The sequence below is a fragment of the Collinsella sp. TF11-5AC genome (assembly GCF_003436775.1).
Taxonomy (GTDB): domain Bacteria; phylum Actinomycetota; class Coriobacteriia; order Coriobacteriales; family Coriobacteriaceae; genus Collinsella.
Genome location: NZ_QSQO01000001.1, coordinates 115,344 through 171,867 on the forward strand (window position 1 = coordinate 115,344; position 56,524 = coordinate 171,867).

The 56,524-nt window shown below is 59.9% G+C and carries 58 protein-coding genes (2 of these 58 only partly in view); 12 read left to right on the forward strand and 46 right to left on the reverse strand.

Translation table 11 applies throughout. The features are described from left to right. The 3 genes from DXD16_RS00555 to DXD16_RS00565 all read right to left on the reverse strand — a co-directional run. A protein-coding gene (locus DXD16_RS00555; RefSeq protein ID WP_199408035.1) for an IS3 family transposase crosses the window boundary here: on the reverse strand, positions 1–348 show its 5' end (the start). Its footprint begins 558 nt before the window's first position; only the first 348 of its 906 coding nucleotides appear in the window; the start codon lies at positions 346–348; its stop codon lies off the left edge, out of view. Next, complete coding sequence (locus DXD16_RS00560; RefSeq protein WP_117654766.1) at positions 315–806, reverse strand: helix-turn-helix domain-containing protein; 492 nt, start codon at positions 804–806, stop codon at positions 315–317. Before DXD16_RS00560 ends, DXD16_RS00555 begins: the two co-directional genes overlap by 34 nt. An 82-nt stretch (positions 807–888) precedes the next feature. Next, entirely contained in the window at positions 889–1,428 is a 540-nt protein-coding gene (locus tag DXD16_RS00565; RefSeq protein ID WP_117654767.1) for a DUF6273 domain-containing protein, read from the reverse strand. 164 nt (positions 1,429–1,592) lie between these two features. On the opposite strand from DXD16_RS00565, the gene DXD16_RS00570 reads away from it, so the two are divergent. Both DXD16_RS00570 and DXD16_RS00575 read left to right on the forward strand, forming a co-directional pair. After that, complete coding sequence (locus DXD16_RS00570) at positions 1,593–1,997, forward strand: hypothetical protein (protein ID WP_117654768.1); 405 nt, start codon at positions 1,593–1,595, stop codon at positions 1,995–1,997. Positions 1,998–2,009: 12 nt separating this feature from the next. Then, entirely contained in the window at positions 2,010–2,249 is a 240-nt protein-coding gene (locus DXD16_RS00575) for a hypothetical protein (protein WP_117654769.1), read from the forward strand. A gap of 12 nt (positions 2,250–2,261) precedes the next feature. Here DXD16_RS00575 and DXD16_RS00580 read toward each other — a convergent pair whose 3' ends face one another. The 3 genes from DXD16_RS00580 to DXD16_RS00590 form a co-directional block, all read right to left on the reverse strand. Next, positions 2,262–2,558 carry a hypothetical protein gene (locus tag DXD16_RS00580; RefSeq protein ID WP_117654770.1) on the reverse strand — a complete coding sequence of 99 codons (297 nt, stop codon included), beginning with the start codon at positions 2,556–2,558 and terminating at the stop codon, positions 2,262–2,264. A gap of 141 nt (positions 2,559–2,699) precedes the next feature. Continuing rightward, positions 2,700–3,128, reverse strand: a complete 429-nt coding sequence (locus DXD16_RS00585; RefSeq protein WP_117654771.1) for a hypothetical protein — start codon at positions 3,126–3,128, stop codon at positions 2,700–2,702. Position 3,129: 1 nt separating this feature from the next. Further along, complete coding sequence (locus DXD16_RS00590; protein ID WP_117654772.1) at positions 3,130–4,944, reverse strand: ATP-binding cassette domain-containing protein; 1,815 nt, start codon at positions 4,942–4,944, stop codon at positions 3,130–3,132. 1,554 nt (positions 4,945–6,498) lie between these two features. Between DXD16_RS00590 and DXD16_RS00595 the strand changes: the two genes are divergently transcribed. Continuing rightward, positions 6,499–6,702: a ribbon-helix-helix domain-containing protein gene (locus DXD16_RS00595; RefSeq protein ID WP_117654773.1), complete on the forward strand. Its 204-nt coding sequence runs from the start codon at positions 6,499–6,501 to the stop codon at positions 6,700–6,702. 4 nt (positions 6,703–6,706) lie between these two features. Here DXD16_RS00595 and DXD16_RS00600 read toward each other — a convergent pair whose 3' ends face one another. The 6 genes from DXD16_RS00600 to DXD16_RS00625 are packed head-to-tail and all read right to left on the reverse strand — an operon-like array spanning position 6,707 to position 11,543. After that, on the reverse strand, positions 6,707–8,104 hold the full coding sequence (locus DXD16_RS00600; RefSeq protein ID WP_117654774.1) for a sensor histidine kinase KdpD: 1,398 nt from the start codon (positions 8,102–8,104) through the stop codon (positions 6,707–6,709). 26 nt (positions 8,105–8,130) lie between these two features. Then, the gene (locus DXD16_RS00605; protein ID WP_117654775.1) at positions 8,131–8,793 is read right to left on the reverse strand and encodes a response regulator transcription factor; all 663 of its coding nucleotides are present in this window, start codon (positions 8,791–8,793) and stop codon (positions 8,131–8,133) included. Positions 8,794–8,838: 45 nt separating this feature from the next. Beyond that, positions 8,839–9,240 (reverse strand): hypothetical protein, encoded by a 402-nt coding sequence (locus DXD16_RS00610; RefSeq protein WP_117654776.1) that lies wholly within the window; start codon positions 9,238–9,240, stop codon positions 8,839–8,841. Then, positions 9,233–10,048: a lantibiotic ABC transporter permease gene (locus DXD16_RS00615; RefSeq protein ID WP_117654777.1), complete on the reverse strand. Its 816-nt coding sequence runs from the start codon at positions 10,046–10,048 to the stop codon at positions 9,233–9,235. Before DXD16_RS00615 ends, DXD16_RS00610 begins: the two co-directional genes overlap by 8 nt. Next, positions 10,048–10,818 (reverse strand): hypothetical protein, encoded by a 771-nt coding sequence (locus DXD16_RS00620; protein WP_117654778.1) that lies wholly within the window; start codon positions 10,816–10,818, stop codon positions 10,048–10,050. The genes DXD16_RS00615 and DXD16_RS00620 overlap by 1 nt, the downstream gene beginning before the upstream one ends. Then, positions 10,815–11,543, reverse strand: a complete 729-nt coding sequence (locus DXD16_RS00625) for a lantibiotic protection ABC transporter ATP-binding protein (RefSeq protein ID WP_117654779.1) — start codon at positions 11,541–11,543, stop codon at positions 10,815–10,817. The genes DXD16_RS00620 and DXD16_RS00625 overlap by 4 nt, the downstream gene beginning before the upstream one ends. 396 nt (positions 11,544–11,939) lie before the next feature. Here DXD16_RS00625 and DXD16_RS00630 point away from each other — a divergent pair, with 396 nt between their 5' ends. From DXD16_RS00630 to DXD16_RS00655, 6 genes are all read left to right on the forward strand, one after another. Beyond that, positions 11,940–12,644 carry a CDP-alcohol phosphatidyltransferase family protein gene (locus tag DXD16_RS00630; protein WP_117654780.1) on the forward strand — a complete coding sequence of 235 codons (705 nt, stop codon included), beginning with the start codon at positions 11,940–11,942 and terminating at the stop codon, positions 12,642–12,644. Between the two features lie 66 nt (positions 12,645–12,710). Next, positions 12,711–13,145, forward strand: coding sequence for an FHA domain-containing protein (locus DXD16_RS00635; protein ID WP_006236002.1), 435 nt, complete (start codon positions 12,711–12,713; stop codon positions 13,143–13,145). 3 nt (positions 13,146–13,148) lie between these two features. Next, entirely contained in the window at positions 13,149–14,027 is an 879-nt protein-coding gene (locus tag DXD16_RS00640; RefSeq protein ID WP_117654781.1) for a MerR family transcriptional regulator, read from the forward strand. Between the two features lie 40 nt (positions 14,028–14,067). Beyond that, complete coding sequence (locus DXD16_RS00645) at positions 14,068–14,598, forward strand: adenine phosphoribosyltransferase (RefSeq protein WP_117654782.1); 531 nt, start codon at positions 14,068–14,070, stop codon at positions 14,596–14,598. A gap of 32 nt (positions 14,599–14,630) precedes the next feature. Further along, a complete protein-coding gene (locus DXD16_RS00650; protein ID WP_117654783.1) occupies positions 14,631–15,737 on the forward strand; it encodes an NlpC/P60 family protein in 1,107 nt (368 codons plus the stop codon). A 164-nt stretch (positions 15,738–15,901) separates the two neighbouring features. Beyond that, positions 15,902–16,768 (forward strand): DegV family protein, encoded by an 867-nt coding sequence (locus DXD16_RS00655; RefSeq protein ID WP_117654784.1) that lies wholly within the window; start codon positions 15,902–15,904, stop codon positions 16,766–16,768. 73 nt (positions 16,769–16,841) lie between these two features. Here DXD16_RS00655 and DXD16_RS00660 read toward each other — a convergent pair whose 3' ends face one another. Together DXD16_RS00660 and DXD16_RS00665 are read right to left on the reverse strand one after the other, a co-directional pair. Continuing rightward, complete coding sequence (locus DXD16_RS00660) at positions 16,842–17,453, reverse strand: DUF1836 domain-containing protein (RefSeq protein ID WP_199408031.1); 612 nt, start codon at positions 17,451–17,453, stop codon at positions 16,842–16,844. Positions 17,454–17,607: 154 nt separating this feature from the next. Next, positions 17,608–18,546: an NAD(P)/FAD-dependent oxidoreductase gene (locus tag DXD16_RS00665; protein WP_117654785.1), complete on the reverse strand. Its 939-nt coding sequence runs from the start codon at positions 18,544–18,546 to the stop codon at positions 17,608–17,610. Positions 18,547–18,664: 118 nt separating this feature from the next. Between DXD16_RS00665 and DXD16_RS00670 the strand changes: the two genes are divergently transcribed. Next, the gene (locus DXD16_RS00670; RefSeq protein ID WP_233502542.1) at positions 18,665–19,966 is read left to right on the forward strand and encodes a glycosyltransferase; all 1,302 of its coding nucleotides are present in this window, start codon (positions 18,665–18,667) and stop codon (positions 19,964–19,966) included. A gap of 393 nt (positions 19,967–20,359) precedes the next feature. Here DXD16_RS00670 and dut read toward each other — a convergent pair whose 3' ends face one another. From dut to DXD16_RS00685, 3 genes are read right to left on the reverse strand one after another with little or no spacing between them, the layout of a single operon-like run. Then, entirely contained in the window at positions 20,360–20,803 is a 444-nt protein-coding gene (gene dut, locus DXD16_RS00675; protein WP_117654786.1) for a dUTP diphosphatase, read from the reverse strand. Positions 20,804–20,807: 4 nt separating this feature from the next. Then, positions 20,808–21,251: a transcriptional regulator NrdR gene (nrdR, locus tag DXD16_RS00680; RefSeq protein WP_022093781.1), complete on the reverse strand. Its 444-nt coding sequence runs from the start codon at positions 21,249–21,251 to the stop codon at positions 20,808–20,810. 51 nt (positions 21,252–21,302) lie between these two features. Beyond that, positions 21,303–21,752 (reverse strand): LysM peptidoglycan-binding domain-containing protein, encoded by a 450-nt coding sequence (locus tag DXD16_RS00685; RefSeq protein ID WP_158561607.1) that lies wholly within the window; start codon positions 21,750–21,752, stop codon positions 21,303–21,305. 163 nt (positions 21,753–21,915) lie between these two features. Here DXD16_RS00685 and lexA point away from each other — a divergent pair, with 163 nt between their 5' ends. Both lexA and DXD16_RS00695 read left to right on the forward strand, forming a co-directional pair. Further along, positions 21,916–22,560 carry a transcriptional repressor LexA gene (gene lexA / locus DXD16_RS00690; RefSeq protein ID WP_040359862.1) on the forward strand — a complete coding sequence of 215 codons (645 nt, stop codon included), beginning with the start codon at positions 21,916–21,918 and terminating at the stop codon, positions 22,558–22,560. Beyond that, complete coding sequence (locus tag DXD16_RS00695) at positions 22,560–23,264, forward strand: heparan-alpha-glucosaminide N-acetyltransferase (RefSeq protein ID WP_117654788.1); 705 nt, start codon at positions 22,560–22,562, stop codon at positions 23,262–23,264. The genes lexA and DXD16_RS00695 overlap by 1 nt, the downstream gene beginning before the upstream one ends. Here the strand turns inward: DXD16_RS00695 and hflX are convergent. The 29 genes from hflX to rpsT form a co-directional block, all read right to left on the reverse strand. Next, positions 23,249–24,538: a GTPase HflX gene (hflX, locus tag DXD16_RS00700; protein WP_117654789.1), complete on the reverse strand. Its 1,290-nt coding sequence runs from the start codon at positions 24,536–24,538 to the stop codon at positions 23,249–23,251. The genes DXD16_RS00695 and hflX overlap by 16 nt on opposite strands. Continuing rightward, on the reverse strand, positions 24,538–25,476 hold the full coding sequence (gene miaA / locus DXD16_RS00705) for a tRNA (adenosine(37)-N6)-dimethylallyltransferase MiaA (protein ID WP_117654790.1): 939 nt from the start codon (positions 25,474–25,476) through the stop codon (positions 24,538–24,540). Before miaA ends, hflX begins: the two co-directional genes overlap by 1 nt. Beyond that, a complete protein-coding gene (gene miaB / locus DXD16_RS00710; protein WP_117654791.1) occupies positions 25,476–26,846 on the reverse strand; it encodes a tRNA (N6-isopentenyl adenosine(37)-C2)-methylthiotransferase MiaB in 1,371 nt (456 codons plus the stop codon). Before miaB ends, miaA begins: the two co-directional genes overlap by 1 nt. Positions 26,847–26,891: 45 nt before the next feature. Next, a complete protein-coding gene (locus DXD16_RS00715) occupies positions 26,892–27,209 on the reverse strand; it encodes a stage V sporulation protein S (RefSeq protein ID WP_006235982.1) in 318 nt (105 codons plus the stop codon). Between the two features lie 74 nt (positions 27,210–27,283). After that, positions 27,284–28,369, reverse strand: coding sequence for an ATP-binding protein (locus DXD16_RS00720; RefSeq protein WP_117654792.1), 1,086 nt, complete (start codon positions 28,367–28,369; stop codon positions 27,284–27,286). Between the two features lies 1 nt (position 28,370). Next, on the reverse strand, positions 28,371–29,921 hold the full coding sequence (rny, locus tag DXD16_RS00725) for a ribonuclease Y (protein WP_117654793.1): 1,551 nt from the start codon (positions 29,919–29,921) through the stop codon (positions 28,371–28,373). Positions 29,922–30,178: 257 nt separating this feature from the next. Next, complete coding sequence (locus DXD16_RS00730; RefSeq protein ID WP_117654794.1) at positions 30,179–30,871, reverse strand: regulatory protein RecX; 693 nt, start codon at positions 30,869–30,871, stop codon at positions 30,179–30,181. Between the two features lie 11 nt (positions 30,872–30,882). Then, entirely contained in the window at positions 30,883–32,031 is a 1,149-nt protein-coding gene (gene recA, locus DXD16_RS00735; protein WP_117654795.1) for a recombinase RecA, read from the reverse strand. A 257-nt stretch (positions 32,032–32,288) separates the two neighbouring features. Continuing rightward, positions 32,289–32,819, reverse strand: a complete 531-nt coding sequence (locus DXD16_RS00740) for a CinA family protein (RefSeq protein WP_117654796.1) — start codon at positions 32,817–32,819, stop codon at positions 32,289–32,291. Between the two features lie 12 nt (positions 32,820–32,831). Then, the gene (gene pgsA / locus DXD16_RS00745) at positions 32,832–33,380 is read right to left on the reverse strand and encodes a CDP-diacylglycerol--glycerol-3-phosphate 3-phosphatidyltransferase (protein WP_229071689.1); all 549 of its coding nucleotides are present in this window, start codon (positions 33,378–33,380) and stop codon (positions 32,832–32,834) included. 99 nt (positions 33,381–33,479) lie between these two features. Beyond that, positions 33,480–34,829 carry a 30S ribosomal protein S12 methylthiotransferase RimO gene (gene rimO / locus DXD16_RS00750; RefSeq protein ID WP_117654797.1) on the reverse strand — a complete coding sequence of 450 codons (1,350 nt, stop codon included), beginning with the start codon at positions 34,827–34,829 and terminating at the stop codon, positions 33,480–33,482. A 27-nt stretch (positions 34,830–34,856) separates the two neighbouring features. After that, positions 34,857–35,354 (reverse strand): YajQ family cyclic di-GMP-binding protein, encoded by a 498-nt coding sequence (locus DXD16_RS00755; RefSeq protein ID WP_117654798.1) that lies wholly within the window; start codon positions 35,352–35,354, stop codon positions 34,857–34,859. Between the two features lie 26 nt (positions 35,355–35,380). Then, on the reverse strand, positions 35,381–36,892 hold the full coding sequence (locus DXD16_RS00760) for a RodZ family helix-turn-helix domain-containing protein (protein ID WP_117654799.1): 1,512 nt from the start codon (positions 36,890–36,892) through the stop codon (positions 35,381–35,383). Then, positions 36,892–39,669 (reverse strand): DNA translocase FtsK, encoded by a 2,778-nt coding sequence (locus DXD16_RS00765; protein WP_233502544.1) that lies wholly within the window; start codon positions 39,667–39,669, stop codon positions 36,892–36,894. Before DXD16_RS00765 ends, DXD16_RS00760 begins: the two co-directional genes overlap by 1 nt. A gap of 1 nt (position 39,670) precedes the next feature. Further along, on the reverse strand, positions 39,671–41,341 hold the full coding sequence (locus DXD16_RS00770) for a ribonuclease J (RefSeq protein WP_117654800.1): 1,671 nt from the start codon (positions 41,339–41,341) through the stop codon (positions 39,671–39,673). A 639-nt stretch (positions 41,342–41,980) separates the two neighbouring features. Then, positions 41,981–44,227, reverse strand: a complete 2,247-nt coding sequence (locus DXD16_RS00775) for a polyribonucleotide nucleotidyltransferase (RefSeq protein WP_089573382.1) — start codon at positions 44,225–44,227, stop codon at positions 41,981–41,983. A 149-nt stretch (positions 44,228–44,376) separates the two neighbouring features. Continuing rightward, positions 44,377–44,655, reverse strand: coding sequence for a 30S ribosomal protein S15 (gene rpsO / locus DXD16_RS00780; RefSeq protein ID WP_035138510.1), 279 nt, complete (start codon positions 44,653–44,655; stop codon positions 44,377–44,379). 138 nt (positions 44,656–44,793) lie between these two features. Then, positions 44,794–45,543 carry a DNA repair protein RecO gene (gene recO, locus DXD16_RS00785; RefSeq protein ID WP_117654801.1) on the reverse strand — a complete coding sequence of 250 codons (750 nt, stop codon included), beginning with the start codon at positions 45,541–45,543 and terminating at the stop codon, positions 44,794–44,796. Between the two features lie 15 nt (positions 45,544–45,558). Continuing rightward, on the reverse strand, positions 45,559–46,626 hold the full coding sequence (gene era / locus DXD16_RS00790) for a GTPase Era (protein ID WP_199408032.1): 1,068 nt from the start codon (positions 46,624–46,626) through the stop codon (positions 45,559–45,561). 12 nt (positions 46,627–46,638) lie between these two features. Beyond that, the gene (locus DXD16_RS00795; protein ID WP_117639888.1) at positions 46,639–47,016 is read right to left on the reverse strand and encodes a diacylglycerol kinase family protein; all 378 of its coding nucleotides are present in this window, start codon (positions 47,014–47,016) and stop codon (positions 46,639–46,641) included. Between the two features lie 9 nt (positions 47,017–47,025). Further along, positions 47,026–47,535 carry an rRNA maturation RNase YbeY gene (gene ybeY / locus DXD16_RS00800; protein ID WP_117654802.1) on the reverse strand — a complete coding sequence of 170 codons (510 nt, stop codon included), beginning with the start codon at positions 47,533–47,535 and terminating at the stop codon, positions 47,026–47,028. Next, positions 47,532–48,518, reverse strand: a complete 987-nt coding sequence (locus DXD16_RS00805; protein WP_117654803.1) for a PhoH family protein — start codon at positions 48,516–48,518, stop codon at positions 47,532–47,534. The genes ybeY and DXD16_RS00805 overlap by 4 nt, the downstream gene beginning before the upstream one ends. Next, positions 48,499–49,791 carry a MiaB/RimO family radical SAM methylthiotransferase gene (locus tag DXD16_RS00810; RefSeq protein ID WP_117654804.1) on the reverse strand — a complete coding sequence of 431 codons (1,293 nt, stop codon included), beginning with the start codon at positions 49,789–49,791 and terminating at the stop codon, positions 48,499–48,501. Before DXD16_RS00810 ends, DXD16_RS00805 begins: the two co-directional genes overlap by 20 nt. A gap of 9 nt (positions 49,792–49,800) precedes the next feature. Continuing rightward, positions 49,801–50,949, reverse strand: a complete 1,149-nt coding sequence (gene dnaJ, locus DXD16_RS00815) for a molecular chaperone DnaJ (protein ID WP_117654805.1) — start codon at positions 50,947–50,949, stop codon at positions 49,801–49,803. An 81-nt stretch (positions 50,950–51,030) separates the two neighbouring features. Next, positions 51,031–52,134 carry a DnaJ domain-containing protein gene (locus DXD16_RS00820; protein ID WP_199408033.1) on the reverse strand — a complete coding sequence of 368 codons (1,104 nt, stop codon included), beginning with the start codon at positions 52,132–52,134 and terminating at the stop codon, positions 51,031–51,033. A gap of 58 nt (positions 52,135–52,192) precedes the next feature. After that, the gene (gene hemW / locus DXD16_RS00825; protein ID WP_117654806.1) at positions 52,193–53,425 is read right to left on the reverse strand and encodes a radical SAM family heme chaperone HemW; all 1,233 of its coding nucleotides are present in this window, start codon (positions 53,423–53,425) and stop codon (positions 52,193–52,195) included. Between the two features lie 2 nt (positions 53,426–53,427). After that, complete coding sequence (gene dusB, locus DXD16_RS00830; RefSeq protein ID WP_117654807.1) at positions 53,428–54,471, reverse strand: tRNA dihydrouridine synthase DusB; 1,044 nt, start codon at positions 54,469–54,471, stop codon at positions 53,428–53,430. Positions 54,472–54,475: 4 nt separating this feature from the next. Then, positions 54,476–56,287, reverse strand: a complete 1,812-nt coding sequence (lepA, locus tag DXD16_RS00835) for a translation elongation factor 4 (protein ID WP_117654808.1) — start codon at positions 56,285–56,287, stop codon at positions 54,476–54,478. Positions 56,288–56,383: 96 nt separating this feature from the next. Continuing rightward, positions 56,384–56,524, reverse strand: partial view of a 30S ribosomal protein S20 gene (rpsT, locus tag DXD16_RS00840; RefSeq protein WP_022094714.1) — the 3' portion only. 126 nt of this gene lie beyond the right edge of the window; the window shows 141 of its 267 coding nt (coding positions 127–267); its start codon lies beyond the right edge, outside the window — the gene reads right to left on this strand; it ends in the stop codon at positions 56,384–56,386.

Consider the following 56,524-nt stretch of genomic DNA (forward strand, 5'->3'; position numbering starts at 1 on the left):
CCTGTGGTAGGCCGTCTCGCGTCTGATACCGCAGCGAATCCCCATCTCGCGCATCATCTTGAGCACGGTCTTGTCGGCTATCACGGCCCCCTCTTCCGCCCTGAGGCACATCGCTATCTGCCGGTGCCCGCAGCCGTTGGCGGTGCGCGAGAAGATCTCGGAGGCCGCCTCCCGGAGCTCGGGGCGCGTGGGCCTCGGCGGGTGCGCGAGGGCGTAGTAGTAGGTCGACCGCTTGAGCTCGGCGCATGCGAGCAGGTGCCCGAGCGCGTGCCCCTCGGCGCGCAGGGCCGCGACCGCTTCGGCCTTCGCCCTGGTCAGAGCCCGTCCCTCTCGACCAGGGCGCGTAATTTTTTTAGGTAGGCCACCTCGGCCTCGAGCCTACGGCACCGCTCCTCGAGCTCCTCCTCGCGGGTCCGCGGCCTCGCCTTGGAACCCCTCGGCCGGCCCTTGGGCCTCGGGCGCAGGGCCTCCGCGCCGCCCCGGCGGTATAGCGCGCACCACTTCTTGAGCGGCGACATCGACATTATGCCGAACGCCGCCATCGCCTCGGTCTTCGTCATGCCGCCGTCGACGACGGCGGAGGCGGCGGCGACCTTCTGCTCGTATGTGTACCTGCCCTGCTTTCCGTCCATGCGCAGCAGCACCTCGCTCCCGAATGCGCGGTATATCTCCTGCCATCTTCTCACGGCTTCCACGGGAAGCGAAAGGGCAATCGCGGCAGATTTATACCCGTGCCCGAGCTCGAAGAGCCCTATGGCCGCCTTCCTGGCCTCGATATCATGCTTCACTCTCAAATCAACGCGCATAAAGAAAGCCTCCCATTTCTCATGTCCAAGAAATGGGAGGCAGTTCAGAATCGCACGGGCTTTTCATTGGTTGCAGATGAGGCTAAAAGCAGAAGGCGGGGAACACGCAGTAGATGTTCGTCGCGCTGTAGTAGTCATAGCTGCCGTTGCTGTGGACACAGCGGAAGGACGCGGAGTTGCTCGGATGCACGGAGCGAGTCCAGTGATAGCTGCTCGACGAAGCACTGGAATAGTTCGACGTTGTCACGCCCTTGGATTTGTAGTACTCGTACTGGGCGCCGTCAGACTGGAGGTCACCGTAGACTTCAGTCATCGAGAGCAGGAAGACCTTGTCAGTCGTGGCCGAGGGGGTGCCTGCCTTGCCGCCGCCCAGGTTGTCGGTCATCTTCGTGACGGACTTCACCTTGGACTGGAGTTCGCAAGGCAAAAGCGACCAGAGGTCGCCGGTATTGAGGCGACCGCGGAGTTCGGACTTCTCCCAGCCGCCGGCGTGCGTGTTCGTGGCGTTTATTCTCTGTAGGGCCAGGGCATTGTTGGTCGCCTCGAACGTAAGCCCCGCCTTGCCTGAGCCATCAGCAAAAATTAAGATAAGACCGTGTATGACCAATATGAACTTGAGCATATTCCGTCCGTATTCATACTGGATGATCAAGGAAACATCATCGGCTTATCCGAAGGAGAGGAAGAACCTCTTGCCTTATTAAAGAAATACGCCAAATACAACGGATATAAAGCGGAAGGAGGCAACATCAAGTAACTATCAAAGGCCAGATTAAGGAGCCAGCCATGAAGAAATGCCTGCCCTCCATCGTCTCAGCAGCTCTTTGCCTCTCCCTTGTCATGACACCATTTGTGCCCGTTGCGGCAGCCTATGCCGACGAGGGGTCTCCCGCCGAGAGCAGCGAGATCTACGTCGGAGACAACTACGACGAAAATTACGATATATCCCTTTTTGAGCGCGGACGCTGCACGGATTCATATTCCAAGGCGTGGTGCGATTCTCACGGATTTGCAAATAACCGCACCGTCCCTCACAAGGTCAAGCTGAACGCGAAGGAGGAGGCTTGCCTGCGCGATCCCTACCTTGCTGGCACCGCTGAAGTTATCGCCGGTCTCGTGACAACCGGTCCTGGCGGCGGCTTGTTTGCAACCGCAATGACATCGTACCGACTTTTCACTTACATGTTCTGAAAGGCAGTTGCCATGCAGTCGCAAAATCAATCGAGATACTTGACCACAATCGGCTTTGCCCTGCTTGCATTACTCTTTGCTAGCGACCTTTTGCTGAAACCGCCCAAGGAACTCGTTTCGCTTGCCATAGCCTGCATTTCCGCCCTTTACTTTACGGCAACCCTATTCGTCGGACTAAAGGAGAGGAAAAAAGGCGCAGTCGTTGCATCTGCCGTAGGCGTGATCATAGCCATTGCCTCATTCTTTATCTGACACATTGGTGATCTAGGGGCGATATCGTAGGAATACGACCGGGAGAGCCGGGACCAGATTGCCCGGGTTGCCCGGTCGGCTCGCGCGACGGCGCGGCGGTTCCACAGAAAGCTCTCCGGACTTCACGCCGTTTCTGATCGCATTGAAGACAGCCATCTCGTCTTCGCAGTCGGCGAGCACGCGGTGTGCGTCGTCGTTTTGGATGTCCAGTAAATCTCGAAGGTCCTCCAAGCACCAGCGTCCGAGATTTGGCCATGCGCGTTGCGCGAGCTGATAAGTGTCGATTGCGATGTTGTAGTTAAAGTCCAAGCCAAAGCCGTCCCAGGCAGAACGGCTTTGTTTCCTTGATTATCAACTTCATCCGGACACTTCCCGCATTCATCCGTGTGTGTACGGATGAATGCGGGGTTCAATACCCCGGCGGCCTGATCGGCAGACCGCCGGGAATTCTCACTCCTCGAAAAAAGCCGGCACTCGGTTAGTCCTTCGCATCTTGAAATCGCCAGACTCGTGGGAGACGTAGAGAATGCCGTCCATCCCATCTCGTGATGCATACGACAGGTGAACTGAACCGCAATCCGATCCATTATTGTCGAGAAGATCGAACGAATTCGGGTCGCTCGTTGCGGCCAAACGACCACTCAGACAAGAGCCATCGTCATTACAGATTTGCCATTCCATGTCTTCGCCTGCAAGAATCGCCATAGACGGCCTGGTCGCGCCATCGTTGACATACATCCCGTCTATGCCAAACCCATTTTCAGCGCCATCAATAAACGATTGCTCGGCCTTATACGTCGCAAATGATGCACATAGCACCATTGCAAGACAAAGTACAAAGCCAACAATCGCTATCTTTGCAGAGCTCTTGCCTATCATGTCATTCACCTCCCTCGTATGTATCGAGGTATTCCTGCTTGAGCGTCTGCGAGGACGACTTGATCTTTTCCACGAGCGTGCCGGCCTCGATGAAGTAGAACGAGTCGGTGAGGTCTGCCAGGTCGTCGAGCAGATGGCTTGAAATGAGCACGCTGCGTCCCCGCGCCACCTCGCTGCGCATCGCGTCGCAGGAGGTTTTCCGCTTTCCCGGATCGAGGCCGTTCAGCGGTTCATCGAGGATGAGGTACGGGCAATCGGTCGCTATCGCCATGGCAAGCTTTACCTGCTGCTTCATTCCTGTCGAGAGTTTACGGGTCGGCTTGTCGAGATATGGGGAGATTCCGAGGGAGTCGCAGAGCGAGTCGATGTCGGTGGCCGATTTCCACGCCTCCCTAACGAAAGCAAGGTGCTCGAGGGCTGATAGCGTGGGGTAAAGATCCGCGCTACCCGAAGAGCTCAGGTAGACGAGTTCTGCAAATTCGGCTGATTGACGTTGGCTGATTCCGTCTGCCACCAGGCTTCCCGAGTGGATACGGGTGGGAAATTGGCCCGACAGCGCTTCAAGAAAGGTGGTTTTCCCCGAGCCGTTGGGAGCAATGAGGCCCGCCGCCGTTCCCGGGCTCAGGAAAAACGATCCGATTGAAAGTATCGTCGTGCTCCCGTATCCAACGCTCACGTCCAGAAGCTCGAGCCCATGGTGCTTTTTCGCGGGTCCAGGCTGTTTGGGCGAACGTGTCGCAACGGCGCCGACCGCAAAAAAGACCGCGACGTATATCAGGGCCACGGCAAGCATCGATGCACCGCTTGAACCGGAGCCAATGAATTCTGTTGGGAAGCATCCTACGTAACCCGTTGCCTCGATAGGCGAGAATATGGCCAGCGGCAGGAGATTGAGCGCGGCGTTATGCTCCAGTGCCGAATCGGACAGTAACGGGAATACCGGGGCCGCGACAAGCAGCGCGGAGGTAAGGGGGCCTGCGAGGACGCGCCTCGTTGCGGTCGATAGGACGACGGAACAAACGGATATTAAGGTTCCGCCCGCAAGAAGCGCGATAAGCAGGGCTGTGAAGACGTTTCCCGCAGTCGTGGTGGTAAGCGCGCCGTCATGGAAGAAGGCGATCGGGTACCCAATCTGCCCGAAGCCGTTTAGGGCCAAGGCGTAAATGCCCCCGGGTGCGAGGCCGGCGAGGAGCATCGCGGTCCCCGCGACGATTATCGAAAACACGATCTGGATAAGGCGCCGGAATTTGGGCGCGGGCGCCTTCGCCGCCAGGGTCGCAGGCCTTGTGGCCCCGAGCAGGAGTATCGACGAGAGAAGGAAGGGGATGAAGGGAAGGAAAGACGGCACCATGGCAACGGCGTAAGGCAGGAAGGAAAGGAATGGCAGGTCGTTTGCGGAGGCCGGGATATCCGTGATGCCGGAGCTGCTCAGGGCACGGCAATACGCGAGGTCTGCGTCATTGGTCTCTCGGTCTCCCACGATGGACCCGGATTGGAAGCCTTCGCCCATGAGCGCGTAGTAGCTCTCGGCAGAATCGAGAAAGGCGGCGTCGGTTTGAGCGGCAAGGGCGGCGTTCGCGTATCTTGCAAGCTCCGCGTCAGCTTGCTGCTCTGGCGATAGGTCTGTGCCGTTGGCCCGGGGTGCGCGCGTATTGAATGCATCGACAAAGCCCTGCATGCCCTGCTTCATAAAGAAGGGCCCGTAGATGGGTGAATTGAACGCAATGGGGACGGAGAAGGCTGCAGCGAGAACGAGCGTACAAATCCATGCGGCCTTGTCTCTTAGGATCAGTTTGAGAAGAAGTCGACAGTACATTTGGAAGCACCTACGTTCCTCAAAGAATCGTTAGATTAAAAGTAACAGACCGGATGAAGATACGTGCGACGGGGGCGAGGCGAATGGCTGAGCGGTATCGATATGCGGGTTCAACGGTATTATATTGGCCACATAGATTATTAACTTGCATTTCTAACAGTTAAGGAGACGGGTGCTTTCCAGCACACTCCTTCGATGATGCCTTCCGCTAGTTGCTATGCCGGTTTCAGCCAACAAAGAATGTGCCCGGGCGCTCAGGTTCACCGTTAGCGTTGGCAACATATGAGATGGGCCAGACCCTTGCCGCGCGCCGATTGCGCGAGAGGTGTCGGGCTCCATGTTTATTCCACCTGCTTGTTATCAACCAGCTTCGTTCGACGTCAGCCATTCAAGATGTCAGACGTCGAACCTGCGCCAAAGACGCAGCTGGGGCTACTAGTTGCCTACAATCGCTCGCGAAGCTCACCTGTTCGTGCGTGAATGTCTGACAGCTCCGTCAGACATTGTCGGACATTTGATTGTTCGACAAATGCGCACGTGGTCGCGTTCGCAAAGATAACTGAACGGTCGATGGGTACGTTGAGACCGGAGCAAACGGCGGATGCCAGAAAAATGGCCTCACAGAATCGCACCCATGGTTGATAAAATTGACCGCCCGGGCGCAAATACCCAGGCGGTCAATTCATCCCCTCGTTCGCGATCCTGTTGGGTTTTGGGGCTTTGACATGTTGTTGACGGATGGATCAGCCGTACAGCTTGATCTCCCGGGGTTCCATGTGGTCGTCCCCCAATAAGACGTCCCTGATGTAGCTCTGCGGCAGGAACTCGACGGGCAGCACTGGGTCGTCGACGTAGCCGGGCACTGGGAGTAGGCGTGGCCTTTGGACATAGCGTGGCCGCCTGCCGGCGGTCGGACTGCCACTTCAGCCAAAAGCTCAGGCGTGCGCATTAAAATAATGAATTTATCGCCTATGGGCTTTTGACCAAGCATGAACATCGCAGGTAAATCCGTGTACCAATTTTTGGTACACGGATTTACCTGCGGTTTGTTGAAAGCTCTGACTTGCGCTGTCGACTTCATTAAAATCGATTGCCGATCAAGTCTTCCTATATATGCGAGCCCCAAGAAACTGCGCTGTGAACCTGAGTCCTCTATCGATCGGCCCGGTGCACCGGGCCGCTGTCCTCGAGCCGGCAACAGCTTGCCGGTCTCAAAACGTATGCCGTCCGGTACGACCGACAGCCGAGCCTTGCGCCCCGTTGGGGCAGTGCCAGAACCCCGTGCCGGAACCCACGCAGCCGATGTCAGGGGAATTCAGCCGCGGCCATCGAGGAGCCGGCCTGGGGACGGCGCCCTCAGTCCTCGAAGGATTTCCACCGCCCCTTGCAGGCCTGGATTGATTTAACGGTTGATTTAATCCGGCTGAACAAGCCGAGCACGGCCCGGTTGACATAATGTAAGGTAAAAAAGCAGATGCGGCCGTACGCCGATGCGGGGTTCGGGTGATGTGATAGAAAGTAATACACGTATTACATCTAACCGGGAGGTGCGTCATGGCAACCGCCACCGCAGCCCTGAGAATCCCCGAGGACCTCGCGAACAGGTACGACCGCCTGGCGAAGTCGACGGGCCGCACGAAAAACTTCTACATGACGGAGGCCATCGCCGCCGAGATAGACAGGCTCGAATACGAGTACGGCCTCATAAATTATCCGGGAAGCGTTTGGTTGCGAGGCATGCCAGTGTGCGGGGCCTGATTCGTCAGGCCCCGCACAGGGGGACCGCGATGGTGGCCACCGCGCCGCCCGAGGGGCTGTTGGCGAGCGAGACGGAGCCCCCGTGGGCGCTCGCGGCCTCGGAGGCGACGTGGAGGCCGAGCCCGTAGTGGCGGCCTCCGTCGCGCGAGGAGCGGGAGGAGTCGTCTGTGAAGAGGCGCTCGCAGCCGCGTTCGAGGGCGGCGGGAGAAAAGCCCGGTCCGTCATCGGCGACCTCGATGACGAGGTATCCACCAGCGACGTCGCAGGAGACCACCACGCGCGAGCGCGCGTGCTCGGCGGCGTTGGCCACGAGGTTCGCGGCGGCTCGCGCCAGGGTGGTACGGTCGAGTGGGGCCTCGGGCGTGCCCGCGACAGCGGGGCCCGTGGCTGCGTCGAGCGTCACGCCTCGCGCTCGGGCGATCTGGGCGGCCTCGGCGAGGACCTGCTCGCAGAGCTCGGCCGGCCGCATGGGGGCCCTCTCCGCCCCGCCGGACCCGCGCGAGGCCTCGATGAGCAGACGCACGTAGCCGTCAAGCCTTTCGACACTGCCGGCTATGTCGCGCGCGGCGGCCGCGAGGTCGGCATCTTTCTCGTCTTCCAGCTCCTCCGCCACGAAGTCGGCGTTGGCGCGCAGCACGGTGAGCGGCGTCTTGAGATCGTGGACGAGCGACGCCACCTGCTCGCGCTGCCCCCGCTCCGCGGCCCAGCGGGCCTCGAGCGACTCGGCGAGGGAGGCCCGCATGGCGTCCATCGCGGCGAGGACGTCGTTCACCTCGCGCACGTTGGTGCTGCCGACCGCGAAGTCGAGCTCCCCCGCGCCGACGCGCCCCGCCGCCTCCGCGAGCGGCGCCATCTTACGCGAGATCACGCGGCTCGCGCGGCGCGCCACGAGCGCGAGCGCGAGCGCGCTTCCCGCCGCGGCGCCGACGAGCATGAGGTTCTGCGGGTTGGGAAGCAGGCCGGCGAGATCGCGCGAGACCCACTGCGGCAGGTACTCGCTGACGAGTGCGCAGGCCCCGCCGTCCTTGAGCGGGAACGCGGCGTAGGTGAGGCCCGAGCCCCCGCCCTCGATCTCCACTGTGCCCGGATCAGCGGCAAGTGCCGTACGGGCCATTTCCGTCGCGTCCTCGAGCCGCGTGCCCTCGAGGTCTGTCATCAGCACGTATCCGTCCTTGTTCAGGATGAGGTAGCGGTACGCCGTCGGCACGTCCTGCTGCCCGCAGACGCCGTCGAGTGCCAGGCCCTCCGCGACCTCGCGCGCATTGGCCGGCCCCCAGCTTGCCTCGTAGACGATGCCCGCGTTGATCGCCGCAGAGAGCGCCATGAACGAGGCGAGCCACGCCGTAGCGACCGCCGCGAACGCGTAGGCGAAGTAGCGCGCGATAACGAAGGAGAGCGGCATGCCTCGGCGACCTCGCGCCCCGGTCCTCAGAGCTGCCACTTGTACCCCATCCCCCAGACGGTCGCGATCGGATCGGCGCCGGCCTCGGAGAGTTTCCTCCGGGCGCGGCTGACCTGCATGGATATGGCCGCGTCGTCGGCGTCGCTCTCCCAGCCGAGCACCGCCTCGCGTATCTGCGCGCGGCTCATGACCTGCCCTGGGTGACGAGCGAGGTACTCGCAGATGGCGTACTCGGTGGGCGTGAGCGGCACGGCCTCGCCACCCACGGCGAGGTCGCGCGCCCCGAGGTCGATCCGCACCTCCCCGAAGGAGAGGGCGTGCGAGCGCGGCCGGCGCTCACGGCGTAGATGGGCCGCGACCTTGGCGCGCAGCTCCGCGGCCCCGAAGGGCTTGCGAACGTAGTCGTCGGCGCCCAGGCCGTAGCCGGCCACGGCGTCCTCCTCGGCCACGCGAGCGGTCAGGAAGACGATGGGCCCGTCGAAGTCCGGGCGGATCTGCCGCACGAGCTCGAAGCCGTCGAGCCCCAGCATCATGACGTCGCAGAGCACGAGGTCGAAGTGCGAGAGGTCCATCCCCAGGACCGCCGTCGGGTCCGCTGCCTTGACGACCTCATGGCCGTCACGGCCGAGGACGCGCGCGAGCGCGTCGAGGATCGCCCGTTCATCATCCACTGCCAATATCCTCGCCATGTTCGACCTCCTGAAACTTCCGTCGGAATTGTACTAGCGCCGCACTCAGCGGTCCAGAGCTCTGCGCGCAGCCGCGGGCGCCTCGGCCGCGTTGCACGCGCGGTAGCGCACGCCCGAGCCGCCGCGCGCCTCGATCTCGAGCCAGCCCTCGCCGTCCGACTCCCGCCCGAAGAAGATGAGCTGGAGCTCTCGGACATTGCCTCCGTCGTCCGCCGCGTCCACCAGGTAGACGTAGTTTGCCCCCGCCCCAGTGGCGTCGGCGTAGGAGCTCGCGTGGCTGCCGGGCTCGGGCGCGGGCGCCCACATGGCGATCTCAGGGTTGGGCAGCACGCGGTCGGCGATCGAGCGCAGCGCCGACCACCAGCCGGCGTCGAGCAGGGCATTCCCGCCCAGGACGAGCGCTGCGGAAAGGAGGTCGAGCATGGCGGCGAGCGGCTTCCTACGCATCTGCCCTCCCGTCCTCGAAGCGGCAGAACCAGGCGAGAAGGACGGCGGCGGCTGCCAGGGTGAGCACGAGGCTAGCGAGCGCAGTCGTGAGGAGAGGACCCGCCGCGCGTGCGGCGTCGATGAAGGCCTCCACCCCGAGCGACCCCAGGCGCGCGGGCCAGGCGAGCGGCACCCAGCTCAGGGACGTCGCCAGGGCACCGGTGAGCTCGCCGGTCATGAGGCCGTGCGCAAGTCCGCCCACTGAGAAGAACGCGAGGAGCACCCCCGCCGCGCCGGCGCCGATGGCGGCGTTGCGGCCGAGGCGCAGGGCCACGCCGAGCCCCAGCGCGTAGAGGGGCAGGCTGCCCAGCACGATGCCCGCCCAGGCGGCCGCAAGCGGAGCGGGCCCAAGCGGCAGGCGCCCGGCGACGGCGAGCACGGCCCCGAACACGCCGAGCGCCACGGCCACCGCGGCGGCACCGAGCGCCGTAAGGGCGAGCAGCTTCGCCGCGACGGCGCGCACGCGCGAGGGGACCGCCGTGAGGTTGGCGAGGCGCCCGGCAGCGCGCTCCTCGTCCACGGCGAGCCCGCAGACGATGGCGGACATGAGCGGCATGAGGGCGCCGAGGAACTGGACGTAGGCGTCCGCGCCCAGCGCCGGGTCCCATCGGGCTACGGAGAAGTACTCGCCGCAGGCAAGACCGGCTGCCAGGCCGCAGACGAGGTGCACCGCCGTGAGCGGGGAGCGCGCCAGGCGCAGGGCCTCGGAGAGCAGGGCCCGCGAGAGAGTCATGCGCGGCGTCGGGTCGGAGAGTCGTGTCATGGCCATCACCTCTCCTCGGAGCGCGCGAACCAGGCCGCGCCCGCCGCCGTGAGCGCGGCGAACGCGAACGCGCAGACCGCAAGGCCCGCCAGCGTGAGCACGCCATCCGCCGCGAGCGCCCCGCCGAGCGCCATGTCCGCCGCGAGTGGCTCGCCGCTCGGCAGCACGGGGATGAAGCTCGTGGGGATGACCATGCTCGCCGACGGCGGAAAGAGCTGCGGCAGCGGCACCAACGACCAGGCGAACCCACCCACGAGCTGCGCGGCGAGCGGGCAGAAGATGCCCGCGAGCATGCCGAGCCGCACCGTGAGGAAGAGCCCTGTGGGGATCATCCACGCCGCGGTCACCGTGTTGACGAGCGCGCAGAGGAGCATCGTGAGCGTGCCCGCGGCCGTGAGGCCCTGCGAGGAGAACGCCGATCCCGCGAGGTAGATGCCGAAGACCACGAGGTTCGAGAGCGTGCAGAGCGCGAGGCACCAGAGCGCCTTGGCCCACCAGGCGCGCCCGAGCGGGAAGCCCAGGCCCAGAAGCCCCCGCATCCGCGTGCGAGCGTCCGCCCGCGCGACGCACGCCACCACGAGCGAGAGAGACACGGGCAGGAAGAGCGCGTACCAGTAGTTCCACGCGCTGAAGATCTGCACGCCCTGGTAGGGCATCGCGCCGAGCAGCGGCATCGGCAGCGCCATGAACACGGCCAGGCGAACCGGCGCCGCGTGGCGCGACTTCAGGGCCTCGGCGCGCAGGCCCGCGAGCAGGCCGCCTTTCTCGCCCGTCATGCCGCCACCTCCCCGCGCGCTCGTCGCCCTTCCCGGCAGAAGCTCATGAAGAGTTCCTCGAGGTCCTGCCCGGGCCGAAGCGTATCCTCGTAGGCGAGGCGCCCCCCGCAGATGATGCCGATGGTGTCCGCCATCTGCTGCACCTCGGAGAGGATGTGGCTCGAGACGATCACCGTCGTACCCGCCGCCGCGAAGCCGCGGATCTGGTCGCGCAGCTCCTCGATGCCGATGGGGTCGAGGCCGTTGGTGGGCTCGTCGAGCACGAGCAGGCGTGGCCGGGCGATCAGCGCCAGCGCGAGCCCCAGGCGCTGCCGCATGCCCATCGAGAAGCGTCCGGCGCGCTTCTTCCCGGTGTCCACGAGGTCCACGGTGGCGAGTACCTCATCTATGCGGCTCTCGGGAAGGCCCAGCAGCGTGGTGCGCACGCGCAGGTTCTCGCGCGCGGTGAGGTTGGGGTAGAGCGGCGCCTCCTCGATGAGGCTGCCGATTGCGTAAAGGTCCTCGCGGCGCCAGGCGTGCCCGGCAAAGAGAATCTCCCCGGCCGTCGGCCGCAGCATCCCGCAGATCATCTTGAGCGTTGTCGACTTGCCGGCGCCGTTGGGACCGAGCAGCCCGTACACCTCGCCCTCGCGGATATGAAGGCTCACGTCGGCCACGGCATCCTGCGCCTGGTCGCCGCGGCCGAAGCGCTTGGTGAGCCCGCGCGTCTCGAGCATGTAACCCATGGGCTTATCCTTTCTCTTCCGGGCGCGCGGGCCGAGCCACCGTGCCCGCGCGCCTTACCTTTCGGGTTCACCATCCATGGTGAAGCGCGTTTCTAACGAAGCCGTAACGGTCGTTGGGGTCTTTTGGCGCCAACCCTTCTCGACCCGCACATCATGATTAATTTGCTTAAGGCAACAACTTTCCCGATCGATGTAACCACCGAATCAAAAAGTGTGCATCGGCCATCAAAGATGCCAAAAAATGTCGTTTTTGGTGGCTGATGCACACAAATGCAGAATCCTGCGCAGCCCAGAAGCACACTCCACATGTCTGGACTCTCTATGCTCGCGCTGGATAGACATCGCCAGAACGGGTATAGTATCGAAAGTTTTGTCGTTTACCAGCGGGGGAGTCCTGTGGGCATCAAGAAGAAGATCAAAAAGGAGCTTATCGGCACTTCCGATTACCCGTCGAATAAGATCTTCACGATCTCCAATTTCATTACCTTCACGCGCCTGATCCTTACGCTGGTCTTTCTGTACCTGTTTGTGACGGATAACAACCGCGTCGTCGCTATCGTCATCTACGCCGTCGCCGCCTCTACCGACTGGATGGACGGCCAGATTGCGCGTATGACCAAAACGGTCTCGTGGCTCGGCAAGATGATGGACCCTGTCTGCGACCGCGCCCTGCTGTTTACCGGCGTGTTGGGCCTGGTAGTCCGCGGCGAGCTTCCCATCTGGGTCTGCGTGCTCATCATCGGGCGCGATATCTACTTGGGAATCGGCACGCTCATCGTGCGCCACTATCACCGCCGCCCCATCGACGTAGTGTTTCCCGGCAAGATTGCCACGGCGCTGCTCATGACCGGCTTCTCGCTCATGCTGCTCGGGTTCCCCGTTATTGACGGCCTGCATCTTTTACCTTCAACCCTTACGGCCTTCCCGGGCCTCAACGGAAGCTCGGTGCCCCTCGGCATCTTCTTTGTGTACGGCGGCGTGATCTTCTCCATGCTCACGGCTGTCATCTATTCCATTAAGGGCGGAGTGGCCATTAAACAGGCTCTCGCGCATCCCGAGGACGAGGACATCGACTTTCTGAACCCTGAAATCGAAGACTGATTCGTTGGGGTATGATTACGTACGGTTCATTATTTGCGGCACGTCCGCGATAAGTTAGGGGTTGTCATGGACAACATGGTTAACAATATGCCTCAGAATGATAAGACTGCTGACGCTACCTGCGTATTCCGCGTGCCTTCAAGCGACGTCACCGTTCCCGACCTCATGGCCAACGTGCGCATCACCGCCCCCGTTCTGTCCATCGTCAAGGGTCCGCAGACTGGTGCCGCCTTTGAGCTCGAGGACGACGTGACCACCATCGGCCGCGATCCTGCGAACGGCATCTTCCTCAATGACATGACCGTATCGCGCAGCCACGCGCGCATTATCCGCGAGGGCCTCGGCGCTCGCATCGAGGACTTGGGCTCGCTCAATGGCACCTGGGTCGACGGTGCCATCGTCAATGCAGCCCCGCTGCACGACGGTTCTTCCGTCCAGATCGGTACGTTTACGCTCATCTACCACGAGAGCACGCCGGAGCGCATCGAAACCGGTGAGTAGGGCATGGCCGAACGCAACTATCTGAGTATCGGCCAAGTCGTCAACCTACTTCGAGGCGCATACCCCGATCTTTCGAACTCAAAAATTAGATTTCTAGAAGATGAGGGGCTCATTACCCCTCATCGTACGCCTAAGGGATACCGTCAATACTCTAAGGAGGACGTTGATCGCCTGGAGGTCATCCTGCATTTGCAGAAGACCCGCTACATGCCGCTCAACGTGATTAAGCAGCGCTTGGAAAACGCCACGGACCTGTCAACGCTCGCTTACGAGGTGGGCTTGCTGTCCGATGTTCCGCTCAAGACGGAGCCCAAGGAGACTAAGCAAAAGCTGCATCCCATTGAGACCATTCCCGATATGCTGGGCGTCGAGATTTCGTTTATCCGCTCGCTCGCCGAGAACGACCTCATTCGCATCATCAAGAGTCCGCAGAATCGTGAGCTCGTCGATGGTCGCGATTTTCCAATCATCCGCTACTGCTCCGAGCTGTCACGCTTCCATATCGAGCCCCGCAACCTGCGTCAGTACGTGTCTTCCGCCAACCGCGAGTCCTCGATGTTTGAGCAGGTGCTCGTGAGCATGCTCGGAATGGATACCTCCGATGACGAGCGCGACGCCAAGCTTGAGCGTGCGTTTAAGAAGCTTCACGACCTGACCGAGGGTGTGCACACTGCGCTGCTCAAGAACCGCGTTTTTGAGTCGCTCAATGCCGTGGTCGAGGACGCCGACATCGATGCACTCGATGAGGAAATCACTCGCTCCGAGTCCACCAAAGCCAAAAACGAAGAGATAGCCATGCCGGCTTCGCACGAGGATTCTCTCGTAAAGCCGCTCAAGGTCGTCGCCCCTTCGCACTCCGGCACCGCCACGGCGGGCAAATAACCGCTGCCGCTTATCCGACAACCCATTGAAAGGTCATGCAATGTACGACTTCGAATCTCAAATCGTCGACATCCCCGACTATCCCGAGCCCGGAGTCATCTTTAAAGACATCACGCCGCTCTTTGGCAATCCCGAGGCGCTCAAAGCCATGACCGATTCCCTCGCCGAGCACTTTGCCGGCATGGGAATCACCAAGGTCGTGGGTCCCGAGGCTCGCGGCTTTATGGTTGGCGTACCGGTGGCTGTAGCCCTTGGCGCCGGCTTTGTTCCCGCACGTAAACCGGGCAAGCTGCCGCGCGAGACCGTAAGCCAGAGCTACGAGCTCGAGTACGGCACCGATTCAATTGAGATCCATGCCGACGCTATCAGCTCTAAAGATACCGTGTTGATTCTGGATGACTTGGTCGCGACGGGCGGAACCGTCGAGGCAACAGGTAAACTGGTGCGAGATATGGGCGCAAAGCTTGTGGGCTACGGTTGTATCCTTGAGCTTGCGTTTCTCAACCCGCGCAAGAAGCTCACGCCTTCTAACGAGGACGTTGAGCTCTTTAGCCTGGTAACGGTGGACTAGCCGCTACCCTTAGATACCGGAAAGGAAGCTCCATGCGCACAGCAAACACGCACAGAAACATGGCACGCTGCGCTGCTACGGCAACCCTCGCTTGTGTTTTGGGCCTGGGCCTCGTGGCTCCGGCCTACGCCGATACCGCATCCGACCTTGCCGCTGCCCGTACCAAGCTCGAGCAGATCGGCACGCAAACCCAGCAAATTCACGATGAACTCTCCGCACAGACGCAGGAGCTTGATCAGACTGCAGGCGAGATCACGCAAAAGCAGCAGGAGATCGCCGAAGGCCAGGCCAAGCTCTCGACCTATGTCGCCGGCGAGTACAAAACCGGCGGTCTGAGCCTGCTTCAGGTTTTGACGGGCGTCGATGACCTGAGCGATATGCTCAACCGTCTCTTCTACTACGGCAAGGTGTCCGACAAGCAGGCCCAAACCATTCAGGAGGTCAAGGACCTTAAGCAGCAGCTCACCGATAAGCAGGCCGAGCAGGAGAAGAACGTCGCCGCGACGCAAAAGAAGGTCGACGAGCTCAATGCCCAGCAGGCTGAGGCCCAGAGCGTCGTGAACTCCCTGGATTCACAGCTGCAGGCCGAGCTTGCTGCCGAGGCCGAGGCCAACGCCGCGCTGCAGGCTGGTATAAACGCCAGCACCGCCGAAAAGGCCACGGTGAGTAACGACACCGCCGGTACGACCGAGAACACCAACAAGGGTGGCGGTACGACCAACGACGGCGGAAACACGCCCGCGCCCGCTCCGCAGCCCCCGACGCCCGCTCCGGCTCCGGCTCCGACGCCTTCCGCACCGAGCCAGTCCGTTGACGGCGGTTCCGTTGTTTCGCGTGCCTATAGCAAACTCGGATACGCTTACTCTTGGGGTGGCATTGGGCCGAACAGCTTTGACTGCTCCGGTTTTGTAAGCTATTGCCTCACGGGACGCTACTGCCGTCTGGGCACCACGGTCGACTTCATGGGTTGGACCCGTGTGTCCGATCCGCAACCCGGCGATGTTGTGGTTAACTCCTACCATACCGGCATCTATATCGGTAATGGTCAGATGATCCATGCTTCTGACTACAAAACGGGCGTCATCATCAGTTCCGTCGCAGCCGGTATGAACAACAACTATATCTTCGTTCGCTACTAAGTATTCAGATAAAACAAACGGAGATGGACCTCGTGGCTCTGAGTCATGGGGTCCATTCTTTTGCCTTTAGTGCACGCCGCTATCTAGTTTTGAATACTAGATAGCGGCCCAATCGGTCAGCAAGAAGGCTATAATTGTATGGGAGCAATTAGAAAGGACCCTCTATGAGCTGGGCACTTATCTCAGATTCAAGCTGCAACCTCCGCGATTGGCAACCGACCGCACCCCATACCACCTTTGCATTTGCGCCCCTCAAAATTCGAGTGGGGGAGCGTGAATTCGTCGATGACCTTTCGCTCGATGTACATGAGCTCAACTGCGCTGTTCAGGCGGAGACGAACGCTTCTTCGAGCGCTTGTCCCAGCGTAGGGGAGTGGGCCGAGCTCTTCAAATTGGCAGACAAGACCATCTGCATGCCGATCTCTGAGGGCGTGTCGGGCAGCTACAACGCGGCAGCCACGGCTCGCGATATGGTTCTTGCCGAGGAGCCCGACCGACAGATTCATCTAGTCAATTCACGCGCAGCTGGCGGCAAAATGGACCTCATTTTCTTGCTGTTCGACCGCTATCTTGCAAGCAATCCGGATGTCTCATTCGAGGACGCTTGCGCATACTTCGATAGCCTTGAGCATAACAGCAAAATCCTCTTCAGTTTGTGCAATTACGAAAACCTCGCCAAAGCTGGACGTATCCCTAAGGCAGCCGGCGTCATTGCCAACAAGCTCAATATCCGCATTTTGGGAACGGCGAGCGAGGCCGGTAAAATCGAACTCGTCGGTCACACGCGTGGCGAAAAGAAGATGCTCAACAAGATCATCGATACCATGGAAGCCGAGGGTTTTACGGGCGGCGAGGTCGTCATCGACCATGTGGAAAATGAGACAGGCGCCCAGGCACTTGCCAGCCGCATTGTGGAGCGCTGGTCAGGCTCCAAGACTATCATCATGCCCTGTAACGGGCTAGATTCATACTATGCCGAAATGCATGGGCTCATTATCGGCTACGGCATGGGCGTGGCTTCGGGCCAATAAAGTCCAACCAAGCAAAAATACGGGCGGGACAAAGTGACAGCTGGCTCTTTGTCCCGCCCGTTTTATACGTCGGCTAGCTATTAAACCCATTAAACTTTAGATAGCTCATCAGGTACGCTTTCGAAACGAAGGATGAAACCGCACTGCGCACAAGCAGCGACTCACGCGTTACCTGATGCGCCGTATCGGGAACCGGCGTCTGCTCGACGGAAAACGCCGAACGAATCGATGCCTCGAGCTGATCGACCACATAATCGAAGGCCGTCGGGGCATCGTAGCTCAAACGCTGAATGTTAAAGAGTGCCTGCACCGCAGCAATAGGTAAGACCTGCTTAAAGAGGCAGATAGCGATCAGGCGGGCAATCTGCTCGCGGCCATATTGCTTTTTGACCGGAGCAGGCACCAGGCCGACCTTCACGTAGTTATTGATCATCGATGGCGTAATGACAGGGTGCTCAACGCAAATGGACAGCGGCTCCATCCACAGCGCAACATACTCAATAACCTGGTCGCGGTAGAGCGTCACATTGGGCAACTGGTCATAGCGCGGCAGACTCAACGTATTGAGTTTGCGCACGATTTCGGACTGAATAAATGCATCGGGCAGCACCGTGGGCTGAATATCCTCAGGCTTAATGCTGACCGACGAATCGGACATCGGAATAACGTATTTAGCGTGGTTCATAAGAGGCCTCCGTTCGTTTTCTATATTGTATTCTAGGTTATCTAGTTTTACATACCACATAGCCGGCAAGTAAAAGTGGTTGGACAACACATTGATGCATCGTCCAACCACTTTGATTAAAGATAGCAACCTTACATAAGATATATTATCGTACTTATCCACGGAGAAACGCGTATGCGCTCGTTGCCGCTATGGCTCCATCAGAAACGGCGGTCACAACCTGGCGTAAGCGCTTGGAACGGATGTCGCCAGCGGCAAATAGACCAGGTGTACAGGTGGCCATCGAATCGTCGGTGACAATGCCGCCGTCGGGAGCCAGGTCGACTAGATGCTCAACAAGCTCGGTATGTGGCTGCGTCCCCGTAAAGACAAAGATGCCAAACGAGCCGGGCTCAAATGACTCGGCATGAGTTTCCCCAGATGCATTGTCCTTAAAGGTAATCGTCGTTGGCATGGCTTCGCCCGATAGCTCCACAATACTAGTTTGGTACCTAACTGTAATATTGTCCTTTGCGAGTACTTTCTGAACAACACCATCCGGCGCACGGAACTGGTCGCGGCGCAGCACGATGGTCACACTGCTGGCAATGTCGGACAGGAACAGCGCCTCTTCGCATGCCGAATTGCCACCACCGATTACAAAAACCTGCTTGCCGCGGAAAAACATGCCGTCACATGTTGCGCAATATGAAACGCCACGACCGCGATACGTATCCTCGCCTGCGAAACCTGCCGGACGCGGCGTGGCACCCATGCAAGCGATAACGCTCGAGGCCAGCGTATCGCCCATATCGTGATGCACCGTAAACAACGCTGCATCGGCATCGTAATCGATACCCGTAACCATGCTCCATGTAACCTGTGCTCCCAGGCCCTCTGCATGCTGCTGAAAACGCTCGCCGAGTTCGGCGCCACTCAGGAGCGGGAAACCCGGATAGTTCTCGACCTCATTGGTTGTGGCGATCTGCCCTCCCGACATGCCCTGCTCAATCACGGTCGTCGTAAGGTTGGCACGCGCAGCATAAATGGCGGCAGCATAGCCCGCGGGGCCGCCACCGATAATCGCAACATCGATCGGCTTATCGGTAGTCATGAAGCGTCCTTTCGTCGAAACGTTGTCGTTCTTTGCGCTCATACCCAAATTTACGTGAACGTGACACTCATGCACTACAATGATAAATCCGTGTTACAACGTCGAAGGGGAGTTATCGATGGATCAGACGCAGACGAGCGACGACGCTCCCCTGCCCATGCACAGCACTCCCCAATCGGAGCAAACCACGCTCTTGGCTCAGCAAAAACCTCTTGTGACCATCGTGCACGCATCGGTCGGCTCGGGCCACAAGGCCGCCGCAAATGCGATTGCGCAGGCATTCGACCTCATCCGCGGAACCAATGGCATCCCCCAGGATGTTGAGATCGAAGTACTCGATATCCTTGATTTTGGACGTATTAAATTCGATGGCAATAAAACCGCGGCTTCTTTTACGGGAGCCACGCGCCCCATTTACGACCTGACCTGGCGATATACGCTTACGGGGCATCTGCTCTGGGGTGGCGGCACGGCATGGTCGCGAATTATGTTCCCCGCCTTCAACGAATATATTCGTAGCCGCAGGCCCATAGCCGTGGTTACAACGCACATCACGGCAGCCAATGTTGCCGTGGGCGCTCGCATTATTACGGGTATCGATTATCCGGTCATCTGCGTACCGACCGACTACGAAGTCGAGGGCTGGTGGCCCCACAAGGACACCGATTTATTCTGTGTTGCCAACGAATTTATGGCCGAAACGCTGCGTCCGCGCAAGGTGCTCGAGACAAAGATTCGCATTACCGGCATTCCTATTCGCACCGGATTCGACACGGATTACGATCGCGAGGAAGAGCTAGCTAAGTTCAACCTCCCCACCGACAAGACCGTCGTGCTGGTAATGGCCGGTGCCAGCTTGCCTCAACCGTACGTTCGCTTTCGCGCGGAGATGGACCGCACCCTCCCCTTCCTACGCAGCTTCGAAGACATGCACTTTGTCTTTTTGCCGGGCAAAGACACCGAATATGCCACCCGCCTCAAAACGCTCTTCGACGCCATGAAGCTCGAAAACGTCACGGTTCTGGACTATGTCGATGATATGGCAGCGCTTATGCTCGGCTGCGACCTGGCAATTCTCAAATCGGGCGGACTCACCGTCACCGAATGCCTGTGCGCACACCTGCCGATGATCCTGTTGGGCAAGTCCTATGGCCAGGAAAAGGCCAACACCACCATGCTCACCGGCATGGGCGCCAGCATGCATGTCACCACCGCACGAGAGCTCATCGTGACGTTGCGACATCTCCACGATCATCCTGAGTCGCTCAAGGCACTGCTCATCAACGGCGAAGTACTACGCCGCCCCCACGCAGCCGAAGACATAGCCATCGCAACCATGGAGCTCGTAGGCAAACCCCAAAAGCGCAAACGAGCCTTCTGCCGCTTCTACTGGGGCGGAAAACCCGCGCACATCCGCTAGCGTCTTAATTTCCGCTTGCCTGCGGGAGGCCCCTATATATCATCCCGTGCTCAAACATTCTCGCTTCGCTGCGAAACTGCGCGCGGGACGATATATAGGGGCCTCCCGCAGGTAAGCTGCGTTAACGTACCAGCGGCTATACCAGATTCCCCACCAGTAGAATCTGCAAAGGGGAACCAGAAAATATAAATACAGTAAGTCGATGCGACAAAGGAGGCGTCCCTTCATCGCATCGACTTACTAGAAAAGTAAATATTGTTTCAAGCGAGTAGCCGCCCGCCCGGGGCTTACCTATATCGTTCCACGCGCAGTTTCGCAGCGAGCGAAGCGACGCGAGAATGTTTGAGCATGGAATGATATAGGTAAGCCCCGGGCGGGAGGGATACGGGCGCCCTAGGCGATGCCGCTGGAGCCGAAGCCTCCTTTGCCTCGGTCGGTTTCGTCTAGTTCTTCTACTTCTATGAGATTGACCGTGGGGACTTCTTGGATGACGAGTTGGGCTATGCGGTCGCCTTTATTGATTTGAATGTTATTGGAGGGATCCAGGTTGATGAGGATAACCTTGAGTTCTCCTCGGTAGTGGGCGTCGATGAGGCCCGGCGTATTGACTATAGACAGGCCCTGCTTGATGGCCAAGCCGCTGCGGGGCTGGACGAAGCCGGCGTAGCCATCGGGCAGGGCGATGGCCAGCCCCGTAGAGACCAGACGGCGTTCGAAGGGCTTCAGGACGCAGTCTTCGTTGGAGCGTAGATCCAAGCCGGCATCGGTGGGATGGGCGTATTTGGGAAGCTCGAGGGTGGGGTCGAGACGCTTTATGTTGACGGTAATGTTGGACATGGAATCACCTTAGCTTGTCGAGCTCTTGCAGAAATTCATCGACGTCTTTGAAATCGCGGTAGACCGAGGCAAAACGGATGTACGCAACCTTGTCGATCTTGGCCAAGCGCTTGAGCACCATGTCACCCAACTCATGGGACGTGACGGCCGTCAGCGTGCGAGAGCGAAGCTCGACCTCGATGTCATCGATAATCTCATTGAGCTTCTTAGTGTCGATATCGCGCTTGATGGTGGCGCGCATCAAGCCGACGAGCAGCTTATTGCGATCGAACCGCTGCTTGGTTCCGTCTGACTTAATGACCTCGATAGGGTCCTCGCATCGCTCAAACGTTGTAAAGCGGTAGTTACACGAGCAACATTCGCGACGGCGCTTAATGGTGTTATTTGACTCCTGCATACGGGAATCAACGACGCGGGTATGTGCCTTGCCGCATTTGGGACAGCGCATGGTACCTCCTCTTAAACGATAACAAGGGTACCATGCGCAGCGCGATAATGATTACGAACGAGCAGGAACCTTAAGATGCGCACCGGCGGCGAGCGAACCATGCTCCAGATGATTGACGCTACGGATCATGTCGGAAGTCTCTTGCGTGGAAAGGCCTTCGATTGGATATTCTTCGGCAAGCGACCAAAGAGAATCGCCAGGCTGAACGCGAATGGTCTCGTAGGTAATGTTGGAAACGGACTCGGCATACGCGGCGTGACGAGCGCTAAAGACCGACATAGCGAGGACAAAGAAGAGCGTAAGCGCAACGGCGACGGCGACAATCGTCGGAACCTTCAGGGCAACGCGGGCCGGCGCGACTACAGCCTGCTGATTGCGCGCAGGCTTTACGGTCAAAGGCTGAAAGCCGGAGCGGCCACCCTGAACAACCGTAAAAGTGGGTTCTGCAGGCGTCTCGAGCTTAAGGGCGAGGTTTCCCTGGACCATATTCGTTACGTTCATCATGTTCTCCTCTCGCGTGTTTTGCTGAGAACAGTTTTATCAAGCCGCGCGGACAAAAATGTCTAGCGCGAGAACGAATGTTCGGTTATTATTATCTTCGAACAGTTGTTCCTGTCAAGCAAAATTCGAACATTTGTTTGACATGGGTAGAGAGGATGCCCTGATGGCTCGCAAAATTACCAAGCGTCAGCAGCAAATTTACGACTTCATCAAGGAATATCAGCAGGAGAAGGGTTATCCGCCCAGCGTGCGCGAGATGGCTTCTGCCGTGGGCCTTTCCTCCCCAAGCACCGTGCACGCCCATCTCTCTGCCCTGGAGGCGCGCGGGCTGCTCAAGCGCGATGCCACCAAGCCGCGTGCCCTGGAACTCTTTAACGAGGACGGTTCCTCTGTCTCAATTTCTAAATCTGACGAGCCCACCGCACCTCGCGGAACGGTCTCGCTACCGCTCGTTGGTCGCGTCGCGGCCGGGATTCCCATTCTGGCCGAGCAGAATATCGAAGACACGTTTACTATCCCGACCGAAATCGCCACTGATCAGGGTTCCTTTATCCTTGAGGTGCATGGGAGCTCAATGATCAATGTCGGCATCTTCAATGGCGATTACATCATCGTCCGTGAACAAAAGAGTGCCATGAACGGCGAAATTGTCGTGGCCATGATTGATGGTTCGGCGACCGTCAAGACGTTCTACAAGGAGCAGGGGCGTGTGCGCTTGCAGCCCGAGAACGACACCATGGAACCTATCTATGCAACGAATCCCGTTATCCTGGGCAAAGTCGTCGGCTTGATGCGCCGGTTCTCGTAATGCAAAAACGCATAACCATATTTGATACCGTCCGCGGGTTTACGATGATTTCTATGGCAGGTTTTCACGCTTGCTATGATCTCGCCTACCTGTACGGCTGGGATATGCCCTGGTTTACCCAGTCAGTCTTTCAAGACATCTGGCGCGCCAGCATCAGCTGGGTATTTTTGTTTATCGCCGGTTGGATGTGCACCCTTTCGCGCAACAATATCAAACGTGCCGCCAAATACGCCTTAGCAGCACTCGTTGTCTGGTTGGCAACAACACTTGTCTCAGTCGACGATTCGGTTAATTTTGGCATCATCTACTGCATGGCCGCATGCACCGGCATCGTGGCGTTGACCGATCCCGTCCTTAAGAAGATAACGGCGAGATGGGGCATGCCCCTATGCCTTATGTTGTTCGCAATCACCTGGAGCATCCCCAAAACGATCTACCCTGTCCCCTACCTGGCGTGGCTGGGATTTCCGAGCCCTGGGTTTATCTCAGGTGATTACTACCCCATCATCCCGTTTATCTTTATGTATCTTGCAGGATACTTCGCCGCACACATAGCGCAGGGAATCGATAAGACCGTCCCTAGCTGGGCCTACGCCAACCCCCTGCCGGCGCTCGCCAGCCTTGGACGTCACGCTCTCCCCTTTTATCTGCTGCATCAGCCCATCATTCTGGGCATTTTGGAGCTCGTCTACTCGGTGCGATAACGCTCGAGCCGCGGTGCAATACGAGCCGGCAACTTCGCCACAATGCGAACGCCGTCCTCGAGATATTCCTCATGCAGAAGGGTTCCCTGCTCATGCACCAGCGTGATGAGAGCGCCCTCACGATACGGGATATCAGCGGAGAGCAACACATCGGTGGCAGCTGCCTCGCGAGCAATCCGGTCGACGAGATCGTCGAGCCCCTCGCCCGTTTGGGCCGAAAATAGAACGGCCTCCGGATAGCGACGACGGAAACTCAATCGATCGACGCTATCGAGAAGATCGATTTTATTGAACACCGTAAGCGTTAAACGCTCTCCGGCGCCGATCTCATCAAGCACGCGGTCGACAGCCTCCAGCTGCCGCTCATAGTCCTCGTCAGACGCATCTACGACTTTGAGAATTAGATCGGCACCCAAAACCTCGGACAGCGTCGATTTAAAGGCATCGACCAGACCATGCGGCAGCTTTTGAATAAAGCCGACGGTATCGGTAATCGTCATGCCGCGACCGCCGGGCAGACGATACGAACGCGTCGTCGGGTCGAGCGTAGCAAACAGCTTGTCCTGCGAAAGTACCGTAGAGCCGGTCAGACGATTGAGCAACGTCGATTTACCGGCATTGGTATAACCGGCCAACGCGACGCGAAACGCCGGTGACTCAATGCGACTCTTGGATTGAACATCGCGACGCTGTTCAACCTGCTTGAGCTCACGACGAAGCGCAGCGATCTTATTACGAATAAGGCGACGGTCGACCTCGAGCTGACTTTCGCCCTGACCAAAACGTGAGCCGATGCCGCCGCGCGTCTGCTCCTTGGCGAGATGGCTCCACATGCCACGCAGGCGAGGCAACAAATATTGAAGCTGTGCCAGCTGTACCTGCAGGCGTCCCTCACGCGTCTGAGCATGCAGGCCAAAGATATCCAGGATCAGTGCTGTACGATCGATAATCTTTACCGGCTCGCCCACAGCTTTCTCCAAATAGGATTGCTGCGAGGGCGTCAGGTCGTCGTCAAAAATAACGACATCGGCATCCATGCGATGCACCAGGCCGCACAGCTCTTCTACCTTGCCGGAACCGATAAACGATTTAGGATACGGCTTTACCAAACGCTGCGACAAGCGTGCCACGCACTGAGCACCAGCTGTGTGGGCAAGACGCTCCAGCTCATCAAGCGAGCGATCGAGCGGCCATGCATTGTCGCGCCACTCAACACCAACTAAAATGGCACGCTCGGGCTCGGGTGCCGTGGGAACAAGGGGGAAACGGGCCATTAGGCAGCCTCAATACGATGCAGGATATCCTCAACGACCTCATCGATCGTACATTCATCCATATCAAACCACACGATACGGTCATCGCGCTTAAACCACGAAAGCTGACGCTTGGCATAACGACGCGAACGCATCTTAATGAGTTCGCGAGCCTCATCCATGCTCATCACGCCATTGAAAGCATCAATGATCTCTTTATAGCCAATTGCCTGCATCGACGTCAGGGCATCTCCCAGCCCCTGGCCCATAAGACCGCGGACCTCATCGACAAGACCCTGCTCAAACATCAGATCGACGCGCTGGTTAATGCGCTCGTAGAGCACCTCGCGATTACGCGTCAGACCAAACCATAGGGCATGATAATGCTCGTGCGGAACACTAAACTGCGACTTTTGCTGCGCATAGGAGACGCCATCATCATGCATCTCGAGCGCACGAATCACACGGCGCACGTTATGGGGATGAATAACAGCAGCCGATTCTGGATCGCGCTCGGCAAGCAAGGCATGCAGTTCTTCCTCGCCAATACGCTCGGCAAGCTCCTGATAGCCCGCACGACGATCGTCCTCAAGTTCACCCGAGGGAAAGTCCATCTCATCGAGGGCGGCCTTGAGATACAGCCCCGTACCTCCGCAAAAAACCGGCAGGCAACCCGAACCAAGGAGACGTTCAACATGCGCGCGCGCGTCGGCCTGATAAAGCGCAGCAGAATATGCCACACCCGGCTCTACAATGTCGACGAGACGCAGCGGCGCCGTGCACTCATCGGGCACCATCTTTGCGGTACCGATGTCCATGCCGCGATAGATTTGCATCGCATCGCACGACAGCACTTCGGACGAAAGACGAGCTGCCAAACGGTCGGCAACATCACTCTTACCAACCGCCGTCGGACCGACGATCGCAACGGCGGAAAGACCTGCCCCGGGAGAAACCATTAGCGCGGCTCGCCCACAACGGAGCCGGACAAATACCAGGTCTTGGCAACGTCAACGTCAACATCAACGATCTTACCAACAAGCTGATCGATGCTGTAACCCTCGGGGATAGGCGCATGCACGGTCTGATTCTTGGGACTCTTGCCCAGCAGGACCGCGTCGTTCTTTTTACTCGTTCCCTCAATGAGCGCCGGAACCACAGTATGAAGCTCACCCTGGTTATACTCGTGTGCCGTGGTCTCGATAACCTTAACCAGACGGTTGAAACGCTCGAGAATAACCTCATGCGGCGTAGGATCGTCAATCCCGGCGGCCGGGGTACCGGCGCGCTTGGAATAGATGAAGGTATAGGCCTGAGCATAGCGGACCGTCTCGGCAAGTGAGAGCGTCTGCTCAAAGTCTTCTTCAGTCTCACCCGGGAAGCCAACGATAATGTCGGTCGAGAGCGCGATATCGGGCATGCGGTTGCGAATGCGATCGACAAGGCCCAGATAGTCCTCGCGTGTATAACGGCGATTCATCTCTTTGAGGATCCGCGTCGAACCTGACTGGACGGCCAAATGCAGCTGCGGCATAGCGGCAGGCGTCTCGGCCATGGCGTCGATGGTCTCGGGCAACAGGTCCTTGGGATGCGAAGACGTAAAGAAGATGCGCTCCACGCCCGTATCGCCCACGGCACGCAGCAGATCGGCAAAACGCGGCTTGCCAAACAGATCGCGACCATATGAGTTAACGTTTTGGCCCAGCAGCGTAATCTCACGCACGCCCTGGCGCACCAAACCGGTCACCTCGTCGACAATCTCCTCGAAGGGACGGCTCTTTTCGCGACCACGCACGTACGGCACGATGCAATAGGTGCAGAAATTATTGCAGCCCGTCATGATGGGCACCCAGGCGTGATACTGAGTCTCGCGATGCCACGGCATGCTCATGGCATCCGTATCCTCATGCTCATTGGTACGGATATGACGCTTGCCATCAAGGAACGCCTCGGCAATGAGCTCGGCCACATGCGCGATGGAATGCGTGCCAAAGATGACATTGACGTTATCGACGTTGGTGAGCAGGCCCTCGCCATCGCGCTGCGCGATGCAACCGCCAACGGCAACCACGCGCTTGCCCGAAGGCGAAGGTGGCAGGCTTTTGCAGGAATTGCACTGACCGTACAGGCGAGTATCGGCGGCCTCGCGCACGCAGCACGTCATGAAGACAACGATATCGGCATGCGCGGGATCGAGCGCCATGAGGCAGCCATACGAATCAAGCAGACCGCTCACACGCTCGGAGTCGTGCTGATTCATCTGGCAGCCAAAGGTGCGGATAAAGTAGGTTTTACCGGCAAGAATATCGCGTACGGAACGCTGGTCCATGTGCATAAGTCCTAACGATGGGGAGCGAAACGAGGCAAGCAGAAGCTATGCCACAGGCTTAACATCATCCATGACGACGTTATCCATAGCAGCTCGATTGATCTGGTGAACGTAGATAGAAAGGCGGATGGCCGTGCGCGACTCCCCGTTAATGAGGATGTCGGAGAACACGGGCGCGCAGGAAATATCAAAACCGGTTGGAATCAAAAAACCGCGCGCGATAGCAACGGCCTTAATGGCCTGGTTGACGGCACCGGCGCCGACACACTGGATGTTGACGGGTACACCATCCTTGACCATGCCGGCGATGGCGCCGGCAACGGACGCGGGCGATGATTTGCTTGATACCTTCAGGCAATCCATGAAGAAACTCCTGCATTTAAAAGTACGTTTTAACTGCAATAACTGTATCGTACCGAGTGGACTCGGTAAAGGCACTATTCCTCTTTGGCAAGATCAAAGGTCACGGTGATTCGATCACGCGAAACACGGATCTTTGGGTCGCCGCAAAGGTTGAGATAGTACCGGGCGGCAAGGTCATTAAAGTCGCGTTCCACAGCGCGCGAAAACTGTGCCATGTCATCCTTGGCAATACGTAGCCCGCGACGATCCTTCGCGAGATCGACAGGAGCCGGCGCATGCGAGGACGAATCACGCTCGCGCAGCAGACGCGCGGTCACACCGCGAACGGGCTTAATCTGCCCTGCCAAAATGCGATGGGCCGTGCGCTCGGACATCTCAAGACCCAAACCCGAACAAATACGGATAAAGTCCTCGGCATCAGAAGCAAGGCCTAAACGATCGACAACCGGAAGCTCGCTCTCGTCATCAATGAACAGGAGACGAGACGTATCGAGCCGACTTGACGCCTGAGCATAAAGGGTCGCGGCAATCTCAGACGGAGAACCAAGATAGACATCGCAACCACGCAACTCCTCGAGCGCAAACTCACAAGCAGCGCGAATAATATTATGTGGACCGCGAGCGCAGACATAACGTCCGTCCTCATCCTTGACGGCCTGGGGCCAGCTGGACTGATCGGCACGCTCACTGAGGCGGTCGGCCGCGACGCTCACCTTGAAGGCTGAACCAAGATCGACACCGGACGTGACCACACGGGCCTCATCAGTGTTCTGCTTGATCGAAAACAATGCCATGCCACGACCGTGAACGCCCCAACGGTCCATCTTCATGCTCTCGAGCTTGGAGGTAACGCGGGCATCGAAGATTCGCTCTTGCATATCCTGCGGAACGCCCGAACCGTTATCCAGAAAGACAAGCGTGCGGACGCCGTCTTCCTTGGTCGTGGCGAGATAGACCTTGTCGGCGCCGGCATCGCGAGCATTACGGAGCATTTCGATGACGATATCCTCGACATGCTGAATGTCTTGCTTTGCCTGGCGCCGCTCGGCCTCCGAAACGCGGAGGCGGACATACCCCTCGCCAAGGTTCTCCTCGACGCGAAGGTTGCCCTCCCCCGACATCGACGCGATAAATGAGATGAGCTCGTTCGCGTCGCTCATGTTATTTAGCGATATCGACAGCGCGGCTCTCGCGAATCACGACGACGCGCACCTGACCGGGATACTCCATCTCTTCCTCGATCTGATGGGCGATATCGTGAGCCAGGACCGTGGACTGGGCATCGGAGATCTTGTCCGGCTGAACCATGACGTGGACCTCACGACCAGCCTGCATGGCATAGGTACGCTCGACGCCGTCATGGGAGTTGGCGATCTCCTCGAGCTTCTCAAGACGCTTGATGTAGTTCTCGGCAGACTCGCGACGGGCACCGGGGCGAGAGGCAGAGACAGCATCGGCGGCCTGCACCAGGACATCGAGCACCGTGTTGGGGTCGACATCGGCATGGTGAGCCTCAATAGCGTGGACGATAACGGGCTTCTCGCCATAACGGCGGGCAAGCTCGGCACCGATGACGGCATGCGGGCCCTCGACGTCGTGGTCGATTGCCTTGCCCAGGTCATGAAGCAGGCCGGCGCGCTTGGCGGTCACAACGTCCAGGCCAAGCTCGGAAGCCATCACGCCGCACAGATCAGAGACCTCGAGGGAATGCTGAAGCACGTTCTGACCAAACGAGGTGCGGTAGCGCAGGGCACCAAGGGTCTTGACGATCTCGGGGTGCAGATCGTGGATGCCGGTATCGAAGGCAGCCTGCTCGCCAGCCTCGCGCACGCGCTGCTGAACCAAGTCGGCGGCCTTGTGATACATCTCCTCGATACGGGCAGGGTGAATGCGGCCGTCGGCGATGAGGTTCTCGAGGGCGACACGGGCGGTCTCACGACGGACCGGGTCGAAGCTCGAAAGAACGACGGTCTCGGGCGTGTCGTCGATCACGAGGTTGACGCCGGAAACCTGCTCGAAGGTCCGGATGTTGCGACCCTCGCGACCGATGATACGGCCCTTGAGGTCATCAGAGGGAATGTGCACGGAGGTAACGGTGACCTCGGCAGTGTGGTCGGCAGCGCAGCGCTGAATCGCCAGAGACAGAATCTCCTGGGCGGTCTTGTGGCACTCGGCGCGAACCTGCTGCTCGGACTCGCGAATGATCGTGGCGGCCTCGTGGGTGACCTCGCCGCGAACCTTATCGAGGAGCTCCTTGTGGGCGTCCTCGCGGGTAAGGTCAGCGATACGCTCGAGCTCGGAGGTCTGCTTTGCGCAGAGCTCCTCGAGCTCACGGGAGCGCTTCTCGACCTGACCGGCCTGGCTGGACAGCTGATGCTCGCGCTTGTCGAGAGCGTCGTTGCGGCGATCAAGGGATTCCTCGCGCTGCATCACGCGGTTCTCGAGCGTACGAATCTCGTTCTTACGCTGCTTGTCCTCGGCCTCGGCGGCCTGCTTGTTCTTGATGATCTCCTCTTTAGCCTCGAGCAGAGCCTCTTTTTTGAGGGTCTCGGCCTGACGCTTAGCATCACCGATCAGGGACTCAGCCTGTGCGTGTGCCGACTGGATTTTTTCGTCGGCCTCGTGAAGACTACCCTGCTTGACGGTGCGCATGTAGGCAATGGCGGCGATGGCACCCAAAACGATGCCAACGAGCGCTGCGATGATAGGCATGCTCACTCCTTTTTATGGATTCGTTACACAACAAAGCGAACCGTCCTTACGAACGGCTCGCGACATTTGAGTAATATGGGCGCAGCTTATGCGGGTCGGATACAGATAAACATATAAACAAACTCATCACAGATGAGCACATATCACAAAGCAAATGACGCTGTTTATCGTACGTTGAACCACAACAACTGTCAAATAAATGCCCCCAACACGGCGGCTAAAACGCGGTGAACGGCAGGGCCACAAAACGCATACGCCTAAACCGCACATTCCTCGCGTTCGGCATCGAGACGTGCCTTAACGGCATCGGCGGCGATGTGATACGAGAAGCCCTTGCCCATCAAAAACCGAACCAGTTTTTCGAATCCGCGCGTCTCTGGAACACGCCGCTTGGCAAGCAGGGCTGACGCACGCGCCAAATCGTCTTCGACGGCAAAATAATCCTCGGGATAACCGGGAATGTCATCGAGCACGACATGACGGCGCTTGAGCTCGGTCTCGATTTTACGCTGTCCCCAACCGCGCCGCTTGCGTTCCTCGATAAAGTACGAGCAAAAGCGGTTCTCGTCTAAAAAGCGATACTCGGTGGCGCGCTCGACGGCGAAATCGATCGCGGGCTGGCGAAAGCCGTAGCGTGCCAACTTGTCACGGACCTCACCCGTCGCATGGTCGCGGCGCGATAGCATCTCGGTCACCATGGTAAGTGCACATTTACGCTCGATGAGCTGCACCGCTTCACGATAGTTATCCCAATCACAGGGAAGATCGGGGCGATTTTTGACATACAAGCGCGCGACCCGCACGGGAATCCAAATGGACCGCTCAAAACCGCCCTCAAGCTCACAATCGATATGTGCGCAAGGCTTTTTGGACGCATACCCGCTCGAGAACGAGGAGGCCGCCTTCTTATCGGGAAAGATGACCGTGGCCTCGGTCACAGTATACGACATGAGCGTAACCGCTACTCGTCGTCATCATCGAGCATGGCGGAACCATCGATGGCGTAAAGCTCGTCAAACTCCTCAGGCGCAGGCTGATCGGTCAGCTCGACCTCGGACGGAGCATCGTCGTCAAACTCAAGCCCGCAGGCAAGGCGGACCTTATGCTCAATCTCGTCGGCGCAATCGGGGTGTTCGCGCAGGAACGCCTTGGCGGCCTCGCGACCGTTGCCGAGCTTGTCCTCGCCATAGGCAAGCCAGGAGCCCATCTTCTTGCAAATGCCGCACTCGACAGCCATGTCCAGAATCGAGCCCTCCTTAGAGATGCCCGTACCGTACATGATGTCGAACTCAGCAGAACGGAACGGAGCTGCCACCTTGTTCTTAACGACCTTGGCGCGCACGCGGTTACCGATAACCTCATCCTTAAGCTTAATGCTGTCGATGCGGCGAATGTCGATACGCACCGAAGAGAAGAACTTAAGGGCGCGGCCGCCCGTCGTGGTCTCGGGGTTGCCGAACATGACGCCGATCTTCTCTCGCAGCTGGTTAATGAAGATGCATGTCGTGTTGGACTTGGACAGCGAGCCGGCGAGCTTGCGGAGCGCCTGACTCATCAGACGAGCTTGCAATCCGACCGTGGTATCGCCGATCTCTCCCTCGATCTCGGCACGCGGGGTCAGCGCGGCGACGGAGTCGACGACGATGGCATCGATGGCGCCGGAACGCACGAGCATGTCAACAATCTCGAGCGCCTGCTCACCCGTATCAGGCTGGGAAATCAGTACCTCGTCGATATCCACGCCAATGCGCGCGGCATACGTGGGATCGAGCGCGTGCTCGGCATCGATAAATGCCACCACGCCACCCATTGCCTGGGCTTCGGCCAGGATCTCGAGCGAAAGCGTCGTCTTACCGGAGGACTCAGGACCGTAAATCTCGACGATACGGCCGCGCGGCACACCGCCGATACCCAGAGCGGCATCGAGTGCCAGAGCGCCCGTGGGGATGGCCTCAACCTCAAGCTCGGGGCCGCCGTCACCATACCTCATGATGGAGCCTTGACCGAACTTCTTCTCGATCTCGGCCTTGGTGGTGGCGATCATCTCATCGCGCTCTTTACCCGTCGTGCGAGCATGAACGGTACGTACGGGACCTGAATTCTTGGCCATGAATAGCCCTCCTCTTAACAACCTGCATCGATAATAAACGAACGGCTGTTCGTGGTCAACCGTTCAGGCCAATCATATGCAGGCAGTCTTTCCAAAACCCAACCAAACGCCGACCAAACACTGACCAAATGCTTGACCACAAAGGGGCAAATAAGAACAAGAAAGGCAAAAATACACCTATGACCAGCGCAAACGCTAAATTCGTCAGGGGTCCCTATCTCCACATTTAAGGGGCCCGAAGGCCCCTTAAAACACGTCTATTCCATAGAGTTAAGCACAAGGGCAATGCGTCCCAATGCCTCCGCGACCGCATGGGCACGAATACACGAACGGTCGCCCTCATAGTGGCAGCGCACAGAGTCCACGACCGGCACTTCCCCATCAGCCGCGCGATACGCCCAGCCAATATAGAAAGTGCCAGCCGGATCGTCCTCAGTGCCGCCGCCGGGGCCGGCATAACCCGTTGCGCTCACTGCAATATCGCTCTGGTACAGCTCCAGCGAACGCGCCGCCATCTCGCGCGCGGTCTGATGCGACACCGCGGTATAGCGGTCGAGCGTCTCCTGATCAACACCCAAAACGCGATGCTTGATCTCATCGCAGTAGGTCACCGCACCGCCACGCAGCACCGCCGAGGCGCCCGGGATATCGGCAATCGTCGAGGCGATCATACCTGCTGTCAGCGACTCAGCCGTCGAAACCGTCACGCCCCGAGCGCTCGCGCGCTCGACAATATGACGCGCCAGCTCCTCGTTATGTGCGGAAATCTGCTCAAAAGAGTCCGTCATACCCACCAGAACCTAGACCGAAAAGACGATCTTGCGGCAGTTCCAGAAGTACTGGGCGCCCGAGATAACGGTCAGGACAACGGCAACGGCGTACAGGAAGCGCGACACCGAGTAGATGCCGAGCGTCAGCGCCAGCGGGCCAAGGTGCAAGCCGGCCATCGCAAAGACGCACAGGTAACCGCAGATGGAGACCATCGTGGTCGCCGTCTTGTACTTGCCAAGCTTATCGGCGGCAACGACCACGCCGGCGGCACTCGCAACCATGCGCAGGGCGCTTACCAGCAGCTCGCGGAACAAGATGATGAACACGGACCAAACCGACACGGCACCAAAGTCCAAGAATAGCAGCAGGGCCGAGAATACGAGCAGCTTGTCGGCGATGGGGTCCAAGAATTTACCGAAGTCGGTAATCTCGTTGCGCGAGCGCGCCAGGTAGCCGTCAACCTTATCGGTGCACGACAGGATGACGTACAGAATGAAGGCAGCGGCGGCGAGCGGGCCGTCGAAGGTGCTCCAATCTGTTCCGGCAACACTCGTGTGAGAAAGCGCCGACACAATCATGAACACCGGGATAAAGACGATGCGAACGCACGTCACGATGTTGGCGGGCGTCCAAACACTCGTCAGTTCCTTATTGCTCTCGTTTGCCACGACGCTCTCCTACTCCACAACATGGCCGATAAGCTCATAGCAGAAGCTATCGGTAAACTCGACCGTCAGAATTTCGCCCACAGATGCCTCGCTGGCATCCAGATGCACCGCGCCATCGGAATCAGGCGCCTGGAACCAGGCATGTCCGATCAGCTCGGCGCCGTCCTCGGTCTCTTCGATACCGTCGACAATCACCTGGGCGCGCTCGCCCACATGTGCGGCAGTTGCAGCAAAACCGAGCGACTCGGCCAGGTCCATGGCCTCCTGGGCGCGCTCGAGCTTGACCTCTTCGTCGACCTGGCCCTCCATCTTGGCGGCCAGGCTGCCCTCCTCCTGCGAGTAGGCAAAGACGCTCGTGTAGTCGAAGCCGACGGTGTCCATAAAGTCGATAAGGTCGCGGAACTCGTCGTCGGTCTCGGTCGGGAAGCCGACCATGGCCGTGGAACGGATCACGATGCCGGGGATGCGCTCACGCAGATCGCGGAACAGGTCCTCGAGCTCCTGGCGCGAACCAGAACGGCGCATAGCCTTGAGGATGCGCGCGTCGCAGTGCTGCACGGGGATATCGATATAGGGCAGCACCTCGGGCGTATCACGAATGGTCTCAATGAGCTCGTCAGTCATGCCCTCGGGCTGCAGGTAGAGCACACGGACCCAGACGTTCTGCGGACGCACGGCCTCGGCGACGGCGCGCAGCAGCTGCGCCAGATTGCGCGGCGAGCCATCGGTGACGTCTTCGTCGGCAAAGTCGGTGCCCCAAATACCCGTGTCCTGGCCGATCAGCACGATCTCGCGCACACCGCCGGCAACCAGGTCGCGTACCTCGGAGATAATGCTCTCGGCATTGCGCGAATGATAGCGACCGCGAATATAGGGGATCATGCAGAAGCTGCAGAAACGGTTGCAGCCATCGGAAATCTTGACGTAAGCAACGGCGCCCTCGACAGTGCGCTTGACTTGCGGAATATAGGCAGCGATCTCACGCTCGACACCCAGCACGCCATCGATGACCGCCACGATGCCGTCCTCCTCGTCGGCCTTCACAAAGGCAGCGACCTCGGGCAGCTCATCGGGCAGGTCGTCGCCATAGCGCGACGGCACACAGCCGCACATGACGATGGGACAAGAACGAACGCCGTCCTGAACCTCGTTGGCGAGCTCGAGCGTGGTCTCGATGCTCTCGGACGTTGCGGAGGCGAGGAACGAGCATGTATTGACGATGGCGATATCGGCATCCTGTGGGTCGAATGCCTCCTCGTAGCCCGCGGCGGTCAAAAGAGAACGCATGCGGTCGGTGTCAACCTCGTTCTTAGCGCACCCGAGGGTGATGTAGAGCACGGAGCCCAACGGTGTATCCATGTTGGAGAGCAGTCCTTTCGAATGATATTAGCGGTAGTTGGTGAACTGCAGCGGCTGGCCGTAGTCCTGGTCGCGCAGGAATTGGATAACGGTCTGCAACGCGTCCTTCGAAGCAGAGGAAACACGCAGCTTCTCGGCCTCGATGGTCACCTTGACCTTGAGCTTTTGGTCCTTGATGTCCTTATTGATCTTCTTGGCGGTCGCCTGGTCGATACCCTCGACGATATGGCCGAGCACGCGCACGGTGCCGCCCGATGCCGCCTGCGGAGCATCCCACGAGACAGCCTTGAGGTCGATGCCGCGCTTGATGAGCTTGGAGCTCAGGACATCGATGATCTGCTTGGAGACAAAGTCGGCCGGGGCGTTGATTGTAAAGAGCTTGTCGCCCTTCGAAAGCTCGATCGTGGCGCCGGAATCCTTCAGGTCATAGCGCTGGGAAATCTCGCGCGTGGTCTGCTGGAAGGCGTTGTCGACCTCTTGCATGTTGACCTCGGACACGACGTCGAAGCTGGAATCTTTAGCCATGATGTTTCCTTTCGCGTACGAGCGGCTTAGTAGCTATCGTACGAATAGTCAGTAGAATCGGTGGGCGTCTGGCCGTCAGTTGCGGTATCGGCGCCATCCGTGGACTGGGCATCGGTGCCGTCGGTGGTGTCGGTACCATCGGTGGTGTCGGCACCATCAGAACTTTCACCATTCTCGGAATCAGTCGTCTCCTTCTTGGGAACGGTGATCGTCACGCGCGCCACGCCCGAGGTCTTGGTATCGTAACGGACCTTTTCGCCGTTCTTGGTAACGGTGACATCGGAAGGCTTAGACGTGGTGATCTCGATCGAGGACTCGGGCGTGTACTCCTGCTCAAAGGGGCCAGTCGCCTGGGCGCCATAGACCGACTTGCCGTCGACCTTGACCTCAATCCAAGCAGTCTTGCCCTTGGCAACGGAGATCTTGACCTTCGTTACCTCGTTCTCTTCCTTTTTAGCCGTCGTCTTGGAGGCGTCCGAATCGGTCGACTCATCCGTCGCCTCATCGGTGTCCTCATCCTCGTCGACGATTTCGGTCTTCTTAGAAGACTTCTTGGTCGTCGTCTTGGTAGCAGTGGGCGTCTCGGGCGTGGTCTCGGGCGTCGAAGATGCGCAGCCGCGCAGAAGTACCACGATGAGCACGATCAGCAGCAACGCCACGGCACCGATACCGGCGTAGACGATACGCGGATCGAGCCCGTTGTTTTGAGGAGCACGGGAACCGCCGCGTCCACGACTGGAACTGCTGCGGCCGCCTCCCTGAGGCATACGGCCACGATTGCTATCGGAACGGCCGCAATAGCCACCCTGGCCCTGAAGGCTGCGCTGACCCGAGCGGGGCGCAAGTTCACCGCGGCCTTGATAGCCACGCTGGCCCGCACGCGGAGCCGAAGAGCGCTGGCCATACGGCTGTGGTTGAGAGCGAAGACGCGGCGTCACCTGCGTGGTATCGGCGTCCGCATAGCCACTGCGAGAGCGTCCGGTGGAGATACCACGGTGACCGCGATCGGAATAGCCGCCGTCGCCGTAGCCGGCACGAGGGTCACGCGCCACGCCGCGGGCAGCGGGAAGTGCACGGTCCTCGGGCAACGGCGTACTGCGGAACCGGTCACGCTGCGAGCGAATCTCCTCGCCCGAACCCGTCTCGGTAATATAACCGGCCTGCTGAGGACGCTGTCCATAGCGAGTCGAACGACCGCCCTGAACCATCAGGAAGCGCCCGTTATCGACAGAGGAACGCGAATTGACGTAGCCGGCGGCGTCCTGGAAACGACCGCCCTGCTGCGACGTCTCGCGTTCGTATGCCATCAGTTCGTCAAAGTAGGCATTGACGACCTCGCGCGGATTGAGGCCCAAAAAACGAGCATAGCTCGAAATCATGCCCTGCGCATAGCCGCGCGGCGGCATCGAAGCAAAGTTACCGGTCTCGAAAAACTCGATGATCTGCGGCCTGATTTTGATGGTGTTGGCGACCTGCTGAATGGAAAGGCCCATTCGGCGACGCTGCTCGAGCAGCATGTCACCAAAGCGTGCAGCCATCAGAATCCTCCAAACTCACGATCTTCACGTGCCATCTCGGCGTCGACAGATTCCAGCGCGGCAAGCCCTTCCTCGTCCAACAGGACCTCGCGCGGCTTGGAACCGTCGGGCGGGCCGACGACACCCTTTTCTTCCAGCATGTCCATAATACGCCCGGCACGCGCATAGCCAACCTTCAGGCGGCGTTGCAGGCCAGATGTGGAGCCCAGCTGCGATTCCACCACAATATGGGCGGCTTCCCAAATGAGCGGATCATCGTCTTGCGGCTCGGCGACACCAGTGCGGACAATGCCGCCACCAGCCATGGACATGGAAGCGGGCGCCACGGCGGACAGAATCTCCTCGTGGTAGTCGGGCTCGCTCTGCGACTTGACGAACTCGACAATCTCGTTGATTTCGTCGTCCGAGACAAAGCAGCCCTGGATACGGCGGGGCTTGCCCCAGTCGACCTTGGAGAACAGCATGTCGCCCAAACCGGTGAGCTTCTCGGCACCCATCTGGTCGATGATGACGCGCGAGTCGATGCCCGTGGCGACGTTAAAGGCGATGCGGTTGGTGATGTTGGCCTTGATGATGCCCGTCACCACGTTGGAGCTGGGGCGCTGCGTGGCAACGATAAGATGAATACCGGCGGCACGGCCCAGCTGTGCAATACGCACGATCGAGGCCTCGACATCCTTACCGGCGACCATCATCAGGTCAGAGAGCTCGTCAATGATAATGACAAGGTAGGGCATCTTTTGCGGCGGATTGTCGTAATGCTCAAACTCGCCAGCAGCCTGCTTTTCGTTGTAGGTCGAGATCTTACGCACGTTGAGACGCTCGAAGACCTTCAGGCGACGCTCCATCTCGGACACAGCCCATTGCAGAGCGCTCGCGGCCTGCTTGGGCTCGGTCACCACGGGCACATAGAGATGCGGCAGACCGTTATAGCCCGCAAGCTCGACGCGCTTGGGGTCGACCATGATCAGGCGAACGTCCTCGGGAAGGGCGCGCATGAGCAATGTCGTGATGATGGAATTGATCATCACCGACTTACCAGAACCGGTCGTACCGGCAATCAACAGGTGAGGCATCTTGGCGAGGTCGGCGACAACCGGCGTGCCCTCGGCATCGCGGCCGATGGCGAGCTCGAGCGGACCGCCCTTCACATAGGGCAGCACGTCGCCCAGATTGACGTTCTGGCGCTTGCGGTTGGGAATCTCGATGCCCACGAGCGAGGTGCCGGGGATCGGGGCAAAGATACGCACCGACTGGGCAGCGAGCGAAAGCGCGATATCGTCCTCGAGGCTCGAGATTTTGCTCACACGTTCGCCCTCACCGGGCTGCAGTTTAAAGGTCGTCACCGTGGGGCCGGCGATCCAGCCGACCACGCGGGCACTGCGGCCAAACTCAAGCAAGGTGGATTGCAGTGACTCAGCGGTCTGCTCCAGCTCCTTGTCCGAAGACGCGGCGGAAGCCGACTGCGGGTTGGCATGCAGGATTTCGAGCGGCGGAAGCTTGAGGCCGTCCTCTTCTTCGCCCTCGGCGTCAGTTGCGGTGTCGCTCGCTCCCCCATTGTCAGCCGCAGCAGGAGCGGCAGAGGCCGTAGAGGTTGAGGCGTCAGCGACCTTGGGGTGCTTCAGGAAGTCGGGGGTCTGGGGGGCGGCCGAGACGGGATTCACGGAAAACGGCGGCTCGGACTCGTCAACCTTGTCCAGATCGTCCTCCATCGAAAGCTGTCCGGTGACCTGGCCGCGCTTTGCATGGCGACGCGGCAGCAAAGTTGTCTTTGCGGCCTCAATCGGAGCCTCGTCGTCCTCGTCATCGCCCTCGGTGAGCTCAATCTCGCTATCGGACCAAGACGGGTCGGGCTCACTCGTATTGAGCTTGGGAACCGTCTTGCCCTTCTTGGCATGACGGCGCGGCAGCAGCGTGGTCTTGGCCCGCTCGGCTTCAACCGACTCGGATACGTCGACAAACGGGTCATCGTCCTCGTCGTCATCCAAAACCGGGTCGACATCGCCGCCCATGACCGTGGTCACCGCGGCGTCAGTCCCCTTCTGGCGCAAAATGCTCAGGTGCGGACGAGCGACGCCGGGAACAGACAGGGCCTCTTCATCGCCCCACGGGCTCGCATTGACATCGGCACGTCGACGCTCGGCAAAATCGGCAGCGCGATCGCGTGCGGAGCGCAAAACGCCACCCACCGAAAAGCCGATAATGACCAAACCAACGACGACAAGCCCCAGCAAGACAACCATGGCGATAGGTTTACCCAAGGCGTTTTGCAAGGCACTTGCGATAAAGGCGCCAATGTAGCCGCCCGACACGGAAAGGTTCTGCGGCGTAAACATAAGGTCGCACGAATCGCTCGTGCCCGGCACCATCAGCGAAAGAATGGAGACGACGGCGATAAAGACCAAGGCGCCGCCCGCAACAGAGCGCACGTTGAGCGGCGAGTCCTCACCCAAAAAGAGCGTGGCGGCAAACAGCAAGATGACGATCGGCAGCACGTAGGCGCCCAGACCAAAGCCCAGGTGGTAGAAACCGGCAACCGCAGCCGTCACGGGCGCTGTTGCCGGAGAGATCACGGCAATGAAGGACGCGATCGCCAAAACGGCGATGACCACACCGGCGATATCGCGATTGGCCGAAGGCTCGACCAGGGGCTCAAACTCATCAAACTCGGACTCGTGGCCCTTATTGGCACGCAGATGGGAACCGGCACCCTTAGCAGATGCCGGTTGGTTATTGGCCTTATTGCCTTTGGCGTTTTTTGCAGATCCGCGCGCCAAACTAAACCTCCATGACGACCGGGATGATCATCGGACGGGTGCGCGTACGGCTCCAGATAAAGTTAGAGAGCGAATCGCGCACGGCCTTGCGAATGGCATCGGAACCGCTGCTGGTAAAGCTAAACTTACCCTTCTCGATCGTCTTCATAATGGACGCGGAGGCATCCTCGGAGAACTGGTCGTCGATGGCAAACGAGACGCCGCGGCCCGAGAACTCGATGGCCTCGATCTTCTTGTGTTTGAGGGAGACGATGGCAACGGCCGTGACCATACCGTCGTTGGCGAGCTTCTGGCGATCGCGCAGGACGATGGGGTCGGTATCGCCGATACGCAGGCCGTCGACGTAAACGACACCGGACTCGACGGGCGTACCGCGCTTGACGATACCACCGCGCATCTCGAGCGTGTCGCCGTTATCGAGGATAAAGATATGATCGTCCTTGATGCCCATCTTGCGGGCCAGCTGCGCATGGGCGCGCAGATGCACGGCCTCACCGTGAACCGGCATAAAGTACGTGGGCTTGGCCATGGCCATCAGGAGCTTGAGCTCCTCCTGGCTACCGTGACCCGAGACGTGGACGAGAGCGCGGTTCTTATCCCACACGTCGCAGCCGAGCTTGGCCAGGCTGTTGACGACCTGCTGGACGGCCTTCTCGTTGCCAGGAACGGGAGTTGCCGAAAGGATAACGGTATCGCCCTCGTGGATGGAGAGCGTCTTGTGCTCGCCATTGGCCATGCGGGACAGGGCCGACAGCGGCTCGCCCTGCGAACCGGTGCACATGACGACAATCTTATCGTCGGGCAGGTTATCGATATCGAAGGCATCGATGATATCGGCGTCATCGATGTTGAGGTAGCCCAGCTCACGCGCCACGCGGGTGTTCGTGAGCATGGAGCGACCGGTCACAACGACCTTACGGCCGCACTTGCGGGCGGCATCGCAGATCTGCTGCAGACGATGGATGTGGCTCGAGAACGACGCGACGAACACGCGACCCGGGGCGTTCTTGATGGCGTGCAACAGGTTGGGACCAACCTCGGCCTCGGACTTGGTAAAGCCGGGAACCGTGGCATTGGTGGAGTCGGAAAGCAGCAGGTCGATGCCCTGCTTGGCAAAACGGCTGATAGCGGCATAGTCGGGCGTGACGCCGTCGATGGGCGTCTGGTCGAGCTTAAAGTCGCCGGTGTGCATAACGGTGCCCTGGTTGGTGCGAATGAACACGCCCAGAGCGCCGGGGATGGAGTGCGTCATCGAGAAGAAGTCGAGCGAGATGCCGCCGAGGTTGACATGGCTGCCGCCCTTGACCTCACGGAACTTGGGTGCGCGGATGCGGAACTCGGAGAGCTTGCCCTCGATAAAACCGAGCGTCAGCTTGCTCGAGAAGATGGGCACCTTGTTGTTGAGGTCCTGCAGCAGGTACGGAAGCGAACCGGTGTGGTCCTCGTGGCCGTGAGTGACGATGATACCGCGGAGCTTCTCCTCGTTCTCCAGAACATAGGTGTAGTCGGGAAGCACCAGGTCGATACCGGGCTGGGAGTCATCCGGGAACATAAGACCGGCGTCGACGAGCACCATGTCGTCGCCGCACTCGAAGACCGTCATGTTCTTGCCGATGCCGTCAAGGCCGCCGAGCGGAATGATCTTCAAAGGAGATGATTTTTTAGCTGCCATAGGTAAGTGTGGTTTCCTTTCTTCGAAACGGGTCTGGAACAACCGACGGGGCGCTTCTGGCAAACCGACCGCCGGGAACGTACAAATATGCATCGCAGAGTCGATGCAATAACCACAGTATGATACCCATTTGCACAACAACAGACCACCCATGCATCAAAGCCCCATCTGAACTGGTCTATCCCGCCGGTTTCCCGTGGGGCGGGCGCTGATGAAGTTTCCTGCTCTACAGTCCTGCTCACGACGGAGGCCACATTAAGTGGCCTCCTGTTCGTGCGGAACTCGCGATAAACTTCATCAGCGCCCGCCCCACGGGAAACCTGCCAAAAAGGGACAGGTTTGTTTTGGTCGGTTTTATCTGGGAAGATGCTGCTGCGGCTATCTACAGATCTGAAATCTGACTACTGAATAGACTGTCTAGCTAAATAGCGAGCGGCACTAACCAGCCCTTTTGCTTGCGACCGGGAGGGGCGCATATGAAGTTTATCGCGAGTTCCGCACGCAAAGGAAAGCACTTAATGTGCTTTCCGTCTTGCGCAGGACTGTAGAGCAGGAAACTTCATATGCGGCCCTCCCGGGCGCAAACAAAAGGGCGACCCCTTAGGAGTCGCCCTTGCATGAGCTGCTTATGTACGGCTGTTACTCGGCGTCGTGGTGACGGCGGGGCTTGCGGCCTCCGTTGTCACCGGGACGGCGCGGACGGTCGCTGCGCTCGGAGCGCTCGCGACGCGGACGCTCACGGCGCTGGAAGTGCTCGCCGTCGCCCTCGGAGGAACCCTCGGCGCGAGCCGGAGCCTCAGGCTTGTCAAGACGATCGAGCGAGATCTTGCCGCGATCGTCGACCTCGATGACGACGACCTTGACCTCGTCGCCGACGTTGAGGACGTCCTCGACCTTCTCCACGCGGCCCTTGGCGACGCGGGAGATGTGCAGCAGGCCGTCCTTGCCAGGCAGCAGGTTGACGAAGGCGCCGAAGGGCTGGATGGAGACCACACGACCGGTGTACTCCTCGCCCGGCTCGGGAACCTTGATGATGAGCTTGATACGCTCGACAGCCTGATCGACGGACTCGCCGGTGCCGCCGACAAAGACGGTGCCGTCCTCCTGGATGTCGACCGAGGCACCGGTCTCGTCCTGGATGCCGCGGATGACCTTACCACCAGAACCGATAACGTCGCGGATCTTGTCGGTCGGAACCTGGATGGAGACGATGCGCGGAGCGGTGCTGCGCGTGGTGTGGCGCGGCTCGGGGATCACATCGAGCATCTTCTGCAGGATGAAGGCGCGACCCTCCTTGGCCTGCTGCAGGGCGCGGGCCAAGATGTCGAAGGTAAGACCGGTGGCCTTGTTGTCCATCTGCAGGGCGGTGATCCCCTCGGTGGTGCCGGTGACCTTAAAGTCCATGTCGCCCAGGAAGTCCTCGAGACCCTGGATATCGGACAGGACCACGGTCTTGCCCTCCTCCTGGATCAGGCCCATGGCGATACCGGAGACCGGGCGCTTAATAGGCACGCCGCCGTCCATAAGGGCGAGCGTGGAGCCGCAGGTCGAAGCCATCGAAGAGGAGCCGTTGGACTCCATGACCTCGGAGACCACGCGAATAGCGTAGGGGAACTCGTTCTCGTCGGGGAGCACCGGGAGCAGGGCGCGCTCGGCCAGGTTGCCGTGGCCGATCTCGCGGCGCTTGGGGCTGCCCATGCGGCCAGTCTCGCCGGTGCAGAACGGCGGGAAGTTGTAGTGGTGCATATAGCGCTTGCCCTCGGTGGGCTCGATGGTATCCAGACGCTGACCCTCGTTGAGCATACCGAGCGACAGGACGGAAAGCACCTGGGTCTGGCCACGCTGGAACAGACCGGAGCCGTGAACGAGCGGCAGGTAGTTATCCTTCACCATGATGGGGCGAATCTCATCGGCGGCACGGCCGTCGACGCGCTCGCCGGTCTCGACGACCATGGTGCGCATGGCCTTCTTCTCGAGCTTCTTGAGCGCCACGGGGATCTCGCGCTCCCAAGCGGCCTGCTCCTCCTCGGTGAACTCGGCACGGATGGACTCCTTCAGAGCCTCGACCTTACCGATACGGGAGAGCTTGTCGGCATCGCGAAGGGCGGCGGCCATCTCGTCGTAGTGGGCGAAGATGCGCTCCTGGACCTCCTCGACGGGCTGGTCGAGCGGGTACTCCTTCTTGACGATGGCGCCATTGACCTGCTCCCACTCGGCAACGAACTCGTCCTGGGCCTGGCAGAAGGCGGCGAGGGCCTCCTGGCCAAACTTCATGGCGGCGAGCATGTCGTCCTCGGAGATCTCCTCGGCGCCGGCCTCGACCATCGAGATGAAGTCGGCAGAGCCGCCCAGCTCCAGGTCCAGGTCGGAGTTCTCGCGCTCCTCGTAGGTGGGGTTGACGATAAACTCGCCGGTCTCCACGTTACGGCCGATGCGCACGCAGGCAAGCGGGCCCTCGAAGGGCACGCCGCCGAGCGTCATGGCCAGGGAGGCACCCATGACGTTGATGACGTCGAAGGGGTTGACCTGGTCGGCGACGAGCGAGGTGGCGACGATGTGCACCTCGTTGCGGAAGCCGTCCGGGAAGCTCGGACGGATCGGACGGTCGATCATACGAGCCGTGAGCGTGGCCTTCTCGCTGGGACGGCCCTCACGCTTGAGGTAGCCACCCGGGATGCGGCCTGCGGCGTACATCTTCTCGTTGAAGTCGACGGTCAGCGGGAAGAAGTCGTAGTTCTTGCGCTCCTTGGAGACGACCACGGTGTCGAGCATCGTGGTGTCGCCCTGCTTGACAAGACAGGCGCCGGTGGCCTGCTTGGCAAGCTCGCCCGACTCGAAGGTGTAGGTCTTGCCGTACAGCTCAAAGGTCTTGGATACGAGTGTCATTGTTCTCCTTTACCCCACAGGCCCCTTGCCTGCGGGCTTCTCATGTGACGCGGGCCCCCTGCCCCCGCCACGCTTCAGAGCGTGATTGTTCGCGCCCTTACACAAAAAGAGCGCCCCGCTGCGCAGGACGCTCTTAGCATGTACAAATCCTACTGGATGTTGTCGCGGATGCCCAGAGCCTTGATGAGCTCACGGTACTCGACGATGTCGTTCTTCTTGATGTAGGAGAGAAGACGACGACGACGGCCGACGAGCATGAGCAGGCCACGACGGGTGTGGAAGTCCTTCTGGTGGGACTTCATGTGCTCGGTCAGCTCCTTGATGCGCTCGGACAGGATGGCGACCTGAACCTTGGGGTTGCCGGTGTCGACCGGGGTGTTACCGAACTGGGCAGTCAGCTCCGCCTTGCGCTCTTTGGAAACAGTCATTGTTTCACCTTTCGTTTTGCGTCGCCATCGGGCGACTCGATTCGCCTCGGACTGGGAAGCCGCCGGTGGAGCGAGCAACCAAGGTCGAGGTACCAACAGGTCGGTATGTTACCACAAGCAGCCCGCGCCTGCGCATCATCACCGACCCAACATGAATTCCATCGCACGGAGACGTTGATCGGTGTGCGTCGCAGCCCACACGTGCGAAAGCCCCAGCAAAAAGGCAGCGGTATGGGGGTCGACCCTCTCGGCCATGAGCGCATCGAAGGTCATGGACATGAGGGCGCGCAGCCATGCGACCTCACCGGTCGAGACCAGCTCGGCACCGGGCACGCTCGACGCGCACGACCCGCACATAAGACCGCCCGCCTGGGGTGAAAAATACGACAGCATGGGGTCACCGCACAGCACGCAGGCCGAAAAATCAGGTCGATAGCCAACGTGCGACAGCAGCTTAAAGACATATGCCGCCACAAGTAGATCCATATGTGCCGTGTCGAGCCCGCTGCCCACCAGGGCAAGCGCTCGCTGCGTTATGGCAAAGGTAAACGGATCCTCGGCGTCCTCGAACGAGCACACGCGCGCGACCTCGGCGATCGCGCTTGCGGCGCATGTCATCTCGTAATCGGGCGCGGCGCCGAGCGGCGCCTCCATAAGCTCGGCCTGGGAAACCACGTCGAGCGACCGTCCATGCGCAAGCAGCAGATCAACGGTACAGAACATCTCGCAGCGCGCAGCCAGGCGTCCGCCGGGTTTGCGGGCGCCCTTTGCCACGGCACGAACCTGCCGACCCCGCTCGTCAAGCATCGTCAGGATCAGGTCCGTCTCTTTGAGCTTCGTCTTATCGAGCACGAGCACTTTCGTGCGATATGTACGAGAACCTGCCATTCGCGCCGCGTGTCCCTAATCCTCGGCGTTATAGCCAAAGCGGCGAATCTGGGCCTCGTCGTCACGCCAGCCGGCCTTGACCTTCACGTCCAGCTCCAAAAAGACCTGGGTGCCAAAGATGCGCTCAAGGTCGCGACGGGCGTCGATGCCGATATGTTTGATCATCTCGCCGCCCTTGCCGATGATGATGCCCTTTTGGCCCTCGCGCTCGACGTAAATGGTGGCGTGCACGCGCAGCACCTTCTTGGTCTGCTCAAGCGCATCGCAAATCACGCCCACGGAGTGCGGGATCTCATCACGGGTGCGGCGCAAGACCTTCTCGCGCACAAACTCGGCAACGAGCGTCTCATCGGAAGCGTCGGTACCCATGTCCTCGGGAAACCAACGCGGACCCTCGGGCAAAAAGTGCGCAACGGTCTCGATGAAGGCATCGACGTTAAAGTTCTTGACCGACGACGTCACGATCTCGTCGTCATATTCCATAAGCTCGTGGGCGGCCTTAAGCTGCTCCATGACCTGTGCGGGGTCGGCTTCATCGGCCTTGGTGAGCACCAGGACCTTATTGGAACGGGCATTCTTGACACGCTCGGCAACCCAGGCGTCTCCCCTGCCGATCGGTTTGGTGGCATCAATCAAAAACGCGACAACATCGACATCGTTCAGCTCGAACAGCGCGCTCTTGTTGAGCTCGGACCCTAGACCGTCCTTGGGCTTGTGGATACCCGGGGTATCGACAAAGACCAGCTGGTAGCCGGGGCGGTTGACGACGGCGCGCATGCGGCGGCGGGTCGTCTGGGCCACCGGCGAGGTGATGGCGACCTTTTTGCCATAGCAGGCGTTGAGCAGCGTTGACTTACCGGCGTTGGGGCGGCCGACCAAGGCCACGAAGCCACTGCGGAAACCGGGCTCAACGTCGCCAAAGCCCGCGAGGCTGTCGTCCTCATCGCACAGGGCGTCGAGCTCCTCGTCGCTCATGCCCTCAAACGGGTCGAACTCCTCGACTTCCTCATAGGCCTCGGTCGCCTTAGCATCCGGGGACTCGTCGTCCAAAATCTCATCGGTAGACTGCATATTGTCGGACATGGGAATCCCTTTCTAAATAAAGCCGAGCGCGTGGGCAAATACCAGCACGCCCACAATCGCGGCGGTGATGGAAAGAACGTATACAGAGGCGGCGGCGATGTCCTTCGCACGCTTGGCCAGCGGATGGAGCTCCTGGGTCGCTAGGTCGACGATAGCCTCCATAGCGGTGTTGCACAGCTCGCCGTGAATCACCAGGCCACAACAGATGATAATCGTGGCCCACTCGGCAATGTCGAGCCCCACGATGCAGCCGGCAATGACGGTGCACACGCCCGCCACGAGCATGACCTTAATGTTGCGCTCGGTCTTGACGGCGGTGACGAAGCCCTCCATGGCGTAAGAAAACGACTTTAAAAAGGACGGATGGTCCTTGTTCGATCCGGGAATCATAGACGGCTCCTAGTCGTGGGCATGGTTGGTGATGGGGCCGACGTGGACTAGCTTGGGGTCCTCGCCGCGCTCGAGCGCCAGATCGCGCAGGATGGCGTCCTCGCGGGCCTCCATGACCTCGGCCTCGTCGTCCTCGATGTGGTCATAGCCCAGCAGGTGCAGCATTCCGTGTACGAGCATCAGACGGCACTCATCAGCGGGACTATTGCCAAAACCGGGGGCCTGACGGGCAATAACCTGCGGGGCCAAGATAATATCGCCGAGCTCGAGCGTCTCATCGGCGGGAATGTCATCGTCAAAGGCCGAATCGCACTCAAACGAGAGCACATCGGTGGTGCGGTCGATACCGCGCCACTCGTGGTTGAGCTCGTGCATCTCGTCCTCGTCGACATACGAAAGGGAAATCTCAACTTCACGCTCAACGCCCTCGGCGGCAAGCACGACCTCGCAGATGTGCTCCACCTCTTGCGCGTCGAGCAGCGTATCGAGCTCGGCATCGTTGCTGATCAATACACTCAACGGGACTCCTTTCGGTCGCGCGAACGCTGCTCACGCACGTCATCATAAGCATCATATGCCTCGACGATACGACCCACCAGGGCATGACGCACCACGTCGGCACGCTCGAGGTGAGAAAATGCCACATCGTCGACACGGCCCAAAATCTTCTCGACATCCGCCAAGCCGCCACGACGACCCACCAGGTCGCGCTGACTCAAGTCGCCGGTAATCACGAACTTGGAGTTGAAGCCCAGGCGCGTCAGGAACATCTTCATCTGCTCGGGCGTCGTGTTTTGTGCCTCATCGAGCACCACGAACGCATCGCTCAGCGTACGGCCGCGCATGTAGGCGAGCGGGGCGATCTCGATCACGCCACGTTCCATAAGCTCATCGGTGCGCTCGCGATCCATCATGTCAAAAAGGGCGTCGTAGAGCGGGCGCATGTACGGATCGATCTTTTCCTCGAGGGTACCGGGCAAAAAGCCCAGGTTCTCCCCCGCCTCGACAACCGGGCGCGTCAAGATTAGGCGACCCACCTCGTGACGCTTGAGCGCGGCAACGGCGAGCGCCATGGCCAGATAAGTCTTACCGGTACCGGCTGGACCCAGGCCAAACGTGATGGTATGCGAGCGGATGGCATCCACATAGCGCTTTTGCCCGAGCGTCTTGGGACGAATGACGCGACCGCGGTATGAAAGCAGCACGTCATCGCGAAGCGATGTGGCCTCATGCTCGCCGTCGCGCAAGACGGCCAGGCAACGCGAGACATCGTCGGCAGACAGGGTACGACCGGCCGCCGCCTCGCGAAAAGCGTGTTCAAAATAACGCGCCACGAGTTCGACCTCATCCGGGTCACCGCTCACGGCGATGCTATCGCCACGGGCGACCACGTGAGCGCGAACCAAGCTCTCGAGCGCACGAAGGACGCCGTCGCCGACGCCCAAAACGCGCGAGGGATCAATTCCCTCGGGAACGGTAAGTCTAATCTTCGAGGCTTCCATGGACCTCCCTGCGCGCATGGACCAAGCCGGAATCATCGACTCCGATGATAGCAACATCGAGCAGACACGGGGCTGTAAGTCCACAGGTATCGTCAAGACGGGCATGATGGAACGAGCCGAGCGTCAGGTTGTCACCATACTCGAGCACGGCACGCTCGACGGTGCCCACGCGACGACGAGCATCGGCAATAGCGAGCTCCTGCGCCGCGGCTCGCATACGGCGGCTGCGCTCGGCCATAACCTCGGGCGGCACCTGGTCGGGCATGTCGGCAGCAAGGGTACCGGGACGCTTGCTGTAGCGGAACACGTGCATACGTGAGAAACCCACACGGCGGCACAGCGCCAGCGACTCCTCGAACTCCTCGTCCGTCTCACCAGGAAAACCGACGATGACGTCGCACGAAAGAGACGCCTGGGGCAAGTTGGCGCGAATCATACGCACCGTGTCCTCAAAGGACTCCGCACTATAGGGACGACCCATGCGATGCAAGGTTGCCGTACAGCCGGACTGCACGGGCAGGTGCAAAAACGGGGCAATACGCTGCGGATAGCGCGCCATAACCTTAAGCAGGCGCTCAGAGATATCCATGGGTTCGACCGAGGAAATGCGCACATGCGCAATAGTCGTGCGCTCCATGATGGCCTCGAGCAGCTCATCGATTTCGACATGCTCGTCGGTCGCGCTCTTGCCATCGTAGGCACCCAGGTTCACACCGGTCAGCACTACCTCGGGCACGCCGGCCTCCTGGGCCTCGCGAACTTGCTCAAGCACGGACTCGACGGGCACGGAACGCTCGGGGCCGCGCGCCTTCCACACAATGCAATAGGTGCAGCGATGGTTGCAGCCGTCCTGGATCTTCACGCCCAGGCGAGAGCGACCGAGCGCATCGACCACCTCGCCATCGCTGCAGGCGGGAACGCTATCGGACTCAACGCCCAGCACCTCGCAGACACGTTCGGCGACATCGATCTTGGACGGCTCGGCGATCACGCGATCCGAAAGCTCCAACAGCTCCTCGGGATGCAAATTGACCACGCAACCGGTCACGAGCACATAAGGCTCGTTTGGATGGGTCAGCGCATGACGGACGGCCTTACGGGTCTTGGCCTCGGCCTCGCCCGTAACGGCACAGGTGTTAATGACGATCAGATCGGCATTCTGGGGCTCCACCATAGCAAAGCCCAAGCGCATAAGATCGGCAGTGATACGGTCAGACTCAACCCGGTTGACACGGCAGCCGAGGTTGACGACGGAAATATGGGGTGCGAGCACGCGGGCTCCTTAATCGAGGATATCGTCGAGGGCACTCTTGATACGGTCGGTCACCGACTTCTTACCGGAAGCGACGTCATCGCCCATCTCATCGGCAAAAGCACAGAGCAGCTCGCGTTGCTTATTGGAAAGATTGGTGGGAACGACCACGCGCAGTTGCACGATCAGGCGGCCACGCGAACCGCCACCGCCAATGCGCGGCATGCCGTAATTATTGACGCTCACGGTGTCGCCGTACTGGGCGCCGGCGGGAACCGTCACCTTAACGACCTCGTCGGGCATAATGCCCCCGACCTCGATCTCGCAGCCGAGCGCAGCCTGCGCAATCGAGATATCGCTCACCAGGTACAGGTCGTCACCGTTGCGCTTAAAGCGCTCATGGTCGGCAACGCGCACGTTGACAATCAGGTCGCCCGAAGGCTCGCCGCGAAGGCCGGCTTCGCCAAAGCCGCTCACACGCAGCTGGCGACCGGTCGAAACGCCGGCGGGAATATCGATGTCGATCTTTTCGTGCGAAGGCGTGCGGCCCTGACCGTCGCAGGTCTCGCAGGGATGGTCGATGACCGTGCCCTCGCCATGGCAGTCGGGGCAAGGCGAGGAAGACTGAACCTGGCCCAAAAACGATCGCTGAACCGTCGTGACGTAGCCCGTACCGTGGCAGCGACTGCACTGCTTTTCCTGTGCGCCCTCGGCCCTACCGGTACCGTTGCAGTCCTCGCAAGGAGCAAGGCGATCATAGCTGATCGTCTTTTTGCAACCGAGCGCCGCCTCCTCAAGGGTCACCGAAAGGGAGATGGCCATGTCACGTCCGCGACGACGCTCACGACGACTGCGGGCGCCACCACCGGCGCCACCGCCAAAGAACGACGAGAACAGGTCGTCCATGCCCATGCCACCAAAGATATCGTTGATGTCGACATAGCCCGAACCACCAGGACCGTCGGCAGTGCCGTAACGGTCGTAGTTAGCACGCTTCTGCTCATCGGAAAGAACGGAATAGGCCTCGTTGAGCTCCTTGAACTTGGCCTCGGCCTCGGGATCGTCCGAAACATCCGGATGTACGGTACGGGCCTTCTTTAAAAACGCACGCTTAATCGTCCGCGCGTCGGCATCCCTGTCGACGCCAAGCACCTCGTAGTAATCCCTATTTTCCGACACGACCGAATCCTTCCGACTTTCATTATTGTCACAGTGCGTCCTATACCCAAGCTGGGCCGACCGCAAACAAAGGGTTTGATGTTATTGCATTTGATACGGCGAAAGCATGGCCCGTTGCGAGCAGCTCGCGAACCAAACCGACACGAGCGCGAACATGAAGCCGTTGGCAAAACCGTTGGCAAACTGCATCGCACCGCGCTTCCACCACAGCAGGCTGCGATGAAGCACACCGTCCGAAAGCACCATGAACAGGCCCATGGTAAACGGAATAAAGCACATCACGGCAAAGGCCGAGAACACTCCCGAGATGGCCGACAGCACCAAAAACGGCGCCACAATGCCCATCAGGTAAAAGCCAGTACGAGCTTTGCCTTCCAAGCGCTCGGCCTCAACATGGGCGCGGCCGACCAGGTCGCCGCCCGCGGCACCGTTAGTGCCAGCATGGCCCATGCCGCTAATGCGGACCTCGTCGCCATCGTGCGTGCCGGCAGGAAACTCAATCGTCTGCTCGGAGGTCACACGGGTTCGCCCGCTGCCACCGCAATCGGGGCAGGGGTCGGCCACGACCTTACCGGAACCGCCGCACTCGGGGCAGACCGACTGGAACGTGCCCGCACCAAACAGGAAGGACAGGTCGACGTCGATGTGGCCGCGGCCACCGCAGCTCGGGCAGGTATGGGCATGCTCAGACGAAACGGAGCCCGAGCCGCCGCAGTTGCTACAGGTATCGAAGCGCGTGTAGCGGACGGTCTTGCGGGCACCGCCCTTGGCCTCCTTGGCGTCGAGTTTGATATCGACGACCACGTTGGCGCCGTTCTCGGGATTGTAGGCAGCCTGGCCGCGACGCTGCTGGCCCCAGGCGCCACCAAAGGGAAATCCGCCCTCAAAGGGATTGCCATAGCCCGTGCTGCCGGCGTAGCCGCCACCATAGGGCGAAGCCGTAGGAGCACCGGCAAAGGGATTGCCAGAACGCATGGCGTCGTAGCGCGCACGTTTTTGCTCATCCGAAAGTACGGCGTAGGCCTCGGAAACCTCTTTAAACTTTTCCTCGGCATCCGGCTCTTTATTGACGTCCGGATGGAGCTTACGGGCCTTTTGCTGGAAGGCCTTTTGAATATCACGCGAGGTGGCGTCCTTGGAGACACCCAGAATCTCGTAGTAATCTTTTTCGTTCATCGTCGCCATGCGCGGCAACCTCCTGCTCACAGCAGCGTATATATTCCGGTAATTCTACCCGAGCGGCCTAAGCTAGATCCCAAAACAGCTCGAACAGAACATTTCCATCGAGCCAGCCCAGATGGGTCGGCGCCAGACGAGCTCGAACATGGCCCGCGACGACATCTGCCGTAGTGAAGGGTCCCTCATGACCCCAGAGCGTCTCGGGCACCCAAGTGGCAAGACCCAATTCGAGCGCGCGATCGCAGGCAGCTGCCAGCTCGCCCGTTGGGATGACGCAAGCTGTACGAGCCAACAGGTCGGACGCAACACCGCGCGTCATGCGACAAGCGAGCATCAAGTCTTCGGCGACAGCCTCACGCTGCGACAGATATTCGGCCTCGAACGCCGTCGCGTCATCGTCACGTTGCACCAGACGCACGCGGTACGCATCGCCTCGAGAAGACACGCCGGGGAACAAACCTGCAAGACGGTCGAAATCTTCGTCGTCGAGCATGCCCGCGGCAGAACGACCCAGGCCCAGGTAGCCCCGTCCGGTCCAGTAGGCAATGTTATGGGCGCACTCATGGCCGTCGAGCGCGTAGCTTGCCACCTCATACGGGTGATAGCCGGCGGCACCCAGGAGCTCGCGTGCCACATCCATGCAGGCGGCCTGAAAATCCTCATCAGGCTCGAGCGACTCGTCACGGCACGCCATGCGATAGAGTGGCGTGCCCTCCTCGAGCGTGAGCGGGTAGACCGACACATGATGAGGCGCCGCCGCCAAAACGCCATCGAGCGTGCGCCGCCAACTCGCCGCCGTCTGCCCGGGAAGGCCACACATAAGGTCGCACGACACATCGAGGCCAGCGTCCTTTACCGTCGCGATAGCCGCAAGTGCCCGATTAGCATCGTGAATGCGGCCAATAGCAGCCAGCTCGGTATTGTCGAGGGTTTGCACGCCCAGAGAGATGCGCGTGACACCCGCCTCGGCAAGCGCGGTGGCGAGCTCGGCGGTCAGCGACTCAGGATTGGCTTCGCAAGTAAATTCAACGGGCTTGCACCACATGGAGATACGACGGGCAAGTTTCACCAGGCGCTCCCCTGCCAGCGACGGCGTGCCGCCGCCTACGTAGACTGTGCGGACCTGCCCGAGTGCCCCAGCGTTGCCAAAGGCATCGAGCCGCGCATACAGCTGCTCAAAATAGGCATCGAGCGCAGCATCCAGGTCGCACGGAGCAAAGCTGCGCGAGTCAAAGTCGCAGTACCGGCACTTTTGGGCGCAAAACGGCACGTGCACGTACAGCGCGGTAACGGCCACCGTTAGGCCTCCAGCGGATGAGCAGGCACCGACTCGCCGGCGGCAAGCGCGGCCTCGCAGACCACCACGTCGCGCTCGATATCATCGACCAGCGCCATAAACTCCTCGTACGTAGAGCAACGCACCACCTGAGCGCGCCAGGCGGCGGCATGGGGCATGCCCTTTAAGTACCAGCTTGCGTACGTGCGAGCACGCGACATGAGCGGCAGAAGCTCATGCGTCAACGTCAGGTGCTCGCGCAGAGCCTCCAGCCGCTCGACCGAGGAGCGAGAAGGAACCGGCATGCCATCGAGTGCAAGGGCTCGGGCATCGCCGAACACCCACGGATTGCCGTAGATGCCGCGTGCGATAAACACCGCGCTGGCACCCGAGCCGTGCAGATGCTCAGCAGCGTCCTCGGCCGAGAACACATCGCCCGAACCAATCACGGGAATCTCGACAGCGTCGGCAACCTCATCGACGACCGACCAATCGGCCTGGCCCGTGTAGAGCTGCGTGGCGCAACGACCATGCACGGCGACTGCGGCAGCCCCTGCACTCTCAAGCATCTGGGCAAATGTCGCGGCATTACGGTCCTCGGCATAAAAGCCCTTGCGAATCTTGACGGTCACGGGAACATGCGCCGCGCCCACCGCTGCCTCGACGATTCTTTCGGCCAGGTCGGGCGTGCGCATGAGCGCCGAACCCTCGCCCTTGGTGACAACCTTGCGGGCGGGGCATGCCATATTGATATCGATGAGCGACAGGCGATCGCCAACGCGCTCCTCGACGGCGGCGACGGCGCTCGCAAACTGCTCGGGCTTGGAGCCAAAGAGCTGCACGCAAATCTGCTGCTCCTCGTCGGCCGGTAGCACCAGGCGCCAGGTCTTGTTGCTGGCATAGGCAAGACCCGCCACGCTCACCATCTCGCTGTAGGCAAGGTTGGCACCGCGGCGGCGACACATGATGCGATAGGCGGGGTCGGTCACGCCCGCCATGGGAGCCATAAGGAACGGCTGCTCGGCATAGGCACCCAGCAGCCGCTTGCTGTATTCAGAAAGCGCCATGGACCTACTCGTCCACCTTGAGGATCGCCATAAACGCCTCCTGCGGGACCTCGACCGATCCGATGGCCTTCATACGCTTCTTGCCCTCTTTCTGCTTCTCGAGCAGCTTGCGCTTACGCGAGATATCGCCGCCGTAGCACTTAGCAAGAACGTCCTTGCGACGCGCCTTGACGGTGGAACGGGCGATGATTTTGTTGCCGATAGCACCCTGGATGGGCACCTCGAACAGCTGACGCGGGATGATCTCCTTGAGCTTGTCGCACAGGCCTCGGGCCAGGCCATATGCCTTGTCCTTATGGACGATAAACGAAAGCGCGTCCACCTCGTCGCCCGAAAGCAAAATATCGAGCTTCACGAGCTCGGAGGGACGGTACTCGTTGAACTCGTAGTCGAGCGAGGCATAGCCCTTGGTGCGGCTCTTGAGCTGATCGAAGAAGTCCAAGATGAGCTCGGCGAGCGGCATATCGAAGCGCATCTCGACCGATTTGCTCGTCAGGTGGATCATGTCGGTTGTGACGCCGCGGTGCTCGATGGCGAGCTGCATGACGGCACCCGTGTACTCAGGCGGGCAGATGATCTTTGCCTTGAGGTAGGGTTCCTCGATACGATCGATGCGTGTGGCCTCGGGAAGGTCCTGCGGACTGCGGACATCGATCATTTCGCCGTCGGTCTTGTAGACGTGATAATCAACCGAGGGACTCGTGGCAATGAGGTCCAGGTTGAACTCGCGCTCCAGGCGTTCCTTGACGACTTCCATGTGCAGCAGGCCCAGGAAGCCCACGCGGAAGCCAAAGCCGAGCGCCACCGAAGTCTCGGGCTCCCACACCAACGACGGGTCGTTGACGTGCAGTTTATCGAGCGCGTCACGCAGGTTCTCGTAGTCCTTGTTGTCGATCGGGAACAGGCCCGTATAGACCATGGGCTTGGCCTCGCGATAACCGGGAAGCGGCTCGGGGCAGGGGTTCGACGCCCACGTAAGGGTATCGCCCACGCGAACGGCCTCGGGGTCCTTCAAGCCCGTGACCACATATCCGACCTCGCCGACCGTCAGCGCGTCGACCGGGGTCTCGGCAGGACGCTTAACGCCCACGCCGTCGACCAATAAGTCGCCCTTGGCTTGCATCATAAGCAGGGTATCGCCCTTTTTGATGGAACCATCGAAGACGCGCACCGTAGCCACCACACCGCGATACTCGTCAAAGTACGAATCCAAAATGAGCGCTTTGAGCGGAGCGTTTGCATCGCCCTTAGGCGGCGAAATCAAAAAGACAATGGACTCCAGCAGATCGTGAATGCCCTCGCCGGTCTTGCCCGAGACGCACACAGCATCATCGGCAGGGATCGCCAGGTCATCCTCGATCTCGGTCTTAACCTCATCGGGATGGGCCGAGGGCAGGTCGATCTTGTTGATGGCGGGCACAATGTCCAGATTGGCGTTCGTGGCGAGCGTCGCGTTGGAAACGGTCTGCGCCTCGACGCCCTGCGTGGCGTCGACAACGAGTACCGCGCCCTCACAGGCTGCCAGCGAGCGCGAGACCTCATAGGTAAAGTCAACGTGGCCCGGCGTATCGATCAGATTGAACTGATACGTCTCACCATCGTCGGCGTCATAGGAAACGCGGACGGCATTGGACTTGATCGTAATGCCGCGCTCGCGCTCGATATCCATGGTGTCGAGCAGCTGCGACTCCATGTCGCGTTCGTCGACGGTATGGGTGAGCTCGAGGATGCGGTCGCTGATCGTGGACTTGCCATGGTCGATATGCGCAACGATCGAGAAGTTGCGGATGTGGGAAATGTCAATTGAAGTATTCATGCGGACTATCTTACCCGAGCGGTACAAAAAATGGAGCCTGTTCCATAAAACAGGCTCCATTTATGCGCGTAATCTGTGTGGTGTGAAATTTACAACTTAGGCGTTGATGCTGTTCACGAGCTTGGCAAGACCGGACTTGCGGTTGGAAGCCTGGTTCTTGTGGATAACATGCTTGGCGGCAGCCATGTCGAGACGCTTGGTGACGGTCTTGAGGGCAGCCTGGGCCTTCTCGGCGTC

What these genes read in the sequence shown, in the direction of transcription:
- DXD16_RS00560 (WP_117654766.1), bottom strand. Translation starts at nt 806, where the DNA reads ATGCGCGTTGATTTGAGAGTGAAGCATGATATCGAGGCCAGGAAGGCG.
- DXD16_RS00565 (WP_117654767.1), bottom strand. Translation starts at nt 1,428, where the DNA reads ATGCTCAAGTTCATATTGGTCATACACGGTCTTATCTTAATTTTTGCT.
- DXD16_RS00570 (WP_117654768.1), top strand. Translation starts at nt 1,593, where the DNA reads ATGAAGAAATGCCTGCCCTCCATCGTCTCAGCAGCTCTTTGCCTCTCC.
- DXD16_RS00575 (WP_117654769.1), top strand. Translation starts at nt 2,010, where the DNA reads ATGCAGTCGCAAAATCAATCGAGATACTTGACCACAATCGGCTTTGCC.
- DXD16_RS00585 (WP_117654771.1), bottom strand. Translation starts at nt 3,128, where the DNA reads ATGATAGGCAAGAGCTCTGCAAAGATAGCGATTGTTGGCTTTGTACTT.
- DXD16_RS00590 (WP_117654772.1), bottom strand. Translation starts at nt 4,944, where the DNA reads ATGTACTGTCGACTTCTTCTCAAACTGATCCTAAGAGACAAGGCCGCA.
- DXD16_RS00595 (WP_117654773.1), top strand. Translation starts at nt 6,499, where the DNA reads ATGGCAACCGCCACCGCAGCCCTGAGAATCCCCGAGGACCTCGCGAAC.
- DXD16_RS00600 (WP_117654774.1), bottom strand. Translation starts at nt 8,104, where the DNA reads ATGCCGCTCTCCTTCGTTATCGCGCGCTACTTCGCCTACGCGTTCGCG.
- DXD16_RS00605 (WP_117654775.1), bottom strand. Translation starts at nt 8,793, where the DNA reads ATGGCGAGGATATTGGCAGTGGATGATGAACGGGCGATCCTCGACGCG.
- DXD16_RS00610 (WP_117654776.1), bottom strand. Translation starts at nt 9,240, where the DNA reads ATGCGTAGGAAGCCGCTCGCCGCCATGCTCGACCTCCTTTCCGCAGCG.
- DXD16_RS00615 (WP_117654777.1), bottom strand. Translation starts at nt 10,048, where the DNA reads ATGGCCATGACACGACTCTCCGACCCGACGCCGCGCATGACTCTCTCG.
- DXD16_RS00620 (WP_117654778.1), bottom strand. Translation starts at nt 10,818, where the DNA reads ATGACGGGCGAGAAAGGCGGCCTGCTCGCGGGCCTGCGCGCCGAGGCC.
- DXD16_RS00625 (WP_117654779.1), bottom strand. Translation starts at nt 11,543, where the DNA reads ATGGGTTACATGCTCGAGACGCGCGGGCTCACCAAGCGCTTCGGCCGC.
- DXD16_RS00635 (WP_006236002.1), top strand. Translation starts at nt 12,711, where the DNA reads ATGGACAACATGGTTAACAATATGCCTCAGAATGATAAGACTGCTGAC.
- DXD16_RS00640 (WP_117654781.1), top strand. Translation starts at nt 13,149, where the DNA reads ATGGCCGAACGCAACTATCTGAGTATCGGCCAAGTCGTCAACCTACTT.
- DXD16_RS00645 (WP_117654782.1), top strand. Translation starts at nt 14,068, where the DNA reads ATGTACGACTTCGAATCTCAAATCGTCGACATCCCCGACTATCCCGAG.
- DXD16_RS00650 (WP_117654783.1), top strand. Translation starts at nt 14,631, where the DNA reads ATGCGCACAGCAAACACGCACAGAAACATGGCACGCTGCGCTGCTACG.
- DXD16_RS00655 (WP_117654784.1), top strand. Translation starts at nt 15,902, where the DNA reads ATGAGCTGGGCACTTATCTCAGATTCAAGCTGCAACCTCCGCGATTGG.
- DXD16_RS00660 (WP_199408031.1), bottom strand. Translation starts at nt 17,453, where the DNA reads ATGAACCACGCTAAATACGTTATTCCGATGTCCGATTCGTCGGTCAGC.
- DXD16_RS00665 (WP_117654785.1), bottom strand. Translation starts at nt 18,546, where the DNA reads ATGACTACCGATAAGCCGATCGATGTTGCGATTATCGGTGGCGGCCCC.
- DXD16_RS00670 (WP_233502542.1), top strand. Translation starts at nt 18,665, where the DNA reads ATGGATCAGACGCAGACGAGCGACGACGCTCCCCTGCCCATGCACAGC.
- dut (WP_117654786.1), bottom strand. Translation starts at nt 20,803, where the DNA reads ATGTCCAACATTACCGTCAACATAAAGCGTCTCGACCCCACCCTCGAG.
- nrdR (WP_022093781.1), bottom strand. Translation starts at nt 21,251, where the DNA reads ATGCGCTGTCCCAAATGCGGCAAGGCACATACCCGCGTCGTTGATTCC.
- DXD16_RS00685 (WP_158561607.1), bottom strand. Translation starts at nt 21,752, where the DNA reads ATGAACGTAACGAATATGGTCCAGGGAAACCTCGCCCTTAAGCTCGAG.
- lexA (WP_040359862.1), top strand. Translation starts at nt 21,916, where the DNA reads ATGGCTCGCAAAATTACCAAGCGTCAGCAGCAAATTTACGACTTCATC.
- DXD16_RS00695 (WP_117654788.1), top strand. Translation starts at nt 22,560, where the DNA reads ATGCAAAAACGCATAACCATATTTGATACCGTCCGCGGGTTTACGATG.
- hflX (WP_117654789.1), bottom strand. Translation starts at nt 24,538, where the DNA reads ATGGCCCGTTTCCCCCTTGTTCCCACGGCACCCGAGCCCGAGCGTGCC.
- miaA (WP_117654790.1), bottom strand. Translation starts at nt 25,476, where the DNA reads ATGGTTTCTCCCGGGGCAGGTCTTTCCGCCGTTGCGATCGTCGGTCCG.
- miaB (WP_117654791.1), bottom strand. Translation starts at nt 26,846, where the DNA reads ATGGACCAGCGTTCCGTACGCGATATTCTTGCCGGTAAAACCTACTTT.
- DXD16_RS00715 (WP_006235982.1), bottom strand. Translation starts at nt 27,209, where the DNA reads ATGGATTGCCTGAAGGTATCAAGCAAATCATCGCCCGCGTCCGTTGCC.
- DXD16_RS00720 (WP_117654792.1), bottom strand. Translation starts at nt 28,369, where the DNA reads ATGAGCGACGCGAACGAGCTCATCTCATTTATCGCGTCGATGTCGGGG.
- rny (WP_117654793.1), bottom strand. Translation starts at nt 29,921, where the DNA reads ATGCCTATCATCGCAGCGCTCGTTGGCATCGTTTTGGGTGCCATCGCC.
- DXD16_RS00730 (WP_117654794.1), bottom strand. Translation starts at nt 30,871, where the DNA reads ATGTCGTATACTGTGACCGAGGCCACGGTCATCTTTCCCGATAAGAAG.
- recA (WP_117654795.1), bottom strand. Translation starts at nt 32,031, where the DNA reads ATGGCCAAGAATTCAGGTCCCGTACGTACCGTTCATGCTCGCACGACG.
- DXD16_RS00740 (WP_117654796.1), bottom strand. Translation starts at nt 32,819, where the DNA reads ATGACGGACTCTTTTGAGCAGATTTCCGCACATAACGAGGAGCTGGCG.
- pgsA (WP_229071689.1), bottom strand. Translation starts at nt 33,380, where the DNA reads ATGATTGTGTCGGCGCTTTCTCACACGAGTGTTGCCGGAACAGATTGG.
- rimO (WP_117654797.1), bottom strand. Translation starts at nt 34,829, where the DNA reads ATGGATACACCGTTGGGCTCCGTGCTCTACATCACCCTCGGGTGCGCT.
- DXD16_RS00755 (WP_117654798.1), bottom strand. Translation starts at nt 35,354, where the DNA reads ATGGCTAAAGATTCCAGCTTCGACGTCGTGTCCGAGGTCAACATGCAA.
- DXD16_RS00760 (WP_117654799.1), bottom strand. Translation starts at nt 36,892, where the DNA reads ATGGCTGCACGCTTTGGTGACATGCTGCTCGAGCAGCGTCGCCGAATG.
- DXD16_RS00770 (WP_117654800.1), bottom strand. Translation starts at nt 41,341, where the DNA reads ATGGCAGCTAAAAAATCATCTCCTTTGAAGATCATTCCGCTCGGCGGC.
- DXD16_RS00775 (WP_089573382.1), bottom strand. Translation starts at nt 44,227, where the DNA reads ATGACACTCGTATCCAAGACCTTTGAGCTGTACGGCAAGACCTACACC.
- rpsO (WP_035138510.1), bottom strand. Translation starts at nt 44,655, where the DNA reads ATGACTGTTTCCAAAGAGCGCAAGGCGGAGCTGACTGCCCAGTTCGGT.
- recO (WP_117654801.1), bottom strand. Translation starts at nt 45,543, where the DNA reads ATGGCAGGTTCTCGTACATATCGCACGAAAGTGCTCGTGCTCGATAAG.
- era (WP_199408032.1), bottom strand. Translation starts at nt 46,626, where the DNA reads ATGTCCGACAATATGCAGTCTACCGATGAGATTTTGGACGACGAGTCC.
- DXD16_RS00795 (WP_117639888.1), bottom strand. Translation starts at nt 47,016, where the DNA reads ATGATTCCCGGATCGAACAAGGACCATCCGTCCTTTTTAAAGTCGTTT.
- DXD16_RS00805 (WP_117654803.1), bottom strand. Translation starts at nt 48,518, where the DNA reads ATGGAAGCCTCGAAGATTAGACTTACCGTTCCCGAGGGAATTGATCCC.
- DXD16_RS00820 (WP_199408033.1), bottom strand. Translation starts at nt 52,134, where the DNA reads ATGGCGACGATGAACGAAAAAGATTACTACGAGATTCTGGGTGTCTCC.
- dusB (WP_117654807.1), bottom strand. Translation starts at nt 54,471, where the DNA reads ATGGCGCTTTCTGAATACAGCAAGCGGCTGCTGGGTGCCTATGCCGAG.
- lepA (WP_117654808.1), bottom strand. Translation starts at nt 56,287, where the DNA reads ATGAATACTTCAATTGACATTTCCCACATCCGCAACTTCTCGATCGTT.